This window comes from Microbacterium trichothecenolyticum, from assembly GCF_030818955.1.
In the GTDB taxonomy this organism is placed as follows: Bacteria; Actinomycetota; Actinomycetes; order Actinomycetales; family Microbacteriaceae; genus Microbacterium; species Microbacterium trichothecenolyticum_B.
The window spans coordinates 3,310,943-3,365,899 of record NZ_JAUTBF010000001.1; the positions used below are offsets into that span (position 1 = coordinate 3,310,943).

The 54,957-nt window shown below is 70.4% G+C and carries 54 protein-coding genes, 3 tRNA genes and 3 pseudogenes (2 of these 60 only partly in view); 38 read left to right on the forward strand and 22 right to left on the reverse strand.

Annotated features, from left to right (window positions below; all coding sequences use genetic code 11):
- Together QE412_RS15625 and QE412_RS15630 are read left to right on the forward strand one after the other, a co-directional pair.
- A protein-coding gene (locus tag QE412_RS15625) for an AMP-binding protein (RefSeq protein WP_307485947.1) crosses the window boundary here: on the forward strand, positions 1 to 1,138 show its 3' portion. 17 nt of this gene lie to the left of the window's left edge; the window shows 1,138 of its 1,155 coding nt (coding positions 18-1,155); its start codon lies beyond the left edge, outside the window; its stop codon occupies positions 1,136 to 1,138.
- Positions 1,139 to 1,190: 52 nt separating this feature from the next.
- A complete protein-coding gene (locus QE412_RS15630; RefSeq protein ID WP_307485952.1) occupies positions 1,191 to 2,162 on the forward strand; it encodes a 1,4-dihydroxy-2-naphthoate polyprenyltransferase in 972 nt (323 codons plus the stop codon).
- A gap of 59 nt (positions 2,163 to 2,221) precedes the next feature.
- On the opposite strand, the gene QE412_RS15635 is transcribed toward QE412_RS15630, so the two are convergent.
- Complete coding sequence (locus QE412_RS15635) at positions 2,222 to 2,539, reverse strand: DUF4229 domain-containing protein (protein WP_307485955.1); 318 nt, start codon at positions 2,537 to 2,539, stop codon at positions 2,222 to 2,224.
- Positions 2,540 to 2,614: 75 nt separating this feature from the next.
- Between QE412_RS15635 and QE412_RS15640 the strand changes: the two genes are divergently transcribed.
- The 3 genes from QE412_RS15640 to QE412_RS15650 are packed head-to-tail and all read left to right on the forward strand — an operon-like array spanning position 2,615 to position 5,747.
- Positions 2,615 to 3,028, forward strand: coding sequence for a PLD nuclease N-terminal domain-containing protein (locus QE412_RS15640; protein ID WP_307485958.1), 414 nt, complete (start codon positions 2,615 to 2,617; stop codon positions 3,026 to 3,028).
- 60 nt (positions 3,029 to 3,088) lie between these two features.
- Positions 3,089 to 4,834 carry a 2-succinyl-5-enolpyruvyl-6-hydroxy-3-cyclohexene-1-carboxylic-acid synthase gene (gene menD, locus QE412_RS15645; protein ID WP_373426581.1) on the forward strand — a complete coding sequence of 582 codons (1,746 nt, stop codon included), beginning with the start codon at positions 3,089 to 3,091 and terminating at the stop codon, positions 4,832 to 4,834.
- A 55-nt stretch (positions 4,835 to 4,889) separates the two neighbouring features.
- Entirely contained in the window at positions 4,890 to 5,747 is an 858-nt protein-coding gene (locus QE412_RS15650; protein WP_307485963.1) for a polyphosphate kinase 2 family protein, read from the forward strand.
- A 4-nt stretch (positions 5,748 to 5,751) separates the two neighbouring features.
- Here QE412_RS15650 and QE412_RS15655 read toward each other — a convergent pair whose 3' ends face one another.
- On the reverse strand, positions 5,752 to 6,966 hold the full coding sequence (locus tag QE412_RS15655; protein WP_307487260.1) for an isochorismate synthase: 1,215 nt from the start codon (positions 6,964 to 6,966) through the stop codon (positions 5,752 to 5,754).
- A gap of 134 nt (positions 6,967 to 7,100) precedes the next feature.
- On the opposite strand from QE412_RS15655, the gene QE412_RS15660 reads away from it, so the two are divergent.
- The 5 genes from QE412_RS15660 (at position 7,101) to QE412_RS15680 (ending at position 12,276) form a co-directional block, all read left to right on the forward strand.
- On the forward strand, positions 7,101 to 7,676 hold the full coding sequence (locus QE412_RS15660) for a DUF402 domain-containing protein (protein WP_307485968.1): 576 nt from the start codon (positions 7,101 to 7,103) through the stop codon (positions 7,674 to 7,676).
- A 53-nt stretch (positions 7,677 to 7,729) separates the two neighbouring features.
- Positions 7,730 to 8,392, forward strand: coding sequence for a class I SAM-dependent methyltransferase (locus tag QE412_RS15665; RefSeq protein ID WP_373426582.1), 663 nt, complete (start codon positions 7,730 to 7,732; stop codon positions 8,390 to 8,392).
- 62 nt (positions 8,393 to 8,454) lie between these two features.
- Positions 8,455 to 9,516: a polyprenyl synthetase family protein gene (locus QE412_RS15670; RefSeq protein ID WP_373426554.1), complete on the forward strand. Its 1,062-nt coding sequence runs from the start codon at positions 8,455 to 8,457 to the stop codon at positions 9,514 to 9,516.
- 39 nt (positions 9,517 to 9,555) lie between these two features.
- Positions 9,556 to 10,929, forward strand: a complete 1,374-nt coding sequence (locus QE412_RS15675; protein ID WP_307485980.1) for an FAD-dependent oxidoreductase — start codon at positions 9,556 to 9,558, stop codon at positions 10,927 to 10,929.
- Between the two features lie 384 nt (positions 10,930 to 11,313).
- Positions 11,314 to 12,276, forward strand: a complete 963-nt coding sequence (locus tag QE412_RS15680; RefSeq protein WP_307485984.1) for an alpha/beta hydrolase — start codon at positions 11,314 to 11,316, stop codon at positions 12,274 to 12,276.
- A 1-nt stretch (position 12,277) separates the two neighbouring features.
- On the opposite strand, the gene QE412_RS15685 is transcribed toward QE412_RS15680, so the two are convergent.
- The gene (locus tag QE412_RS15685) at positions 12,278 to 13,741 is read right to left on the reverse strand and encodes a protein adenylyltransferase SelO (protein WP_307485987.1); all 1,464 of its coding nucleotides are present in this window, start codon (positions 13,739 to 13,741) and stop codon (positions 12,278 to 12,280) included.
- Between the two features lie 136 nt (positions 13,742 to 13,877).
- Positions 13,878 to 15,221 carry a dicarboxylate/amino acid:cation symporter gene (locus tag QE412_RS15690; protein WP_307485990.1) on the reverse strand — a complete coding sequence of 448 codons (1,344 nt, stop codon included), beginning with the start codon at positions 15,219 to 15,221 and terminating at the stop codon, positions 13,878 to 13,880.
- Between the two features lie 154 nt (positions 15,222 to 15,375).
- On the opposite strand from QE412_RS15690, the gene QE412_RS15695 reads away from it, so the two are divergent.
- Complete coding sequence (locus QE412_RS15695) at positions 15,376 to 16,080, forward strand: FadR/GntR family transcriptional regulator (protein ID WP_307485993.1); 705 nt, start codon at positions 15,376 to 15,378, stop codon at positions 16,078 to 16,080.
- An 11-nt stretch (positions 16,081 to 16,091) separates the two neighbouring features.
- Here the strand turns inward: QE412_RS15695 and QE412_RS15700 are convergent, their stop codons facing one another.
- Positions 16,092 to 17,408 carry an Nramp family divalent metal transporter gene (locus QE412_RS15700; RefSeq protein ID WP_307485996.1) on the reverse strand — a complete coding sequence of 439 codons (1,317 nt, stop codon included), beginning with the start codon at positions 17,406 to 17,408 and terminating at the stop codon, positions 16,092 to 16,094.
- A gap of 73 nt (positions 17,409 to 17,481) precedes the next feature.
- Positions 17,482 to 18,418 (reverse strand): annotated as a pseudogene (locus tag QE412_RS15705) (dihydrodipicolinate synthase family protein).
- Positions 18,419 to 18,583: 165 nt separating this feature from the next.
- On the opposite strand from QE412_RS15705, the gene QE412_RS15710 reads away from it, so the two are divergent.
- From QE412_RS15710 to QE412_RS15725, 4 genes are all read left to right on the forward strand, one after another.
- A complete protein-coding gene (locus QE412_RS15710; protein WP_307485999.1) occupies positions 18,584 to 19,603 on the forward strand; it encodes a LacI family DNA-binding transcriptional regulator in 1,020 nt (339 codons plus the stop codon).
- A gap of 53 nt (positions 19,604 to 19,656) precedes the next feature.
- A complete protein-coding gene (locus tag QE412_RS15715) occupies positions 19,657 to 21,360 on the forward strand; it encodes an AMP-binding protein (protein WP_307486002.1) in 1,704 nt (567 codons plus the stop codon).
- A gap of 4 nt (positions 21,361 to 21,364) precedes the next feature.
- Entirely contained in the window at positions 21,365 to 22,123 is a 759-nt protein-coding gene (locus QE412_RS15720) for an SGNH/GDSL hydrolase family protein (protein ID WP_307486005.1), read from the forward strand.
- 131 nt (positions 22,124 to 22,254) lie between these two features.
- On the forward strand, positions 22,255 to 22,539 hold the full coding sequence (locus QE412_RS15725; RefSeq protein WP_307486010.1) for a DUF7882 family protein: 285 nt from the start codon (positions 22,255 to 22,257) through the stop codon (positions 22,537 to 22,539).
- An 8-nt stretch (positions 22,540 to 22,547) separates the two neighbouring features.
- On the opposite strand, the gene QE412_RS15730 is transcribed toward QE412_RS15725, so the two are convergent.
- Genes QE412_RS15730 through QE412_RS15740 form a run of 3 tightly spaced genes read right to left on the reverse strand, consistent with a single transcriptional unit; the run spans position 22,548 to position 23,828 of the window.
- A complete protein-coding gene (locus QE412_RS15730) occupies positions 22,548 to 22,682 on the reverse strand; it encodes a hypothetical protein (protein WP_307486013.1) in 135 nt (44 codons plus the stop codon).
- Positions 22,679 to 23,320: a dihydrofolate reductase family protein gene (locus QE412_RS15735; RefSeq protein ID WP_307486016.1), complete on the reverse strand. Its 642-nt coding sequence runs from the start codon at positions 23,318 to 23,320 to the stop codon at positions 22,679 to 22,681. Before QE412_RS15735 ends, QE412_RS15730 begins: the two co-directional genes overlap by 4 nt.
- A 19-nt stretch (positions 23,321 to 23,339) precedes the next feature.
- Entirely contained in the window at positions 23,340 to 23,828 is a 489-nt protein-coding gene (locus QE412_RS15740) for a YajQ family cyclic di-GMP-binding protein (protein ID WP_058233291.1), read from the reverse strand.
- An 87-nt stretch (positions 23,829 to 23,915) separates the two neighbouring features.
- On the opposite strand from QE412_RS15740, the gene QE412_RS15745 reads away from it, so the two are divergent.
- The 3 genes from QE412_RS15745 to QE412_RS15755 all read left to right on the forward strand — a co-directional run bounded on the left by QE412_RS15745 (position 23,916) and on the right by QE412_RS15755 (position 25,456).
- Entirely contained in the window at positions 23,916 to 24,416 is a 501-nt protein-coding gene (locus QE412_RS15745) for an FBP domain-containing protein (RefSeq protein ID WP_307486020.1), read from the forward strand.
- Positions 24,413 to 25,300, forward strand: coding sequence for a PfkB family carbohydrate kinase (locus QE412_RS15750; RefSeq protein ID WP_307486023.1), 888 nt, complete (start codon positions 24,413 to 24,415; stop codon positions 25,298 to 25,300). The genes QE412_RS15745 and QE412_RS15750 overlap by 4 nt, the downstream gene beginning before the upstream one ends.
- A 74-nt stretch (positions 25,301 to 25,374) precedes the next feature.
- A tRNA-Tyr gene (locus tag QE412_RS15755) sits at positions 25,375 to 25,456 on the forward strand.
- 244 nt (positions 25,457 to 25,700) lie between these two features.
- On the opposite strand, the gene QE412_RS15760 is transcribed toward QE412_RS15755, so the two are convergent.
- Positions 25,701 to 26,177, reverse strand: a complete 477-nt coding sequence (locus QE412_RS15760) for an amidohydrolase family protein (RefSeq protein WP_307486026.1) — start codon at positions 26,175 to 26,177, stop codon at positions 25,701 to 25,703.
- Between the two features lie 16 nt (positions 26,178 to 26,193).
- Here QE412_RS15760 and QE412_RS15765 point away from each other — a divergent pair, with 16 nt between their 5' ends.
- On the forward strand, positions 26,194 to 26,877 hold the full coding sequence (locus QE412_RS15765; protein WP_307486029.1) for a hypothetical protein: 684 nt from the start codon (positions 26,194 to 26,196) through the stop codon (positions 26,875 to 26,877).
- On the opposite strand, the pseudogene QE412_RS15770 reads toward QE412_RS15765, so the two are convergent.
- The 4 genes and pseudogenes from QE412_RS15770 to QE412_RS15785 form a co-directional block, all read right to left on the reverse strand.
- A pseudogene (locus tag QE412_RS15770) lies at positions 26,835 to 27,371 on the reverse strand (glucosamine-6-phosphate deaminase); the annotation flags it as partial. The gene QE412_RS15765 and the pseudogene QE412_RS15770 overlap by 43 nt on opposite strands.
- A 14-nt stretch (positions 27,372 to 27,385) precedes the next feature.
- Positions 27,386 to 28,603 (reverse strand): ROK family transcriptional regulator, encoded by a 1,218-nt coding sequence (locus QE412_RS15775; RefSeq protein ID WP_307486033.1) that lies wholly within the window; start codon positions 28,601 to 28,603, stop codon positions 27,386 to 27,388.
- Between the two features lie 70 nt (positions 28,604 to 28,673).
- Entirely contained in the window at positions 28,674 to 29,021 is a 348-nt protein-coding gene (locus tag QE412_RS15780) for a hypothetical protein (protein ID WP_307486036.1), read from the reverse strand.
- 76 nt (positions 29,022 to 29,097) lie between these two features.
- The gene (locus QE412_RS15785; protein WP_307486039.1) at positions 29,098 to 29,457 is read right to left on the reverse strand and encodes a DUF7882 family protein; all 360 of its coding nucleotides are present in this window, start codon (positions 29,455 to 29,457) and stop codon (positions 29,098 to 29,100) included.
- 142 nt (positions 29,458 to 29,599) lie between these two features.
- On the opposite strand from QE412_RS15785, the gene QE412_RS15790 reads away from it, so the two are divergent.
- Complete coding sequence (locus QE412_RS15790) at positions 29,600 to 30,028, forward strand: MarR family winged helix-turn-helix transcriptional regulator (protein WP_307486041.1); 429 nt, start codon at positions 29,600 to 29,602, stop codon at positions 30,026 to 30,028.
- 45 nt (positions 30,029 to 30,073) lie between these two features.
- Here the strand turns inward: QE412_RS15790 and QE412_RS15795 are convergent, their stop codons facing one another.
- Positions 30,074 to 30,961, reverse strand: coding sequence for a LysR family transcriptional regulator (locus QE412_RS15795; RefSeq protein WP_307486046.1), 888 nt, complete (start codon positions 30,959 to 30,961; stop codon positions 30,074 to 30,076).
- 101 nt (positions 30,962 to 31,062) lie between these two features.
- Between QE412_RS15795 and QE412_RS15800 the strand changes: the two genes are divergently transcribed.
- Entirely contained in the window at positions 31,063 to 34,563 is a 3,501-nt protein-coding gene (locus QE412_RS15800; protein WP_307486051.1) for a bifunctional proline dehydrogenase/L-glutamate gamma-semialdehyde dehydrogenase, read from the forward strand.
- A gap of 290 nt (positions 34,564 to 34,853) precedes the next feature.
- On the opposite strand, the gene QE412_RS15805 is transcribed toward QE412_RS15800, so the two are convergent.
- Positions 34,854 to 35,528, reverse strand: coding sequence for a pyridoxamine 5'-phosphate oxidase family protein (locus tag QE412_RS15805; RefSeq protein ID WP_307486054.1), 675 nt, complete (start codon positions 35,526 to 35,528; stop codon positions 34,854 to 34,856).
- An 81-nt stretch (positions 35,529 to 35,609) separates the two neighbouring features.
- Here QE412_RS15805 and pdxR point away from each other — a divergent pair, with 81 nt between their 5' ends.
- Complete coding sequence (pdxR, locus tag QE412_RS15810; protein ID WP_307486058.1) at positions 35,610 to 37,052, forward strand: MocR-like pyridoxine biosynthesis transcription factor PdxR; 1,443 nt, start codon at positions 35,610 to 35,612, stop codon at positions 37,050 to 37,052.
- A gap of 22 nt (positions 37,053 to 37,074) precedes the next feature.
- On the opposite strand, the pseudogene QE412_RS15815 reads toward pdxR, so the two are convergent.
- Positions 37,075 to 38,659: pseudogene (locus tag QE412_RS15815) on the reverse strand (phytoene desaturase family protein).
- A 60-nt stretch (positions 38,660 to 38,719) separates the two neighbouring features.
- Between QE412_RS15815 and QE412_RS15820 the strand changes: the two are divergent.
- From QE412_RS15820 to QE412_RS15835, 4 genes are all read left to right on the forward strand, one after another.
- The gene (locus QE412_RS15820; RefSeq protein ID WP_307486060.1) at positions 38,720 to 39,520 is read left to right on the forward strand and encodes an inositol monophosphatase family protein; all 801 of its coding nucleotides are present in this window, start codon (positions 38,720 to 38,722) and stop codon (positions 39,518 to 39,520) included.
- 148 nt (positions 39,521 to 39,668) lie between these two features.
- Positions 39,669 to 41,174 carry a M23 family metallopeptidase gene (locus tag QE412_RS15825; protein ID WP_307486065.1) on the forward strand — a complete coding sequence of 502 codons (1,506 nt, stop codon included), beginning with the start codon at positions 39,669 to 39,671 and terminating at the stop codon, positions 41,172 to 41,174.
- A 66-nt stretch (positions 41,175 to 41,240) separates the two neighbouring features.
- A tRNA-Thr gene (locus tag QE412_RS15830) sits at positions 41,241 to 41,312 on the forward strand.
- Positions 41,313 to 41,346: 34 nt separating this feature from the next.
- Positions 41,347 to 41,420 (forward strand) — tRNA-Met (locus tag QE412_RS15835).
- Positions 41,421 to 41,581: 161 nt separating this feature from the next.
- Here QE412_RS15835 and QE412_RS15840 read toward each other — a convergent pair.
- Positions 41,582 to 41,836, reverse strand: coding sequence for a type II toxin-antitoxin system Phd/YefM family antitoxin (locus QE412_RS15840; protein ID WP_307486068.1), 255 nt, complete (start codon positions 41,834 to 41,836; stop codon positions 41,582 to 41,584).
- A 53-nt stretch (positions 41,837 to 41,889) separates the two neighbouring features.
- On the opposite strand from QE412_RS15840, the gene QE412_RS15845 reads away from it, so the two are divergent.
- From QE412_RS15845 to QE412_RS15855, 3 genes are all read left to right on the forward strand, one after another.
- Entirely contained in the window at positions 41,890 to 43,104 is a 1,215-nt protein-coding gene (locus QE412_RS15845) for an MFS transporter (RefSeq protein WP_307487263.1), read from the forward strand.
- 128 nt (positions 43,105 to 43,232) lie between these two features.
- Positions 43,233 to 43,952, forward strand: a complete 720-nt coding sequence (locus tag QE412_RS15850) for a hypothetical protein (protein ID WP_307486071.1) — start codon at positions 43,233 to 43,235, stop codon at positions 43,950 to 43,952.
- Entirely contained in the window at positions 43,949 to 44,452 is a 504-nt protein-coding gene (locus QE412_RS15855; protein ID WP_307486074.1) for an RNA polymerase sigma factor, read from the forward strand. The genes QE412_RS15850 and QE412_RS15855 overlap by 4 nt, the downstream gene beginning before the upstream one ends.
- 464 nt (positions 44,453 to 44,916) lie before the next feature.
- Here QE412_RS15855 and QE412_RS15860 read toward each other — a convergent pair whose 3' ends face one another.
- Positions 44,917 to 45,108, reverse strand: coding sequence for a zf-TFIIB domain-containing protein (locus QE412_RS15860; RefSeq protein WP_307486077.1), 192 nt, complete (start codon positions 45,106 to 45,108; stop codon positions 44,917 to 44,919).
- 161 nt (positions 45,109 to 45,269) lie between these two features.
- On the opposite strand from QE412_RS15860, the gene QE412_RS15865 reads away from it, so the two are divergent.
- Genes QE412_RS15865 through QE412_RS15875 form a run of 3 tightly spaced genes read left to right on the forward strand, consistent with a single transcriptional unit; the run spans position 45,270 to position 47,832 of the window.
- The gene (locus QE412_RS15865) at positions 45,270 to 46,034 is read left to right on the forward strand and encodes an ABC transporter ATP-binding protein (RefSeq protein WP_307486079.1); all 765 of its coding nucleotides are present in this window, start codon (positions 45,270 to 45,272) and stop codon (positions 46,032 to 46,034) included.
- Complete coding sequence (locus tag QE412_RS15870) at positions 46,010 to 47,566, forward strand: hypothetical protein (protein WP_307486082.1); 1,557 nt, start codon at positions 46,010 to 46,012, stop codon at positions 47,564 to 47,566. The genes QE412_RS15865 and QE412_RS15870 overlap by 25 nt, the downstream gene beginning before the upstream one ends.
- 38 nt (positions 47,567 to 47,604) lie before the next feature.
- Positions 47,605 to 47,832, forward strand: a complete 228-nt coding sequence (locus QE412_RS15875) for a hypothetical protein (protein WP_307486085.1) — start codon at positions 47,605 to 47,607, stop codon at positions 47,830 to 47,832.
- Positions 47,833 to 47,846: 14 nt separating this feature from the next.
- Here QE412_RS15875 and QE412_RS15880 read toward each other — a convergent pair whose 3' ends face one another.
- The 3 genes from QE412_RS15880 to QE412_RS15890 form a co-directional block, all read right to left on the reverse strand.
- Positions 47,847 to 49,283: a dihydrolipoyl dehydrogenase family protein gene (locus QE412_RS15880; protein ID WP_307486087.1), complete on the reverse strand. Its 1,437-nt coding sequence runs from the start codon at positions 49,281 to 49,283 to the stop codon at positions 47,847 to 47,849.
- Positions 49,284 to 49,328: 45 nt separating this feature from the next.
- Positions 49,329 to 49,583, reverse strand: coding sequence for a hypothetical protein (locus tag QE412_RS15885; protein WP_307486089.1), 255 nt, complete (start codon positions 49,581 to 49,583; stop codon positions 49,329 to 49,331).
- Positions 49,584 to 49,671: 88 nt separating this feature from the next.
- Positions 49,672 to 50,514 carry an NAD-dependent epimerase/dehydratase family protein gene (locus QE412_RS15890; RefSeq protein WP_307486093.1) on the reverse strand — a complete coding sequence of 281 codons (843 nt, stop codon included), beginning with the start codon at positions 50,512 to 50,514 and terminating at the stop codon, positions 49,672 to 49,674.
- 217 nt (positions 50,515 to 50,731) lie between these two features.
- Between QE412_RS15890 and QE412_RS15895 the strand changes: the two genes are divergently transcribed.
- The 6 genes from QE412_RS15895 to QE412_RS15920 form a co-directional block, all read left to right on the forward strand.
- Complete coding sequence (locus QE412_RS15895; RefSeq protein WP_307486096.1) at positions 50,732 to 51,274, forward strand: RNA polymerase sigma factor; 543 nt, start codon at positions 50,732 to 50,734, stop codon at positions 51,272 to 51,274.
- A 4-nt stretch (positions 51,275 to 51,278) separates the two neighbouring features.
- Entirely contained in the window at positions 51,279 to 51,851 is a 573-nt protein-coding gene (locus tag QE412_RS15900; protein ID WP_307486099.1) for an Asp23/Gls24 family envelope stress response protein, read from the forward strand.
- A complete protein-coding gene (locus QE412_RS15905; RefSeq protein WP_307486106.1) occupies positions 51,848 to 52,168 on the forward strand; it encodes a hypothetical protein in 321 nt (106 codons plus the stop codon). Before QE412_RS15900 ends, QE412_RS15905 begins: the two co-directional genes overlap by 4 nt.
- 68 nt (positions 52,169 to 52,236) lie before the next feature.
- Positions 52,237 to 53,085 carry an SDR family oxidoreductase gene (locus tag QE412_RS15910; RefSeq protein WP_307486109.1) on the forward strand — a complete coding sequence of 283 codons (849 nt, stop codon included), beginning with the start codon at positions 52,237 to 52,239 and terminating at the stop codon, positions 53,083 to 53,085.
- Positions 53,086 to 53,251: 166 nt separating this feature from the next.
- On the forward strand, positions 53,252 to 54,256 hold the full coding sequence (locus tag QE412_RS15915; RefSeq protein WP_307486113.1) for a pyridoxal-phosphate dependent enzyme: 1,005 nt from the start codon (positions 53,252 to 53,254) through the stop codon (positions 54,254 to 54,256).
- A protein-coding gene (locus QE412_RS15920; RefSeq protein WP_307486115.1) for a cystathionine gamma-synthase crosses the window boundary here: on the forward strand, positions 54,253 to 54,957 show its 5' portion. 456 nt of this gene lie beyond the right edge of the window; 705 of the gene's 1,161 nt are visible here — the first part of the coding sequence; the start codon lies at positions 54,253 to 54,255; its stop codon lies off the right edge, out of view. The genes QE412_RS15915 and QE412_RS15920 overlap by 4 nt, the downstream gene beginning before the upstream one ends.

The following is a 54,957-nucleotide window of genomic DNA, read 5'->3' on the forward strand; positions in this document are numbered from 1 at the left end:
GGCATCCGCCGATCCGCGCGACGTGCTGCGGTCGCTGCGCGCCGGCGTGCTGGGAGCGGGACCGGCGGTGGCGTTGGGCGAAGCGTCGGGGCTGCCCGACGATGTGCCCGCGGGAACGGCCGTGGTCGTCACGACGTCGGGCTCGACCGGGGTGCCGAAGTCGGTCGCGATCAGTCGGAACGCCCTCATCAGCAGCGCGTACGCGACCGCCGCCCGTCTCGGCGAGGGGGCCTGGTTGCTCGCCCTGCCGCCGACATACGTGGCCGGCGTGCAGGTGCTCGTGCGGGCCCTGCTGGCCGATCGCGAACCCGCGGTGGTGGCGGGGCCGTTCCGTGCCGAGCCGTTCGCCGCGGCCGCCCTGGGCATGGCATCGCACGAGAACGGCACGCGCGTGCCGACCTACACCTCGCTCGTGCCGGCGCAGCTGCAGCGGCTGTTGGATGCCGCCGACACCGACGCCACGGTCGCGCAGGCCCTGCGGTCGTTCGAGGCGATCCTCATCGGCGGCCAGGCGCTGGCCCCGGCGGTGCGCGAACGCGCAGAGGCCGTCGGCGCGCGGATCGTGCGCACCTACGGCTCCACCGAGACCAGCGGGGGCTGCGTGTACGACGGCGTTCCTCTCGACGGCGTGCGGGTCGCCGTCGTCGATGGCGAAGTGCGTCTGTCGGGTCCGGTGCTCGCCGACGGTTATCTCGGCGACCCCGCGCGCACGGCATCCGTCTTCCCCGCCGACGACGACGGCACGCGGTGGTATCGCACCGGTGACGGGGGAGAGGTCGTCGCGGGGGTGCTGAGCGTGACCGGACGTCTCGACAACGTCATCGTCTCGGGCGGAGTGAACGTCTCGCTCGATCGGGTCGAGGCGGCGGTGCGCTCCGTCGCGGGCCTGGAGTCCGCGGTGGTCGTTCCCATCCCGGATGCCGTCTGGGGGCAGGGCTCCGCGGTGGTCGCGCCCGGTATCGCCGTCGCCGACGAGCCCGGGGTGCTGGAGCGCGTGCGCGCGGCGGTGGGTGCGGCGGTCGGCGCGCCCGCACGCCCGGCGCGCGTCGTGGCCGTCGACGAGGTTCCGCTGTTGTCGTCGGGCAAGCCCGATCGCGCGGCGCTGCGGGCCCTTCTCGCGGCGGACCCCCGCCTCTGACACCCTCCCCGCGGCGCGGGTGGCGTGGGCCGCGGGCTTAGGATGAGCCTCCGTGGCAGCACAGTCTCGTAAACGTTCGCACTCGGCCAAGAAACACCGTCCTCGGGGCAACCCGCAGAAGGCGAAGGGGGCAACGCGGCAGGCGGTCGCCCCGGCCACGGCGCGCGACTGGATCGCGGCGGCGCGCATCCGCACGCTGCCGCTGGCGATCACCCCGGTGCTCATCGGCACCGGCGCGGCCACCCTCGTCGACGACCGGCTCCATGGGGTGATCGCACTCGCGTGCCTCGCCGTCGCGTTCGCCCTGCAGATCGGGGTGAACTACGCGAACGACTACAGCGACGGCGTCCGCGGCACCGACGACGTGCGCGTCGGGCCCGGCCGCCTCACGGGCGGGAAGAAGGCGAAGCCGCGCACGGTGCTCATCGTCGCGCTGGTGTTCTTCGCGCTCGCCGCGGTGATCGGACTCGGGCTGGTGATCCGTACGCAGCAGTGGTGGCTCATCGGCGTGGGCGCCCTCTGCATCATCGCCGCGTGGTTCTACACGGGCGGCAAGCGCCCCTACGGCTACAACGCGATGGGCGAGCTGTTCGTCTTCGTCTTCTTCGGCCTCGTCGCCACTCTCGGCACCACGTGGGTGCAGGTGCAGTCGCTGCCCCAGGAGGCGTGGTTCGGCGCGGTCGCTGCGGGACTGCTCGCGTGCGCCGTGCTGCTGGCCAACAACCTGCGCGACATCGATCAGGACCGCCGGGCCGGCAAGCGCACCCTGTCGGTGCTGATCGGTCGGCGCGCCACGCAGGTGCTGTTCACGCTCTTCGTGCTCGTGCCGTTCGCGATCGCCGTCTTCCTCGCGCTCGTCTACCCGGTGGCGTGGCTCACGCTCATCGCGTTGCTGGGCGGGCTGTCGGCCATCCTCATCGTGTGGACGTACCGCACCCCGCGCGAGCTCATCACGGCGCTGCAGGTCACGAGCTTCACCTCGGTCGCCTACGGGGCCCTGTTGTTCTGGGCGTTCGCGGCCTGACGGGCGCGGGCGTCCGCGGCGTGGCAGACAGCGGGCGCCGGCGTCTGAGCCGACCGGGCTCAGCGCGCGTCGGCGCCGGGCGTCTCGTCGCGGCGGGTCGCGTCGACGACCGCGTCTTCGGCGTCGGCGTCGGTCTCGGCACCGCTGCGACGACCGGTGGCGGTGCGCTCCGCGCGGCGTGCGGCGAGCCCGCCGGTGACGTCGTCGAGCGGGCGTCGCAGGAACAGCAGCGACAGGCTCAAGCCGATCAGCGCCGCGAAGATGGCCGCGAGCCACGGCACCTCCTGGAACACCGGGAAGAACAACAGCACGGCCAGCGGCACGAGGAATGCGAGCAGTCGCAGCACGGTGTAAACGAGGGCCGAGCGAGCACGCATGCTTCCCATTCTACGGCGGCTCCCGAAAGCGCCGGCGCCCGGCCTCCGTCCAGCCGGCGCACGTAGAATCGGGTCATGGCACGGCTGCTTCTCATCCTGGCGCTCGTGGCGACCGTCTTCTGGGTCTACACGATCGTGGACTGCGCCGTGCAGCCGTCGTCGCGACACCGCGGCGTCAGCAAGGGTGCGTGGATGGCCATCGTGATCCTGCTGCCCGTGCTGGGCGGCATCCTGTGGTTCGTCATCGGGCGTGGGCGTGCCGGTCAGCCCGTCCTGCGGCGCGCGCCCGACGACGATCCCGAGTTCCTCGGCCGTATGTCGGTGAGTGCTCGCGCGGATCAGGACGAGCGGATCCGCCGCCTCGAGGAAGAACTCGCGCAACTCGATTCCGAGGCCGACGATCCGACCCCGCCGAAGCCCTCCACCGGGCCCGACGACACCCCGGGCACGGGCGACGACGACCCGCGCGGCCGCGGCGTCGTCGGCTGAGCCGTGATCCCGGTGACCGGCCGTTGCGCCGCGCCCTCGACCGATGCCGCCGCGGCCCTGATGGCGGGTTTCGTCGCGCGCGGAGTGCGACACGTGGTCGTCAGTCCCGGCTCGCGCTCCCAGGCGCTCGCCCTCGTCGCCGCCGAACTCGAGGCCGCAGGACTCATCCGCCTGCACGTGCGCATCGACGAGCGTGTCGCGGGGTTCACCGCCCTGGGCATCGGGCGCGAGAGCGGGATGCCGGCCCTCGTCGTCTGCACCTCGGGTACCGCTGTCGCGAACCTGCTGCCCGCCACGCTCGAAGCGCATCACGCGGGGGTTCCGCTCGTGCTGTTGACCGCGGATCGCCCGCCCGAGCTGCGCGGCGTCGGGGCGAATCAGACCACCCGTCAGCCGGGGCTGTTCCGCTCCGCCGTGCGGTTCGAAGCCGACCTCACGGTCCCCGACCAGACCGACGACGACGGCTCCGCCCAGCAGACCGCGGTCGCCGACGCGCTCGCCGCCTCGGCCCTGGCCGCCGCACGGGGCGAGGGTGCGCGCGCCGCCGGTCCGGTCCATCTCAACGTGCCGCTGCGCGAGCCCCTCGCCGGGGCCGTGCCCACCTGGCTCACCGAGCGGGCGGCATCCGCGCCTGCCTCCGCCGCCGACCGGGCCGAGGTCGCCCGTGCCGATGACGCCGAGGCAGCCTCGGGAGCCCTCTACCAGGGCGGCGGCGGTATCGGTGAGTCCGACCTCCCGCCCGAGCTCGAGGGCGTGCACGTCGTCGAGCCGGGCCCGGCGACCATCGTCGTCGCGGGCGCGGATGCCGGACCCGCGGCCGAGCAGTTCGCACACGAGGGCGGGTTCCCGCTCGTGGCCGAGATCGTCAGCGGTGCCCGTTTCGGGCGTCAGATCGTGCACGGCTACCGCCCTCTTCTGGACGACCCCGAGCTGGGGGGCCGCGTCGAGCGCGTCGTCGTGTTCGGCCGACCGACGCTCAGTCGCGAGGTCACCCGCCTGCTGTCGCGCGACGACGTCGAGGTGGTCGCCGTGCGTGGGCCGGGCGAGCCCGTCAACCTCAACGGCGCCGCCGTCGCCGTCGACTCGGTACGCGTCGGTCCCGGTCCGACCGATCGCGTCTGGCTGGGGGAGTGGATGCGCGCTTCGCGCGCCGCGGCCGTCGACCTTTCTCCGCCCGCGCCGGATGCCGACGGCTTGGCGTCGGCCGTTCCCCACGAGCGCCTGGGCGCGATCAACGCCGAGGTCCAGGTGATACGCGCCCCGCTCGACCGCGCCGCGCTCGCCGATGCCCTCTGGCGCGCGACCTGGCCGCACGACCGGCTGATGTTCGGCTCCTCGCGCCTGGTGCGCGTGGCCGACGAGGTGTTGGGTGGCAAGAAGGTCGCGGTGCACTCCAACCGCGGGCTCGCCGGCATCGACGGCACGATCGCCACGGCGACCGGCGTCGCCCTCGCCAGCCAAGACGACGAGCGTCCGGGCGTGACCCGCGTGCTGCTGGGCGACCTCGCGTTCCTGCATGACATCGGCGCGCTGCTGCTCTCCCCGGGGGAGAGCGAACCGCGCATGCAGGTGATCGTGGGCAACGACGGCGGGGGGACCATCTTCGACGGCCTCGAGGTGGCCGCCGTGGCCGGGGCCGATGCGATGTCGCGCGTGCAGTACACCCCGCACACGGCGCGCCTCGAGCAGCTCGCCCTCGCCTTCGGCTGGGAGTACCACCGCTGCACGACGCGCGTCGCCCTCGACCAGGTGCTGACCGCCCCCACCGGCGGCCGTCACCTCATCGAGGTGCCGCTGCCGCGGTGAGCCCCGTCGCGTCAAGCACTGGCGGGCCGGGCCAACGCCGCGACACCATGGGCGCATGAGCACGAACAGCAGATGGTCGACGCCCGCCGCCGAGGCGCTGCGCGTCGAACCGGGGTTCTCCCTCGTCGACATCGACACGCGATCCACCCCCGGATACGACGGCGACAAGACCACCGGCACGGCCGACCTGGAAGCCGGGCGCGCACCCCTCGAAGGCCTGCAGGAGCGCCTCTTCGCGCAGAGCGTCGCGGGCACCGCGACCGGCTCGGTGCTGCTCGTGCTGCAGGCGATGGACACCGCCGGCAAGGGAGGCATCGTGCGGCACGTGGTCGGCTCGGTCGACCCGCAGGGCGTCGAGCTGGCGTCGTTCAAGAAGCCCACGGCCGAGGAACTCGAGCACGACTTCCTCTGGCGCATCGAGAAGCGTCTCCCCGATGCCGGACGGCTCGGCGTCTTCGACCGTTCGCATTACGAGGACGTGCTGATCGGACGCGTGCGCGAGCTTGCTCCGGCCGAGGAGATCGAGCGGCGCTACGGGGCGATCGTGAACTTCGAGGCGGAGGCCGCGGATCTCGGCATCCGGGTGGTCAAGGTCATGCTGCACATCTCGAAGGACGAGCAGCGCGAACGCCTGGCCGAGCGACTCGAGCGGCCCGACAAGCACTGGAAGTACAACCCCTCCGACGTCGACGAGCGGGCGCTGTGGGACGAGTACATGCGGGCCTACCAGGTGGCTATCGACCGTACGTCGACACCCGTGGCTCCGTGGCACGTCATCCCCGCGGACCGCAAGTGGTACGCGCGCCTGGCCGTTCAGCAGCTGCTGGTCGACGCCCTCGAAGACATCGACCCGCACTGGCCCGCGGCCGACTACGACGTCGAGGTCGAGAAGGCGCGGCTCGCGAGCTCGTGAGCGATCAGGCGAGCGCTTCGACGATCGGGCGGAACTTCACCCGTGTCTCGAGCAGCTCCGACTCCGGGACGCTGTCGGCGACGATTCCCGCTCCGGCGTAGGCGGTGATGGGAGCCGTCGGCGACGACGGGGCCGCGCGGCCGATCTGCGCGCAGCGCAGTGCGATGGCCCACTCGCCGTCGCCCGAAGCGTCCGTCCAGCCCACGGCTCCGGCGTAGCGACCCCGGTCGAACGGCTCGAGGCGGCGGATGACGTCCATCGCGGCGGCCGTGGGCGTTCCGGCGACGGCGGCGGTGGGATGCAGCACCGACAGCAGGTCGAGCGACGACGCGTTCTCGCTCAGCACGCCCTCGACGTCGGTGGCGAGGTGCCAGACGTTCGGCAGCTTCAGCGTGAACGGCTGATCGGCCGCGGCGAGCGACGAGGTGTGCGGTTCGAGCGCCGTCAGTACGCTACGCACCGCGAAGCGATGCTCCTCCTGGTCTTTCGTGCTGCGCGTGAGGGCGACCGCGGCAGCCACGTCACTGTCGGCGTCGCCGCCGCGCGCGGTCGTGCCGGCCAGCACGCGCGCGGTCACGGTCCGCTTCGACACGGTCACGAGGGTCTCGGGGCTCGCGCCGATGAGGCCGTCGACGGCGAAGACCCAGCAGTCGGGGTAGCCCTCGAGCAGCGATCGCACCAGGCGCCGTAGGTCGGAGCCGGCCGGAACGGTGCCGACGATGTCGCGGGCGAGCACGACCTTGCCGACCTCGCGGGCGCCGATGGCTTCGACGGCCTGGCGGACGGCATCCTGATAGCCCTCGGCGCTCTGCCGACCGGGGCCGAGCGTGGCCGACCAGTGCGGGCCGAACGGGGAGCGCGGGGGAAGCTCGGGCTCGTGCTCGTCGGGGGTGTCGTCGAAGGCGAGCCGGGTCACCCACGCGCGGCCGCTGTGGCGTCCGACGATCATGCCGGGTACGCGCAGCACGTTGTCTCGTTCGGACTGCGGGTCGAACACGAACGACCCGAAAGCGACCAGGCCCGTCCCCGGCAACTGCACCGGGTCGTCGATCTCGGCGGCGGCCGCGATCGCGCGCCAGCGCTCGGCGATCGAGGCGTCGCCGGGCTGTGCGCCCACGTAACGCAGCGTCAGCAGGTCGCCGAAGGCCGCGAGCGACTCGCCTCGCCGACACCAGAAGAGCGGGTCGTACGGCGTGGTGTAGGCCAGGACATCGTCCATGGGAGGGAGTTCCCGTGTGACCACGCGCAGGCGCGGCACGGCGTCATCCGCGGGTTCGAGCACGTCTTTCAGCGTAGACCCGCCCACCGCGCGGGGCGGCGACGGCCACCGGATGGCGACCTAGAATCCGAATCATGAGCAACCGTCCCGCCCCCGGCACCCGCCTGCTGTTCGAGTGGCGCAAATGGGACGGCTCGCCGCACTGGGTGCAAGACAGCGTGTATCTCGGATCCGACGAGTGGGGGGAGTGGTTCGGCCAGCAGGTGGGGTGGCGCAGCGAGCGCCCGGGCGCCTCGTTCGTGTGCCGCCAGCCGAACGTCACGCTCGTGCCGGCCAGCGGAGACTGGGCCTTCACGCACAATGCCGATCCGCACCCCGTCGCGGTGTACATCGATCTGGCGTGGGACATCCGGTGGCACACCGACGGCGTGCCGCGTGGAATCGACATGGATCTCGACGTCGTGCGTCGCACCGACGACCGCGGCATCTGGATCGACGATCGCGACGAGTGGGACGAGCACCGCGTGCGGTACGGCTATCCGTCGGAGGTCGTGGCGCATCTGGAGGCGACCGCGCTCGACCTCGAGCGGCGGGTACGAGCGGGCGAGGCGCCCTTCTCGGATGCCGTGACCGGCCCGTGGCTCGCACGCCTCGCGGCGCTGGCAACCCCCGACGAACAGTCGGGCGTGCGGCCTAGACTCGACGGGTGAGCAGCGACCCCAACCGCGCCGATCTCGGTAAAGACCCGCAGCGCGTCAGCGGCATGTTCGACCAGGTCGCCGCGGCCTACGACCGCACGAACACCGTGTTGAGCCTCGGCAACGACCGTCTTTGGCGCGCCGCCACGCTGCGGGCCGTCGCCCCCAAGCGCGGGGAGCGGATCCTCGACCTGGCCGCCGGCACCGGCACCTCGTCGATGGCGTTCGTCCCCAGCGGCGCGCACGTGGTCGCCGCCGATTTCTCGCGGGGAATGATCGCCGAGGGACGCCGCCGCCATGCCGACGTGCCGAATCTCGAGTTCGTGCAGGCGGATGCCACCGACCTCCCCTTCGCCGACGGCGAGTTCGACGCGGTGACGATGTCGTTCGGCCTGCGCAACGTCAACGACCCGCGTCGCGCGCTGCGCGAACTGCGCCGGGTCACCCGCCCCGGGGGGCGCATCGTGGTGTGCGAGTTCTCGCACCCGCAGTCCCGGGCCTTCAACAGCCTCTACCGCTTCTACAACGGCCGCGTCCTCCCCCTCGTGGCGAAGGCCGTCAGCTCCAACGCCGAGGCCTACGACTACCTCAACGAGTCGATCCGCGACTGGCCCGACCAAGCGACGCTCGCGCGCTGGATGCGCGACTCGGGGTGGGACGACGTCGCCTATCGCAACCTCACGTCCGGCATCGTGGCTCTGCACCGCGGCATCCGTCCGGCTTCGTAGAGCCCTGTCAACCGTCGAGATACCCGCGGTAGCCGCGGGCCGCGCCAGGATAGGCTGAAATGGTGACCCCGAGACCGCCCGCGGCCGGCACCCGCCTGTCGGGCAAGCTGGGCCTGAGTGACCGCATCTTCGCAGGCCTCCGTTCGCGCACCCTGCTCTCCACCGTCGAGGCGGGACTCTCTCGCGTCGAGAGCGAGCTCGAGGTCGAGGTGCGCAGCGCCGACCGGCTCGCCGACGTGGCCGCGCGCTACCTCTACGAGGCCGGCGGCAAGCGCGTGCGCCCGATGCTGGCGATCCTCACCGCGCAGCTGGGACAGGGCACGACGAAAGAGGTCGTCGAGGTCGCCACGGCCCTCGAACTGACTCACCTCGGCTCGCTGTACCACGACGACGTCATGGACGGCGCCGACAAGCGCCGCGGCGTCCCCAGCGCGCAGACGGTGTGGGGCAACAACATCGCCATCCTCACCGGTGATCTGCTCTTCTCGCGCGCGAGCCAACTGATGGCTCGTCGGGGAGAGCGCGCCATCCAGCTGCAGGCCGACACGTTCGAGCGGCTCGTGCTGGGCCAGATGCACGAGACGGTCGGCCCCCAGGAGGGCGACGAGCCCGTCGAGTTCTACCTGCGTGTGCTCGCCGACAAAACCGGTTCGCTCATCGCCGCTGCGGCTCAGTGCGGCGTCATCTACTCGGGCGCGCCCGAGGAGTTCGAGCAGCCCATGGTCGTGTTCGGTGAGAAGGCCGGCGTCGCCTTCCAGCTGCTCGACGACGTCATCGACCTGTCGCCCGATCCGTCCGAGACCGGCAAGGTGCCCGGCACCGACCTGCGCGCGGGCGTGCCCACCATGCCCTATCTGCTGCTGGGGCACCGCTCCGACGCGGCCTCGGCCGACCTCCGCGCGCGCATCGACGAGGGGCAGGAGCGCATCGCCGCCGGCGCCGACCCCTCGATCCTCGACGCCGCGCTCGCGGAGCTCCGCGACCACGACACCACGCACGAGACGCTGCGCCTCGCGCACCGGTGGTCGCAAGAGGCGATCGACGCCCTCGCGCCGCTGCCGGACGGCGCCGTGCGCGAGGCGCTGACGCGCTTCGCCCGCGCGGTCGCCGACCGCTCGGCCTGACCTTTTCCACCCCCCCCGATCACGATCGAGAGGACCCCCATGACGAAGCTGCGCCTCGCCATCGTCGGAGCCGGCCCCGCCGGCATCTACGCCGCCGACATCCTGCTGAAAGCCGAGCGTCAGTTCGACGTGTCGATCGACCTGTTCGAGCAGCTCCCGGCGCCCTACGGCCTGGTCCGTTACGGTGTCGCCCCCGACCACCCGCGCATCAAGGGCGTCGTCACGGCGCTGCGCGAGGTGCTCGACCGCGGCGACATCCGCCTCTTCGGCAACGTCCGCTTCGGCGAGGACATCACCCTCGACGACCTCAAGCAGCACTACAACGCCGTGATCTTCTCGACCGGCGCGATCCGCGACGCCGACCTCGACATCCCGGGTATCGACGCGGAGGGTTCGTACGGCGCCGCCGACTTCGTGAGCTGGTTCGACGGTCACCCCGACGTGCCGCGCGAGTGGCCGCTCGAGGCCGAGTCGGTCGCGGTCATCGGCAACGGCAACGTCGCCCTCGACATCACGCGCATGCTCGCCAAGCACGCCGACGACCTGCTGCCCACCGAGGTGCCCGACAACGTCTACCAGGGGCTCAAGGCCTCACCGGTCACCGACGTGCACGTGTTCGGCCGCCGCGGCCCCGCCCAGGTGAAGTTCACCCCCCTCGAGCTGCGCGAACTCGGCGAGCTGCGCGACGTCGACATGGTCGTGTACGACGAGGACTTCGACTACGACGAGGCCTCGAAGGCCGCCATCGAGACGAACAAGCAGGTCAAGGTCATCGACCGCGTGCTGCAGCAGTGGCGCACCCGGCCGGGCGCGAACAATGCCGGCGGAGAGGCATCGCGCCGTCTGCACCTGCACTTCTGGGCGAAGCCCCTCGAAGTGGTGAAGGATGCCGAGGGCCGGGTCGCCGCGCTGAAGTACGAGCGCACGGAGCCCGACGCCGAGGGCGGTGTCATCGGTACCGGCGAGATCCGCGAGGTGCCGATCCAGGCCATCTACCGCGCCGTCGGATACTTCGGCTCGCCCCTGAAGGACGTGCCCTTCGACGAGCGCCACGGCGTCATCCCCAACCACGAGGGCCAGGTGCTCTCGGCCGACTCGAACGAGCGCATCCCCGGCGTCTACGCGACCGGATGGATCAAGCGCGGCCCCGTCGGCCTCATCGGACACACCAAGTCGGATGCCATGGAGACCGTCCGCCACGTCATCAACGACCAGGGCGAGTGGTGGCGCCCCGCCCACCCCGACGAGGAAGCGATCCCGGCCCTGCTCGCGGAGCGCGGCGTGCGCTGGACCGACCTCGACGGCTGGCACCGCCTCGACGAGCACGAGATCGCTCTCGGCGCCCCGCACGAGCGCGCGCGCATCAAGGTCGTTCCGCGCGAGGAGATGATCCGGGTCTCGCGCGGCGAGTAACCCCCGCCGACAGAAGGCCGCCCCGTCGCGAAGACGTGGGCGGCCTTTTCTTTCGTGGCCCCGACGATGGTCCGGCGTCCCGCGCGAGTATCACCACCGCGGGTCGGGGCGCGCGAGAGGCATGTACGACCAGCCGGTCGCCCTCGGCCCGATGCGGCGCTCCGGCTCCGGGCGAGCGGCACACGCACACGTCAGCGGGCGCGGACGCCCCGGCTGCGGCGCGCCATGTGCCGGGCTCCGGAACACGTGAGCGCGCTGCTCGTCGGCGGCGTGAGGGGCGGCCGTTCGTCCAGACTCTTCCGGAGTGCGGCACGCGAGTCAGCCGGCCAGCTCGGCAGGGAGCGGCGCGTCGCCGCGGGCCCATCGTCGCCGTAGGCTGTGGCGATGGGGGAGTGGCATCCGGACATCCTCGGCGCGGGCTTCGAGCAGCTGACCCTGCCGCTGGGTGAGGATGCCGAGGGCGAGGTCGTGGCGACCCTCGTGCGCTCACGCCCCCACCCCGGCCCGCGCCTGTTCGGCGAGTTGCGCGACACCGACGTGCTGTACGTGCACGGCTGGTCGGACTACTTCTTCCAGACCGACCTCGCCCGCTTCTTCACCGACCGCGGAGCCCGGTTCTTCGCGCTGGATCTGCGCAAGTACGGTCGGAGCTTGCGTCCCGGTCAGTCTCCCGGGTACGTCGCCGCGCTCGACGTGTACGACACCGACATTGCCGCGGCTCTGGATGCCATGGGCACCGCCCGCGAGAAGCGTCGGCTGTTGCTGTTCGGGCACAGCACCGGCGGGTTGACGCTCACGCTCTGGGCGGCGCGGCACCCCGGTGTCGCCGACGCTCTCGTGCTGAACAGCCCCTGGCTCGAACTGCAGCTGGGGCCGTTCGGTCGCCAGGCGCTCGCGCCCCTCGTGAACGCCCGTGCCCGCTTCGATCCTCTCGGCACCCACCCGGTCGTCGACCTCGGCTTCTATACGCGTGCGCAGCGTGACGCGGGTACCCTGCCCGACAGCCCCGACGGATGGCGCCCCGCCCAGGGGTTTCCGACACACCCCGGCTGGCTCGCCGCCGTCATCGCGGGGCATGCGCGGGTGGCATCCGGGCTCGATGCGGGGTGCCCGGCACTGGTGCTGCTCGCGGCCCGGTCGACGGTCGCGTTGACGTGGAACGACGCCATGCGGGCGAGCGACTCGGTGCTCGTCGTCGACGACATCGCGCGTGCCGCCACCCGTATCGCGCCAACCGTGACGATCACGCGCATCGACGGCGCGCTGCACGACGTCTTCTTGTCGGCGTCCGCGGCGCGGGACGCGGCCTACGCGGCCCTCGGTCGCGGCGTCGCGGCGCTGCGATGACTCACGTGCCGCAGAACGTCACGAACGGGACTTCGGTAGTCGGTGGGGCAGCGAGGCGGCGGGCGAGCGACGTATGCCGCTCGGTGTACGGGTTTCGGAGCAGCTCGACGAGCTCGTGGACCGGGTCGAGGTCTCCCGCGACGGCGGCCTTCAGCGCGTCGTCCACGATGTGGTTGCGCGGGATGTAGACGGCATTGGTGGTCGCGAGGCGGTCGGCATCCGGCTGGAGAGCCGACCAGCCCTCGAGCCAGGCGTCGACGGCGGATGCCGCGGCAGGAGGGAAGGCTCCGCGTACCGCCGTCGAGTCACCTCGCGCGGCGGTCGCGAGATCGCGCCAGAAGCCGGTGAAGTCGACGCGGTACGCGGCGAGCAGCGACAGGGCCTCCGCGGCGAACCGGTCTACGGTCGAGGAGTCGATCGATGCGTCGAGGCCCAATTTGGTTCGGAAGACCCCGGTCCACGCGGCGATGTAGCGCTCGTCGAAGGTCGAGACGACCTCGTCGCCGATCGCGCGCCCGTCGTCGATGTCGTCGGCGAGGACTCCGGCAAGCGCGTGGGCGAGGCGACCGAGGTTCCAGCGCATGATCTCGGGCTGCCGGCGGAAGGCGTATCGACCGTGGAGGTCGATCGAGCTGAACACCGCGTCCGGGTCGTACGCGTCGAGGAACGCGCACGGGCCGTAGTCGATGGTCTCGCCGCTGACGAGCACGTTGTCGGTGCTGAGGACGCCGTGCACGAATCCGACGCCCATCCATCCCGCCGTCTGCAGGGCCGCAGCTCCCACGACACTGTCGAGGAACGCGCGTGCGGGATACCGACCGGCAGCGACTCCCGGGTAGTGGCGCTCGAGGGCGTGGGCGACCAGGCGTCTCAGCAGTTGGGGGTCGCCGAGGGATGCCGCGTACTCGATGGAGCCGTATCGGATGTGGCTCGCGGCGACCCGGGTCAGGATCGCGCCGGGCAACATCTCACCGTTGAAGCGGCGGGGAGCGCCCGTCGCGACGACCGCGAGGGCGCGGGTGGTCGGCAGGCCGAGGGCGTGCATCGCCTCGCCGAGGAGGTACTCGCGCAGCATCGGCCCGACCGTGGCGAACCCGTCGACGCGCGACATCGACGTGGGACCGATGCCCTTGGTGTGCACGTCGGCGAAGCCTCCGGAGTGGCGGGGGCGTTCACCGAGGAGAGCCGCGCGTCCGTCGCCGAGCAGGGGTTTGTAGACGCCCCACTGGTGCCCGGCGTAGACCTGCGCGACGGGCGTCGCCCCCGGGGCGGGCCGCTCGCCGGTGAGGAAGCGGACGCCCTCATCGGTTCGCAGGACGTCGGGGTCGAGGGAGACATCGTGCGCAACGTCGTCGTTGAGCGCCAGGAGGCGGGGCGCGGGCGTCCGGCGAGGTGAGACGGGCCGGGAGAGGTCGGGGAACGTCTCGGCCCAGACGTTCGTGAGCTCGGGAAGTGCTGAGCGCATGGGGGAAGTATGACCGGATGCCGATCGTCGGGGCTCCGTGTGACGCTCTGCGGCGCCCGCTGACGTTTCATGACGAGCGACGTGTCGAGGTGACGCACAGCCCACGATCGCGGAGTGTCCGTCACCTCGACCGGTGTCAGTCGGCGCGATCGGCTGCGGCGAACTTCTCGGAGAGCTCGTCCTCATCGGCTGCCTCGGCGGTGACGCTCTTGCGCCCGGCGTAGACGTCGCGGTCGATCTCGTCGGTGGCGTTCGCGACGAGCAGGGCGACCATCGTGTCGCCGTTGACGTTGAGGAACGTGCGGAAGATGCCCGTGAACCAGTCGACAGCGATCAGCAGGCCGACCGCCTCGAGCGGAAGGCCGAGGGAGGTCGCCAGGAAGGTGGCGGCGACGGCGAAGCCGCCGGGGACCGTGATCGTGCCCATGTTGAGCATGATCGCCAGCGCCATGCCGAGGATGATCTGGCCGGGGGTGAGCTCGACGCGGGCGGCCTGAGCGAGGAACAGGATGGCGATGGTGTAGTTCAGCACCGCGCCGTACGAGCCCATCGTGAGCCCGACCGACAGTGTGAAGTTCGCGATCCGCTGGCTGATGCCGACTTTCTCGACCGCGTTCTTCAGCACCGTGGGGAACGTCACCGCCGAGCTCGTCGTGGTGATGGCGATCACCGTCTGCTCGGCGAGCTTGCCGGGGAGCGCGGCGGGGTTCAGGCGCGTGCGCACCGTGACGACGATCACGAAGAGCGCCGTGACGACGAGCACGCCGATGAGCGTCGAGCCCAGGTACGACAGCGCGGTCGTGACGACGGCGAAGCCGACGTCGCCGGCGAGAGCTGCGAGCAGGCAGAAGACGCCGATGGGCGCGATGCGCATGACGAGGCGGATCATTCCGAGGACGATCTGCTGGAGCTGATCGAGCAGGGTGACGACGAGGGTGTTGGCGGTGGCGCGCACGTAGCCGTTGAGGGCCAGGCCGAACAGGAGCGAGAAGACGATGATCGGGAGCATCGTGGCGGTCGACATCGCGTTGAAGATGTTCGTCGACACGAAGCCGAGGATGGTCTCCTGCCAGCCGGTGGGCTTCGCCGACTCCTGCAGTGCGGGGTCGACCGAGCCGGAGTAGTCGATGCCCGCGCCCGGCTGTATCAGCACCGCGAGGCCCCAGCCCACGGCGGCGGCCACGATCGAGAAACCGATCATCCACGCGAACGTGCGTCCGGCCAGCCGCCCCATGCCCGAGCCGGTCATCGAGCCGGTGGCGACGATCACCGACGCCATCACGAGTGGCACGATCGCCATCTGGATGAGACGGATGAACAGGTCGCCGATGAATTTCAGGTTCGCGGCCCACTCCCCGGTGAGGATGCCGAAGAGCACCCCGAGCACGGCCGCGAGGGCGATGAGGGTCGCCGGATGCCGTAGCACCCGCCAGGTCGTCGCCGCGGTGCCGCGGGAGCTCGTCGTCTGTGCGTCGCTCATGGAGGATCCTCGTCTCGGTTGGGGGTATCCGGTCCGTCCAATTGTGAACAAGGCCCGTTACGAGGGCCTCCTTGGCGTGTTTCTCCGGCGTTAAGGTCTGACCAATCGGATGCCGACGACACCGGGGAGTGGAAGGATGTGAGGGGGAGAACCGATGACCGACCAGCAGACGCTTGTGCCGCTCGAGCGACGCGGCGGATCGTTGCGCGACGAGATCGTCGGGCGCTTGCGTGCGCTCATCGTCGCGGGCGTGCTGAAACCCGGCGAGCGCTTGGCGACCGAACGCGAGCTCGCAGCGCAACTGTCGGTGTCGCGCTCGGCGGTGCGCGAGGCGCTGCTGCGCCTGGAGTCGGCGGGGTTGATCGAAAGGCGTCAGGGAAGTGGCACCCGCGTCAGCGCGCGTATCCCCATCGAGGCGGTTCTGGCCTCGCTGGAGAGCGAGCACAAGGACGCCGTTGCGGAGTCCGCGGAGTTCCGCACGGTCGTCGAACCGCAGATCGCGCGGCTGGCGGCGGCGCGGATCGACGGAACCGAGATCGAGGCGCTCGCCGCGCTGCTCGAGGAATCCGACCACGTGACAGACGTGGAACAGTCCGTGCGGCTCGATATCGCCTTTCACGTCGCGATCGCGTCGGCGACGCACAACGCCCTGCTGACCTCTCTCAGCGAGCTCACCGTGTCGTGGACCGTCGAAGCCCGTGTCTCGTCGCATCTCGACGAGGAAGGACGCCGTCTGTCGCACGACGGCCACACGCGGCTCCTGCGCGCGCTGCGCAGGGGGGATCCCGACGCGGCCGAGGCCGCGATGCGCGTGCACCTCGACGAGATCGCCGACCTGATCGCCCGCGCTCGCTCCTGATTCGCGTGCGGCTATCCGCCGATGAGGCTGATCATCAGCCGGATCGACAGGGCCACCACCGCGATCAGGCCGATGCCACCGGCGAGGTTCTGCCACCAGCGGTTTCGGAGCGGCCCCATGAGCTTCCGATCGTTCGCCATCACGATGATCAGCGCCGCCAGGATGGGGGCGAACAGCACCGTCAGCGCCTGCGCCATGACGATGAGCTGTACCGGCGAAGCTCCGGCGAAGGCGATGGTCACACCGAGACCGAACGCCAGGATCAAGGCACTGCCGAGTCGCGCGGCCAGGGTCTCGGCGGAGGCGCCGCGTCCGATGGCATCCGAGAGCATGGTGCCTCCCGCGATGCAGTTCGGGATCATCGACGAGAACGCCGCCCCGAAGAAGCCCAGGGCGAAGATCCAGGCGCCCACCGGCCCCGCGACCGGCTCGAAGATGCGGGCGAGTCCCGTGAACGCACCGGGGGTGTCTGCGCCGGTCTGCCCGAGGACGGATGCGGCGACCACGATCACCAGTGCCGTCATGATGCCCGGGGCGACGATGCCGGGGATCGTGTCGACGATCGTGATGTCGCGGTACTCGCTCTCGGTCCGCTCCCGCGCCTTCGTGCCGTACGAGGCGAAGAACGCGGCGTTGATCGAGAAGTTGGTGCCGACGAGGCCGATGATGAGCAGCCAGGCCCCGCCGGGGATGACCGGGATGAGTCCCGCGCCCGCCGCCGCCCAGTCGGGGTTCGACGCGAACGCCGAGGCGATGAAGCAGAACGCCATGAGCGCGACGATGACGATGAGGATCTTCTCGACCACGCCGTAGATCTTCTTCAGCAGCAGGATCGTGCCGACCAGCACGGTGCAGATGACCGTCCACATCACGGGCGAGGTGCCGGGGATGAGCATCGACAGACCCACGCCGGAGCCGACGGCGTTGCCGACGGAGAAGCACAGGGTGATGAGGAAGACGCCGATGCCGGCGACGACGCCGGCCCACGTGCCGAGGGAATCCTTGATCGAGGAGATCAGCGAGACGGGTGTGCGGATGCCCAGGCGCACGCTCATGTCGGTGAGGAAGATCATGAGAATCGTCGACACGATGATCACCCAGATGAGGGTGTACCCGTAGAGGGCCCCGGCGTTCATCGCGGTGGTCAGGTTGCCCGGCCCGAACTGCCAGGCGCCCGCGACGAAGGCGGGACCGATCAGGGCGAGGCGGCGCCAGAACGTGCGCCGCGTGCGGTGGGAATCGACGATGCTGCGCACCGTCTCGGTCGAGATGCGCCCGTGGCCGGTGCCGGGGGTCGCGGGCGGTCGTGCGGTGGTGCGGTCGCTCATGGTCGTTCCTTCCGTCGTCGTTGACGTTGCGGGGTTCATGAGGGGCGGCCGTGGTGACGGCCGCCCCGCGGGGTCAGGCCGGGACGACCACGCTGTCGAGGTCGGCCGAGGCGAAGGCCGCGGCGATCTCGGCGTCGGCTCCGGCCGGAAGGGGCAGCAGGGGCTCGCGCACGGTGGCGTGGTCCAGGATGCCACGGTTCACCAGGCCCCACTTCAGGGCGACCGTGCCCTCCATGTGCGACCCGCGGTGGTACACCGCCTTGGTGACCGGCAGCAGGCGCTCGTGGATGGCGTGCGCGGCGGCGTAGTCGCGGGCCTTACCGGCTTCGATGAGGTCGACCAGGAGCTCGGGGGCGATGTTGCCGTAGCCGACGAGCAGGCCGTCGACGTCGAACATCGTCGGGAGCAGGTACTCGTCGTGGCACGACAGCACCTGCAGCTCGGGGTAGGCGGAGCGCAGCGCCGGGATCTCGGTGTACCAGCGGCGCATGTTGCGTACGCCGTTCTTGGTGTGGTTGACACCCTCTTGCCCGGCGATCTCGAGCTGGGTGTCGAGGTCGTACGAGGCCTTGGTGTTGTCGGGGTACTGGAAAGAGGATCTCCTCGAGGCCCGACTCCTCCCAGATGGCGCGGTAGCGGGTCTGCGGAGCGCCGGGCTGGAAGCCGAATCGCAGCCACCCGTGCGAGGGGTAGACCAGGGCGCCCTTCGCGCCGGCCGCTGCGGCATCCTTCGCTTCGAGGGCGGCGGTGAGGTTCCCCTCCTTCGTGATGCCCGCGATGATGGGCAGCCGGTCGTCGACCGAGTCGCGGAAGGCCCGGATGACATCGAGCTGCTCCTTCTCGGTGAGGAACGTGCCCTCGCCGGCGTGGCCGAGCACGACGAGGCTCTTGACGCCGTCGATCGAGCCGAGCCACGAGCCCAGGCGCTGAATGGCGTCGTAGTCGACGTCGCCATCGGGGGTGAACGGGGTAACGGGGGCGGGGTTCAGGCCGCGGAGGTCGAGGACCATCGTCGTCTCCTTCATCGTCTCTTCGTCGAGCGCTCCTGAATGGGAACGTTTGCAGGAACGATTGCAAGTGTGCGCGGTGGAGTCGCCGTGTGTCAAGGGCGAAGGCGAGATCGTTCCCGGGAAGGATTTCCTCCGCGTGGGTAGGGTGGGTCTCGAGGAGGAGTCATGGTCGACATCGCGTCGGACGAACGTCGCGTCGTCACGCTGAAAGACGTGGCCTCGGCATCCGGGGTCAGCATCTCCACCGTCAGCCGTGTGCTCGACGACCGAACGCCGCGTTCGCGCTCGGCGACGGCGCAGCGGGTCCGGGCCATCGCCGACGAGCTCGGCTACCGCCGCAACGTCTCCGCTTCGAGCTTGCGCCGCGGGGCCACCGCCACGATCGGCGTGCTCGTGCCGCGCCTCACCGACGCCGTCATGGCGCTGATGTTCGAGGCGGTCGAACGCGCCGCGCATCGACAGGGATACTTCGCCGTCGTCGCCACCTGCGGCGACGACGCCGACGACGAGACGCGGGCGACCGAGACGCTCCTCGACCGGCGCGTCGACGGGCTCGTGCTCGCCACCGCCCGCCTCGACGACGCCCTGCCCGCGTCGCTGCGCGACCGCGGCATCCCGCACGTGCTCGCCCTGCGTACCGACGGAGTCAGCCCCTCGTCGCTCGGCGACGACGAAACCGGTGGCTACCTCGCCGTCCGGCACCTGCTCGACCTGGGGCACACCGACATCGGCATCGTGACCGGCCCGCGGTTCACCTCGAGCGGGCGAGACCGTCGCGCGGGCGCGGAGCGCGCGCTGCGCGAGGCGGGGATCGCCCTGCCCGATGGACGTGTGCTCGCCGCCGGGTACGGGATCGATCACGGCATCGAGGCCGCCGGGCGACTTCTCGACGGCGACGGGGGACCCACGGCGGTCTTCGCGGCGAACGACAACCTCGCGATGGGCGTGGCGAGCGTCGCGCATGCCCGGGGCCGGCAGATCGGTCGCGATCTGTCGATCGTGGGTTACAACGACATCCCCCTGGTCTCGCGGCTGCCCGTGCCGTTCACCTCGGTCCGCACGCACTTCGACCGCATCGCCGAAGTCGCTCTCGACCTGCTGCTCGACACCGGCACCGCCGCGCGCATCGAGCGCACGATGCCGACGCTGATCCCGCGCTCCTCCACCGCCCCGCTCGGTCGGTGAGGAATCCTGCGTCGTGAGGCGCGGCTAGCGTAGTGAGCGTCCGAAGGAGCCCCATGACCCCCATCACCGCGTCGGCGACCGAGCACTACCGCGCAGCCCGAGACGAACTCCTGGCCGCGCGCACCGACCCCGCCCGCGCCGAGGGCTTCGCGTGGCCGCGCTTCGAGGGGCCGTTCAACTGGGCGATCGACTGGTTCGATCCGATGGCGCGCGGCAACGACGCTCCCGCGCTGATCGTCGTGGACGACGACGGCACCCACCACGAGCGCACCTTCGACGAACTCGCACGCCGCTCCGACCAGGTCGCCGCGTGGTTGGCATCCCGAGGCGTCCGGCGCGGCGAGACGGTGCTGCTCATGCTCGACAACCGGGTGGAGCTGTGGGAAGCGATGCTCGGCATCATGAAGCTGGGCGGCGTCATCGCGCCGACCACCACCGCCCTCGGTCGCACCGATCTCGGTGACCGCATCGAGCGCGCCGAGATCCGCCACGTCATCGTCGGAGCCGCCGACGCCGACAAGTTCGCCGATCTGCCCGCGCACCTCGGTCGCATCGTCGTGGGCGGCACACACGAGGGCTGGGCGGCGTACGACGACGCGTACGAGACGGATGCCGAGCCGGCCCGGCATCCGCACACCACCGCCGACGATCGCCTGCTGCTGTACTTCACCTCGGGCACCACGTCGAAGCCGAAGCTCGTCGAGCACACGCACGCGTCGTACCCGGTCGGGCATCTCACCACCATGTACTGGCTCGGGCTGCAGCCCGGCGACGTTCACCTCGCGATCAGCTCGCCGGGATGGGCCAAGCACGCGTGGAGCCTGTTCTTCGCCCCGTGGATCGCCGGGGCGACGGTGCTCGCGCTGAACTACACCCGTTTTTCGGCGGAGCGGCTGCTGAACGAGCTCGAGAACGACCGTGTGACGACCTTCTGCGCGCCGCCGACGGTGTGGCGCATGCTCATCCAGGCCGACCTGACCGGCCGGCGCGGGGCGCTTCGCGAGGTCGTGTCAGCGGGCGAACCGCTCAACCCCGAGGTGATCGCCGCCGTGCAGCGGGCGTGGGGCCTCGACATCCGCGACGGGTACGGGCAGACCGAGATGACGGCGGTCGTCGCCAACACCCCGGGGTCCCCGCTCGTGCCCGGCTCGATGGGACGCCCTCTGCCGGGATGCCCCGTCGTGCTGGTCGACCCCGTCACGGGGCAGCGCGCCGACGAGGGCGAGATCTGCCTCGACCTCACCGAGCGTCCGCTCAATCTCATGACCGGCTACGTCGGCGACCCCGAACGCAATGCCGAGGCGTTCGCCGACGGACTGTTCCACACCGGCGACGTCGCCCGCCGCGACGAGACCGGGAGCATCACCTACATCGGGCGCACCGACGACGTGTTCAAGGCGTCGGACTACAAGATCAGCCCGTTCGAGCTCGAGAGCGTGCTCATCGAGCACCCGGCGGTCGTCGAGGCCGCGATCGTTCCCGCGCCCGACGAGCTGCGACTCGCCGTGCCCAAGGCCTACGTCGTGCTCGCGGCCGGGCATGAGCCCGACGAACGGGTCGCCCTCGACATTCTGCGCTACGCCCGCGAGAAGCTGGCGCCCTTCCAGCGCGTGCGCCGCATCGAGTTCCGTGAACTGCCCAAGACGATCTCCGGAAAGATCCGCCGCGTCGAACTGCGCCAGCGCGAGGAAGCCGTCGCACGGGGTGAGGTGGACTGCGTCGAGTGGAGCGATGACGCCCTCCGCGGGCGATACTGAGCCCATGCGACGAGGGGTGGCGTGGGGCATCGCCGGGGGCATCGTGCTCGTCGCGCTCGCCGTGGGCGTTCTGGTCGCGATGACCGCGGGGGTGGAGCGGGCTCCGAGCTCGCCGGCCACGGCGCCGATCTCCGCCTCCCCGTCGCCGACCCCGTCGCCGACGCCGACCGCCACACCCACGCCGACGGCGCGTCCGGGAACGGCTCTCGTGCAACGCGACGGTGCGGGGGTCGTCCGCATGCTCGTGGCCGGCGACTCCCTCGCGGCGGGATTCTTCGCATCCGAGAAGGCACTCGGTTTCACGACCCTCGTGGCGGATGCCGTGGGCCCGGTCGAGATGACCACGGCGGCGTACGCCCACCAGACGCTCACCACCGTCGCGGCGATCACGGATGTTCCCGATGATCTCGGCCTCGCGGTGATCGAGCTCGGAACGAACGACGTCGGCCTCCCGACGCCCCTCGTCGATTTCGAACAGAACTATGCGGGGTTGCTGGATCGTGTTCGCGTGTCGTCGCCGACCGCGGCGCTGGTGTGCGTGGGAACGTGGACGAGCGATGGCGGCGCCTACGACGAGGTGATCGCGCGCGCCTGCGGGGAACGCGGCGGCATCTATGTGGGACTGGCCGATGCCTTCGCCGACCCGGCGAACCATGGACCGGCTGGGCGCGAGACCTTCGCGGGTGAGGGCGACGACTTCCACCCGAACGACGCGGGTCATCGGGCGATCGCCGAGCGGATCCTCCTCGCGCTCTCATACTGAAATCCACGCTGTTTGTCGAGGGGTGACAGCGCGTCTCGCCTCGAGCCGCCGGGCGAGTACCGTCGAGCCGCCGGGCCCCGCGCCGCGGAGGATGCTTCCCGAATCCCGCGCCCGCGACGATCGGAGCCGGTGTGGGCCGTTTGATCTACCGCCCCGACCAGACGTTCGACATCGACGACACCCTGCTCGTCGCGCTGCGCGTGGTGCTCATGAACAAGCTGCGCCGTCGCGAGGGCTTCATGCTGCATCTGCCCTCGCCACAGGGCGGACGGGCCTCGCTGTGGGTCTCACCCCACGTGCCCATCGTCCTGCAGTTCTATGGGCGATTCCCGCCCCGGGTCGACCGCGCCCTCGTCGCGGAGATGATGCAGGAAGCGAGCGAGCCCGACGGGCTCACCTTGTTCTACGAGAGCTGAGCCCCGTGTCACAGCGGCTCGGTCGTGCGGATCAGCCCGCACGTCACGCACGACCATGCCACGAGGAATCGTTCGTCATCGAGGATCTCGAACGACAGCGGGTCACCGCAGGTAGGGCACGGCAGGGGGCTGCGGCTGCTCATCGCGTGAAGGTCACGTGAACGACTCCGCTCTCCGCGACCTCCGACGTGACGCTGTAGCGGCGATCGAGATCGCGCAGGTCGTCCCACAGGCGCGTCCCACGCCCCAGGACGATCGGACGCACGGCGACGTGGAGACGGTCGACGAGATCGGCCTCGAGGGCCGCGCGCACCACGCCCACCCCGCCCCCGATGCGCACGTCGGCGCCGCCCGCGACGGCCGCCGCCCGATGCACGGTATCCGTGACGGTCGCGGACACGAACTCGAACCGGGTTCCGTTGTCGAAGGCGATGGGCGCGCGACGACGATGCGTGAGCACGAACACCGGGACACGGAACGGCGGCGCATCGCCCCACCATCCGCGCCATTCGGGATCGTCGGCGAAGGCGTGCAGACCGAACATCCCGGCCCCCATCACCTCGGCGCCCACGCCCTCGAAGTACGCGGCCCCGTATCGGTCGTCGACCCCGGTCGTGCCGGCGCCGGAGGTGTCGCCGAAGATGCGCTCGCGGAACGTCCTCGTGGCCGTGTAGTCCTCGACCAGACGCCCCCAATCGGCTCCCATCGGATTCTCGGGCGACGGGTCGGCGGGCATGGCCACGCCGTCGAGCGAGATGTTCAGATCGACGCGGACGGCCATGGCGTGCTCCCCGGAGGGGTCAGCGGTAGTTGGTGAACTGCAGATCCACGTCGAGGTCGGCAGCCTTGAGCAGGCGCTGCACTTCCTGAAGATCGTCGCGCGACTTCGACTGCACCCGCAGCTCGTCGCCCTGGATCTGCGACTTGACGCCCTTGGGGCCTTCGTCGCGGATGATCTTGCCGATCTTCTTCGCGTTCTCTTGCGAGATCCCCTCTTTCAGCGTGGAGGTGATGCGGTACTCCTTGCCGCTGGCGACGGGCTCGCCGCTCTCGAGGCTCTTCAGCGAGATGCCGCGCTTGATGAGCTTGGTCTGGAACACGTCGAGAACCGCGTTGGCGCGCTCCTCGGAGTTCGCCTTGATCACGATCGACTCGCCGCTCCACGCGATGGAGGCGTCGGTGCCTTTGAAGTCGTAGCGCTGCTCGACCTCTTTGTGAGCCTGATTGAGCGCGTTGTCGGCTTCCTGTCGGTCGATCTTGGAAACGATGTCGAAGGAAGAATCAGCCATACTCCGATTCTATTCGCGGCCACCGCGCCGACACCCCTTCGGCGCCGACCGCCCCGTGAGCGTATGGCGCTCGTAGACTCGGATGCCATGCGAGCACTCACCGAGAACGACGTGCGCGACGCGTTCGTCAATGCCGCCCCGGACGAGGTGCGCGTCCTCTCTCTTCCCCACGACTTCGTGCTGACCGACTGGGATCACCTCGACTTCCTCGCGTGGCGGGATCCGGGCGTGCGCGGCCGCGGCTACATCGTCACCGAGCGCGACGGCGAGCCGACGGGCGTGGTGCTGCGCGCCGCCGACGGGCAGTCCCGTGCGCGATCGTCGATGTGCAATCTGTGCCACACGATGCAGCCCGGCGACCAGGTGACCCTGTTCACCGCGCGCAAGGCGGGGGCAGCGGGCGAGCACGGCGACACCGTGGGCACCTACATGTGCGCCGACCTCTCGTGCCACGAGACGGTGCGCCTGGCGGCGCCCCTCGCACCGAGCGAGATCCGCGCCAGCGTCGACCGCAAGATCGACGGCACAAAGCGCCGCACCGAAGAGTTCGTCGAGCGCGTGCTCGAGACCGCCGAGGTGTCGCGGTGACCGCCCGGGTGGTCGTGATCGGCGACGCCCTCATCGACGAGATCCGCGACGAGGCGGGAACCCGCGAGTTCGTCGGCGGCGCCGGGCTCAACGTGGCCGTGGGGCTGTCGCGCCTGGGCGTGCCGGCATCCCTCATCGCGATGGTCGGCGACGACGAAGCGGGGGAACAGATCCGTGCGTTCCTGACCGAGCACGGCGTCGAGCTGCTCGCGAGCCCGGCGGAGCACGGCTCGTCGCGCGCGGTGAGCACGCGTTCGCCGGGCGGGGAGCCCGAGTACGTCTTCAACGATGCGGCGCAGAACCGGCGCGTGCGGTACGGCGAGGCCGAGCGCGCGGCGATCGCGGCGGCTCCGATGGTCGTGGTCAGCTGCTTCCCCTTCGACGATGCCGAGCAGACGCGCCTCCTCGTGGATGCCACGGCCTCGCCGTCGACGCCCCTCGCCATCGACCCGAACCCCCGCAGCGGCATGCTGCACGACCGCGCCGCCTTCGTCCGGGGCTTCGAGCGAGCGGCATCCGGGGCCCTGCTGGTGAAGGTCGGCGAAGACGACGCGCAGCTGCTCTACGGCGGCCCCCTCGAGGATCTGCGGGCGAAGCTCACAGGACTCGGTGTCGGCGCGGTGCTGGCGACCTACGGTGCCGGCGGCGCCGCCATCGACGCGGCCGGCACGTCTGTCTCGCGCGGGATCTCCGACCTGCCCGGCCGCATCGTCGACACCATGGGCGGCGGCGACGCCGTGCTGGCGACGACCGTCGCTCTCGTGCGGGATCGCCTTCCCGTCGACGCAGGGGAATGGGATGCCGTGCTCGCGCGCGCGATGGACGTCGCCGCCGCGACGTGCAGGCACGAGGGCGCCCTGCTGCGGACCCCCGAGGTGGTTTGAGGCACCCCTCCGGGGATAGTAGAGTGGTCTATCGCGCCTCCGGTCGACTGCGAAAGCCGGGCGGGTGCGCATCTGGCGAGTTACCCAAGCGGCCAAAGGGATCTGACTGTAAATCAGACTGCATTGCATTCGGGGGTTCGAATCCCTCACTCGCCACCCTGAGAACGGCCGCCGAATCCGGCGGCCGTTCTGCGTCTCGCGGCACAGCCGCCCCGGCGCCGCGCTCTGTCTCGGTGGGGGAACAGCATCGACCGCTCACGCCGGCACGCGCGCCTTTCCGCTCACGGCGGAGCACGAAGCTCGGTTGCGCGAGCTCTTCACCGCGTTCGCGGTCGACGGGCGCCGTCGCTCGCACCGCTGACCGAACGACAGCGGGGAGGGTGCCCGATGCTCTGTCGTTTCACGCCCGAGCGGCCGGGGAGTCCTGGCGCATGCACCCGTCGGCATCCCACAGGCACACATCCGCCGCGTACCCCGCTCGCACCAGGCCGAGCCGGTCCTCCAGGCCCAGTGCCCGCGCGGGAGTGAGTGTCAGCGCCTCGACGGCCACGGGAAGAGGGATGCCGAGAGCGCGCGCGTTCGCGAGAGCGACGTCCTGTGTGAGCGTGGAGCCCGCGAGCGTCTCCGACCCCTCGACGAGGGCCCGACCGCCCTCGACGTGCACCGCCAATCCGCCGAGCCGGTAGAACCCGTCGTCGGCTCCGGCGGCAGCCATGGCATCCGTGATCAGCGCGACGCGGCCGGGAGCGAGCGTGAACAGGGCCGCGGCGAGACGCGGGTCGACGTGCAAGCCGTCGAGAATGAGTTCGAGCACCACGTTTTCTGCGTCGATGGCGGCGAGCACCGGGCCGGGGGCGCGGTGGTGCAGCCCCGGCATGGCGTTGAAGGCGTGGGTGAGCAGAGTCGCCCCCCGCGGCGAAGGCGGCGGCCGCGTGCTCGTACGACGCGTCGGTGTGACCGACCGCCACGGTCACCCCGGCCGAGCGGAAGGTCTCGATCGCGCGAAGGGCACCGGGGCGCTGCGGGTCGAGCGTGACCTGGCGCAGCGTGCCGTCGGCGGCCGCGAGCAGGCGGTCGACGACGTCGGGCGTCGGGTCGATGAGATGGCGCGGGTCGTGTGCGCCGCACCGGTCGACGGCGAGGAACGGCCCCTCGAGGTGACTGCCGAGTACTCGGCGGTCGGTCCGGGTGAGCGCGGCGATGGCGGTGAGTTGCTTTTCGAGCACGTCGACGGGGGCGGCGACGAGACTCGCGACGCCGTGAGTCGTGCCGTGCGCCGCGTGCAGGTCGGCGGCCGCGCGGATGCCGTCTATGCCGTCTTCGTGGCGGTGCCCGCCGCCGCCGTGCCGGTGCAGGTCGATGAAGCCGGGGGTCAGCGTGGCGCCCTGACCGTCGATGCGCTCTGCCTCGACGGCGGGCGCAGCCCCGGTCCCCGCCTCGGAGATGCGCTCGCCATCGACGAGCACCCAGGCATCGGGCCGCTCACCCTCGGCGTCTACCGCCGTGACCGAATGGAACAGCCGGCGCCGCCCGGTCATCGCTGCCATTCCGGCCGGTTCTCGAAGACGAAGTCGTAGTAGTCGCGCAGCGTGAGGCGAGCGGCGGCGGCCTCGTCGACCACGACCGTCGCGTCGGGGTGCATCTGCAGGATGCTGCCCGGGCACATGCTCGACAGGGGTCCTTCGACCGCCGCGGCCACGGCATCCGCCTTGCCCTCGCCGAAGGCGACGAGCAGCACGGAACGGGCGTCCATGATCGTGCCGAGCCCCTGGGTGACGCAGTGCAGCGGCACGTCGTCGAGGCTCGGGAAGAACCGGGCGTTGTCGCGGCGGGTCTCGGGGGTGAGCGTCTTGATCCGGGTGCGCGAGGCGAACGACGACGTCGGTTCGTTGAAGCCGATGTGACCGGTCGAGCCGATGCCGAGGATCTGCAGGTCGACGCCGCCCGCGTCGACGATCGCCCGCTCGTAGGCGGCGGCTGCGCCCTCGATGTCGTCGGCCATCCCGTCGGGCACGTGCACGCGGGCCGGGTCGAGGCCCAGGCGCGCGGTGACCTCGCGGTCGATCACGGCGTTCTCCGTTCGGGTCAGGATGCGACCGTGGCCGCCCGGGCGGACCGTCGGACGGCCAGCTCGTCGATGCGTGCGGGGGCGAGCGACTCTTCCAGCGCGAGCTTCACGGCGCCCCGCAGGCCCGCCGTCGCGGGGTCGTTCGCCGCGCTGATGTCGAGGTCGTGCGCCGCGATCGGCAGGCAGCGGGCGAACACCTCGGCGCGGATGGCGGCGACGAGGGGAGCGCAGGCCGACATCGTGCCGCCGAGCACGACGCGTTGCGGGTTGAGCAGGTTGACGACGGATGCCAGGACGGTGCCGATCCGCGCGCCCGCCTCGCGCAGGGTCGCGATCACGACCGGGTCGGCGGTGCGTCCGAGGCGGACGACGTCGGTGGTGGTCTCGACGTCGTAGCCCGCCGCGGTCAGTGTGGCGGCGATCGCATCGCCGCTGGCGACGGATTCGAGGCAGTCGTCGAGTCCGCAGATGCACGAGATCGTGGCGTGGCCGCCGACCGAGGTGTGGCTGATCTCGCCGGCGGCGCCATTGAAGCCGCGCTGCAGGCGCCCCTCGGCGACGATCCCGCTGCCGATGCGAGTGCCGAGGACGACGGCGAGCAGGTGATCGCCGGCCGTGGGAGTCGCCTCGGCGAGGGCGACGAGGTTGGCGTCGTTCTCGACGAGGACGGGGGCGTCGGTGTAGTCGGCGAACAGGGCCGGCAGGCTGACGTTCTGCCACGAGGGCATGAAGGCCGGGGAGACGATCCGGCCGCTGCGGTACTCGATGGGCGCGGGGAGGCTGATCGCGATGCCGCGTAGAGCCGGCATCTCGACGCCCGCGACGGCGGATGCCTCGGTGATCCGCTCCCACGTGAGCGCGACGACGGCGCCGGGCTCGTGGTCATCGGCCGGCGGGTGCGCGGTCTCGACGACGATCGCCCCGTCGAGATCGGCGAGAGCGACCTTGAGGTGCTGCGCGCCGACGTCTACGGCTGCCACCCATCCGGCATCCCGGGCCACGCGCAGGCGCTTCGCCCGACGTCCGCCCCGTGACTCCTGCTCGCCCTCCTCGGTGACGAGGCCGAGGCGCTGCAGCGTGTCGACGCGGATGCCGACCGTCGACGGCGAGAGCCCGGTGAGGCGGGCGAGGGCGGAGCGTGAGGTGGCGCGGTCCGACCGGATGAGCCGGAAGATGTCGCCCACCGAGCCGGGGGCGTACTCCGCGTCACGAAGAGCGGCAGCGTGGGGCGACATGCGCCCACTCTACGGAACTAGGTTGCGAAATCGAACAAAGTCGACCAAAGATCGAACTATTCGTTTCGTGTCAGCGGGCTGCCAACAGTTCTTTGGACTTCACCTCGAGGAACGCCACGAGGGCGCCGAGGACGTTGACTTCGTTGCCGAGGTTCACCAGTGCCACCGCGCTGAGTTCGATGGTGGCGTCACGGGCCTCCATCGTCGCCTTCCACGCGCCGTCGCCGCCGGTGATCGGCTGGAGGTAGGTGACGGTCTTCGCTTCGCTCAGGTCGACGACGATGAGGCCCGCGTCCGGATCGTTGTCGTCCTCTTGGTCGAGCAGACGGATGTCGCTTCCCGTCAGGTAGCCGAGGCTGCGGAACTCGGTGAGCCACTCGTCGAGCATGCCCTTGTTCAAGAGGTGACGTACCGGCATCTCGGTCCCCGATTCATTCGCGTGAATGTGAAGCGGAAACCATTATGGCCGACGCCCGGGGGAGCGAGGGTCGACGTCAAGCGGCTCGCACGGGTCGTCCGGCGGGGCGACCGGCATTCCGGGCCGCCTGCTCGGCGGCTTCCCATTCGCCGGCGTCGATGACGAGACCCGAGGCCGCGTTGGACTGGTCGGCGAGCGCGCGCAGATACTCGCCGACGAGCTGTTCGGGCTCGGGCGACTCGAACACGAAGCGCAGAGGGATGGCGGGCTGCAGCCAGATCGTGGAGCGGCCCCCCTCGTCTTCCGTGCCCGTCCATGTGAGGGTGAACGATTCGCCGCGACGCAGCTTCGTCGACGCGATGACTTTGATGTAGCCCATCAGGCGGTCGTGCAGGCAGATGGGGGAAGTGTCGGATCCGTAGTACAGGGTGGCCATTGCGATCTCCTCGCGTCGGGGTCGGCGGGGCTGATAACTAAGGTATCACGTAGTTCGCAAAATTAATTAACATCGCAAGTTATTCGTCGACTTCACTAGAGTGAAGGGGTGATCGGCCGGATCGCGCGGAGGAGGTGCGACGATGACGAACCCCTCCGTTCTGACCGCTGCTCTCGACGAGTACGTCGGGGTGCGCGATGCGGCCATCGCGAAGGCGCGGGCCGATCTGGCCGTCAGCGAGCTCGAGGCGAGGGCGCTACGGTGCATCGCCGATGAGCCCGGCATTCGTCCCTCCGTGCTCCGCACGCGTCTCGGGGTGACCGCAGCGGGCGTGACGACGATGGTCGACCGCCTCATCGTGCGCGGTCTCGTCCGTCGCGAGCTCGATGCCGAGGATCGCCGCGTGAATCACATCCACCTCGAAGTCGACCTGGATCGTGAGCCGTGGGTGGCTCTGGGGCGCTTCTCCACCGAGGTCGACGCCGCGGTGCACGCCGAGCCCCGCGAGAGCATCGAGGCGGCCACGGAGCTGCTGCGGCGTCTCACCGAGCGCGTGCGCGCCCTCACCTGAGGCGCGCCCTCCGGGTGGGTGGTGGTTCGCCGGCGAGCCGCCGCTCTAGCCGTCGCCGCGGTCGTACGCCACCTGTAGCGCAGCCCGCACCGCGCGCACACCCGGCCGGTCGGCGGTGCCTCGACGTACGGCCGTGAAGACTTCGCGACGCGGCTCGCCCGGCAGATCGACCAATTGGACCGGCGGGCGGTCGCCGGCGAAGACCAGATCGGGGATCAGGCTCACGGCGTGACCGGATGCCACGAGACGCACGTGCGCGGTCAGGTCGGCCATCTCGAACCGCACGTCGGGCTCGAACCCGGCGGCGCGGCACTGCTGCGTCGCCCACTGTCGTGCGGCCGTTCCCACGGGTTCCATCACCCACGCGCGCTCACGCAGATCGCCGAGATTCGCGGCAGGGTCGTCTCGCGCCACCGCGAGCCGGATCGCGTCGCGCCCCAGCAGGCTCCGCTCGATCCCGTCGAGGTGCTCGCGGGTGTGGCCGGGATACTGCTCGGCGACGGCGAGATCGAAGCCGCGCGCCGCGACCTCGAACAGGCCCTCCTCGGGGGCGAGTTCGGCGACCTCCACCCGCAGCTGCGGCTCGCTCTCGGCCAGGGCGTCCAGGGCGCGGGGGAGGAGACCGTGCGCGGCGGACTGCATGACCGCCACACGCACCGGTGCGAGCGAGGGGCGCAGGCGCTCCAACTCGGCCCGCGCGGCCTCGTCGGCGGCGAGCATGCGGCCCGCGTGGGCGGCGAGGGCGGCACCCTGCGCGGTGAGGCGCAGCCGGCGGCCATCGGGCTCGAGCAGCGGCACACCGGCTTCGCGTTCGAGCAGCGAGAGCTGCTGCGAGATCGTCGAGGGGCTGTACGACAGGGCCTCTGCGACGGCGGCCAGGGTTCCGCGCAGAGAGAGCTCGTGGAGCAGGCGCAGGCGGCGCAGATCGAACATGGCATCCCTTCGTCTACATCGAACATAATCCGTCACTAATCATCGCTTTTCTCGACGGTATCCGGGCTCCATGCTGATCACATCCGACGAAGAGGATCATCATGTCGCTCACCGATGCACCCCGCACCACGTCCGGCACCACCCCCGCCCCGCTCGCCACCGACGACGCGCTCGTCTCGCCGCACGACCTCGCCGACGAGGCGATCGCCCTCGTGCAGCGGTGGCTCGTCGAGAGCCGCGACGAGCCGGTCGACGCCGCCGCTCAGCGCCTCGCCGGTGTGCTGCGCGACCCGCACGGGCTCGACTTCACCGTCGGCTTCGTCGACGGGGTCGTGCGTCCCGAAGACCTCCGCGTGGCTGCGCGCAACCTCGCCGCGCTCACCCCGCTCATCCCGGGGTTCCTTCCCCTGCACCTCAAGGCGGCGATTCGCCTGGGCGCTTTCGCCGCGCCGATCCTCCCGCAGGTCGTCGTCCCCGCCGCGCGCACGGCTCTTCGCTCCATGGTGCGTCATCTCATCGTCGACGCCACCGACCGCAAGCTCGGCGGCGCCATCGCCTCGATCCGCGGCCGGGGCGACGGCATCCGTCTCAACGTGAACCTGCTCGGCGAGGCGATCCTCGGCAAGAAGGAGGCCGCGCGCCGGCTCGAGGGGACGCGCAAGCTCCTCGCCCGCGACGACGTCGACTACGTCTCGATCAAGGTCTCATCGACCGTCGCGCCGCACACGCCGTGGGCGTTCGACGCCGCCGTCGCCGACGCGGTCTCGGCCCTGCGGCCGCTGTACCGCGTCGCGAAGGAGACCGGCACCTTTCTCAACCTCGACATGGAGGAGTTCAAAGACCTCGACCTCACCCTCGCGGTGTTCGAGACGCTGCTGGGCGAGCCCGAGTTCCACGATGTCGCGGCCGGCATCGTGCTGCAGGCCTACCTGCCCGACGCCCTCGCCGCGATGATCCGCCTGCAGGAGTGGACGGCCGCGCGGGTGGCATCCGGGGGCGCGCCCATCAAGGTGCGGGTCGTGAAGGGCGCGAACCTGCCGATGGAGCGCGTGGATGCCGATGTGCACGACTGGCCGCTCGCCACCTGGCCGTCGAAGCAGGCGACGGATGCCTCTTATAAGGCGGTGCTCGATTACGCCCTGCGCCCCGAGCACACCGCGAACGTGCGGATCGGCGTCGCCGGCCACAACCTCTTCGACATCGCCCTCGCGTGGCTGCTCGCCGAGCGCCGCGGGGTGACGGCGGCGGGTCCGGCGGGCCGACCGGGCATCGAGGTCGAGATGCTGCTGGGCATGGCGACGGCGCAGCAGACCGTCGTCCGCCGCACCGTCGGCTCGATCCTGCTCTACACCCCCGTCGTGCACCCGCAGGAGTTCGACGTCGCGATCGCCTATCTCATCCGCCGTCTCGAAGAGGGCGCGTCGAGTGAGAACTTCATGTCGGCGGTGTTCGACCTCGACACCCACGAGGCGTTGTTCGCCCGCGAGCGCGACCGCTTCCTGGCATCCCTCGCCGACATGCCCGAGGGAGTGCCCCCGTCGAACCGCGTGCAGGACCGCACGGCGCCTGCCGCCCCCGCACCCACGCGCGGCTTCCGCAACACCCCCGACTCCGATCCCGCGATCGAGGCGAACCGCGGCTGGGCCGCGGGAATCGTCGCGCGCATGCCGGGCTCCGACCTGGGACGTGCGACCATCGCCGCGCACACCGTGACCGACGAAGCCGCTCTGAATGAGCTGATCCAGGATGCCGCGGACGCCGCCGCCGGGTGGCGCGCGCTCGGGGCCGCGGGCCGCGCGGAGATCCTGCACCGCGCCGGCGATGTGCTCGAAGCGCGCCGCGCCGACCTGCTCGAGGTCATGGGCGCGGAGTGCGGCAAGGTCATCGAGCAGAGCGACCCCGAGGTGTCGGAGGCCATCGACTTCGCCCACTACTACGCGGAGCAGGCGCGCACGCTCGAGACCGTCGACGGCGCGACGTTCACCCCGGTCGGTGTCACGGTCGTCACGCCGCCGTGGAACTTCCCGGTCGCGATCCCGGCCGGCTCGACCCTCGCGGCGCTCGCCGCCGGGTCCGCCGTGGTCATCAAGCCCGCGGGGCTCGCCGAGCGGTGCGGCGCCGTCATGGTCGAGGCGCTCTGGGAGGCAGGGGTGCCCCGCGAGGTGCTGAAGCTCGTGCAGGTGTCCGAGAACGACCTCGGCCGGCAGTTGCTGACGCACCCCGCCGTCGAGCGGGTCGTGCTCACCGGCGCGTACGAGACGGCCGAGCTGTTCCGCTCGTTCCGCCCCGACCTGCCGTTGCTCGCCGAGACCAGCGGCAAGAACGCCGTGATCGTCACCCCCAGTGCCGACCTCGACCTCGCCGCGAAAGATGTCGCGATGTCGGCCTTCGGGCATGCCGGACAGAAGTGCTCCGCGGCATCCCTCGTCGTGCTCGTCGGCTCCGTCGCCCGTTCGCGCCGGTTCCGCGACCAGCTCGTCGACGCCGTCACCTCGCTGGAGGTCGGGATGCCATGGGACGAGGCCTCGCGGGTCGGTCCGCTCATCGAGCCCGCGCAGGGCAAGCTGCTTGCGGCGCTGACGACGCTGGAGCCCGGACAGCGCTGGGTGGTCGAGCCGAAGAAGCTGGACGACGAGGGGATGCTGTGGCGTCCCGGCATCCGCGAGGGCGTGCAGCCCGGCAGCGCCTTCCACCGCACCGAGTACTTCGGTCCCGTCCTCGGCATCATGACGGCCGAGACGCTCGACGACGCGATCGAGATCGTCAACGCCATCGAGTACGGCCTCACCTCGGGTCTGCACGCGCTCGACACGTCGGAGATCGACACGTGGCTCGCGCGCATCGCGGCCGGCAACGTCTACGTCAACCGCGGCACCACCGGAGCGATCGTGCAGCGCCAGCCCTTCGGCGGGTGGAAGAAGTCGGCCGTCGGCGCCGGCACCAAGGCGGGCGGTCCGCACTACCTCTTCGGCTTCGGGTCGTGGACGGATGCGTCGTCGTCCGCGCCGCGCTCGGCAGACGCCCTCGCCGCGCCGGCCCTCGCGGCGGTTCCGTCGCGGGACCGCGAGTGGTTGGCATCCGCTCTCGCGAGCGACTTCGCGGCGTGGACCTCGGAGTTCTCGCTGGCCCGCGATGTGACCGGCTTGGAGTCGGAGCAGAACGTGTTGCGCTACAACACCGTCCCGGTGACCGTGCGGCGAGAGGAGGCATCGGAGGCGGCGCTCGTTCGCGTCGTCGTCGCCGGCGTGCGGGTCGGTGCACCCGTGACGGTGAGTACCGCCGCCGCCCTGTCGCCCGCGGTGCGCGCGTGGCTCGAAGGGGTCGGCGTCGCGGCGCGCGTCGAGGACGCCGTCGAGTGGGGCCACCGCGCAGCGCGCCTGGCTCGCACGGGCGGACGAGTGCGTCTGCTCGGCGGATCCGTCGCGGCGGTGGCCGAGGTGACGGGCGGGTCGCCGTCTGTCGCGATCTACGCCGGTGACGTCACGCGCAGCGGCGCTGTCGAGCTGCTGCCGTTCCTGCGCGAGCAGGCCGTGTCGATCACGGCGCACCGATTCGGCACGCCGCGTCGCTACGCGGTGCCGCCGCTGGTCACCGTCCGCTGAGCCTGCGAGAGGGCGGGGCCGCCTCGCGGTGGCTCCGCCCTTCGTCGATTCCGCCGTCCTGCGGAGTGGGCGGCGAACACGCCGGTGGCGGAGCCTGTCAGACGGTGTGTCGGGCGTCGACTCCGCAGGACGGTCGTCGGGCCGGGCGTCACCGTGGTCCCGTGGCGTCGGGCCGTCGGGCCGGGCCCCGTGCCGTTCTGCGGAGTGCGGCGCCGACACGCCGTCGGGGGTGTGTCGGCGGCGGTGTGTCGGGCCGCAACTCCGCACGACGGTCGCCCCGGAGGCGCCGATCAGGCCGCGCTCGTTGCCGTCACCCGCTCTGCCGTCCGCCGGACCGAGTCGGGCACCGGCGTCCCCGCCGCCGTTTGCGGTGAGGTCACCGGTTCGCCGACGCTCACGCGCAGGGGGAGTGTGCCGGCCCAGACCGAGCGATCCTCACCGTCGCCGTCTTCCTCGACGAGCGAGCCGGCGTTGTCTTTCACGCTGGCCTCGGCGAGGGGGATGCGCAGCACCAGGGTCGCCGCGAGCTCACGCGCGAGCATGGGGCGCACCTCGAGGCTTCGACCGGGCATCAGGTGCTCCGACAGCGTGAGCAGGGCCGCCTCTTTCTCCTCGGGAGGAACGACGGATGCCGTGCCGTGCACCACCGCGCAGCGGTACCGCATCGAGCTGTCGAAGAGCGAACGCGCGTACGCGAGCCCCAGCAGATGCGTCACCGTGAGGCACACCGGTGCTCCCCCGGCGATCCGGCGGAAGAAGTCGCTGCCCGTGGATCCGTGCACGAGCACGTCGTCGCCGTCGCGGCCGATGCCGACGGGCAAGGCCACCGGGCGGCCGTCGCGGACGATCGCCAGGGTCGCGGCCAGGGCGCCGTCGACAATGTCGTACAGGGCCGCGCGATCAGTGACCTGGTACTGCGCGAGGCGGCGGACGCGGGTGAGAGGGCTGAGAGGAAGGTCGGTCATGATCTGATCTCACCGCCCCAGCTGGTCCACGAGGTAGTCCACTTCAGTCATATCGTCATGGACCAGTGGGAGAATGCGAGGGTGATCTCTCTCGGCATCCTGGATCGCTCCTCCCCGGTACCCCTGCACGAGCAACTCGCGCACGGCCTGCGCGCGGCCGTGCTCTCCGGGCGCGTCGCCGCGGGCGAGGCGGTGCCGTCGACGCGTGCGCTCGCCGCCGACGTGGGGGTCGCGCGGGGGACCGTCGTGGCGGCGTACGAGATCCTCGCGGGTGAGGGGTACCTGCTCACCCGCCCCGGCGGAACGACGGTCGTCGCCGACGTCGTTCCCCGAGCGGCGACGCGGCCGGCCGAGGCTCCCGCTGCCGCAGCCCCGCGTCCGGCGACGCTCGATCTGCGCCCCGGGCGCCCCGGAACGACGGGCCTCGCCGATGCCGCATGGCGCTCCGCGTGGAGACGCGCGAGCGCGATCGACCCGGATGACGACGTCGACGAGGCCTCGGGATCGCGAGCGCTGCGGGCCGAGATCGCGCGGCATCTCGGGCGCACGCGCGGGCTCGACGTGTCGCCCGGCGACGTCATCGTGACCGCCGGAACGAGCGACGCGCTGCTGCTCTCCCTGCTCGCTCTGCCGGACGGTGGCGACCGGCGTCGTCTGCGCGTGGGCGTCGAGGACCCGGGATACCCGCGCGTGCGCATGATCCTGCGGCGTCTCGGTATCGACGCCGTACCGGTGCCCGTGCGTCTCGGGGCGGGGCTCGACCTCGACGCGCTCGAGAGTCGCAGCGGGCTCGCGGCCATCGTCGTGACCCCGAACCATCACTATCCGCTCGGGAGCAGATTGGATGCCGAGGACCGCGCCCGTCTGCTCGCCTGGGCCGCGCGCGAGAACGTCGTCGTCATCGAAGACGACTACGACAGCGAGTTTCCGCACGGACGTGCCCCGCTGCCGCCACTTCACCTGCTCGATCCCGCGCGGGTGGTGCTGGTCGGGAGCTTGTCGAAGGTGCTCACCCCCGCGCTGCGGTGCGGCTGGACCGTGGCGACCGGCGTGGTCGGCGAGCGCCTTCGCGCCGCGCGCGACGATCTCGATCTGCCGGTCTCGCTCGTGCAGCAACAGGCGCTCGCGCGGTATCTCGCCGACGGAGCCCTCGCCCGGCACACCGCCCGCCGTCGACGCGAATATCGGCATCGGCGTCGCCTGCTTCTCGAGGCCTTCGGGGCCGTTCCCGGCGTCGAGCTGGCCGCCACCGACGGCGGGTTGCACGCCGTCGCGCTGTTGCCCGGGCGTGAAGCCGACAGCGAGCGTGCCGTCGTGGACGCGCTGGCGACGCGAGGCATCACGGTCGCGGCGCTGTCGGAGTACGCCGTCGGCGGGGAGGAACCGTCACCGGGCGGCGCTCGCGCGGAGATTGTGCCGGCCGGCATCGTCTTCGGCTACGCCCACCCCTCGACGGTGCAGCTCTGGGATGCCGTGGGCGAACTCATCGCGGTACTGGCCGCGCATGCGCGCCCGGGCGCGTAGGGCTCTCATCGCGACGCCCGGCTCACCCCGCCAGGATCTCGAGCGCCGCCATCGCCGCGTTCTGCCCGCCGATGCCGCTGACGGCGCCTCCGCGTTGCGCGCTCGATCCGCACAGCAGCACGCGCGGGTGCACCGTCGCGACGCCCCACCGCTCGGCCGCGCTCGTCGCCGGAGTCGACAGCCACGGCCACGACAGCCCGCCGTGGAAGATGTCGCCGCCGACCATGTTCAACGACTCCTCGAGATCGAGCGTGCTCCGTGCCTCGATGCAGAGGCGTCCATCTGGTGCTCGATAGATACAGTCGCGCAGCGGCTCGGCCAGTACGGCGTCGAGCGACTGCTGCGCCGCCGCGAGGAGCCGGGCGCCGGCGGCGACCGGATCGGTGTCCGCGATGAGTCGGTGCGGCACCTGCAGGCCGAACATCGTCAGCGTCTGCGCGCCGCTGGCCTGCAGCTCGGCGCCCAGGATCGAGGGGTCGCTGAGGGAGTGGCAGTAGATCTCGACGGGAAGTGGCGCGGGGATGAGACCTCCCGATGCGGCGACGTACGCGGCATCCAGTTGGGTCAAGGTCTCGTTGACGTGGAAGGTGCCCGAGAACGCGGCCTCGGGTGAGACGGAGCTGTCGCGCAGTCGGGGCAGTCGTGACAGCAGCATGTTGACCTTGATCTGTGCGCCCTCGGGTTCGTCGGCCCCCGTCGTCGTTGCGCCGCCGGCGGCGAGCAGTCCGTCGAGGACACGGCGTCCGACCCCGCTCAACACGAGGGTGCCGTGGAACACCTCGGAACGGTCGGTCATCGTATGCACCTCGCCGGCGGGCGAGACCGAGATCACGTCGACACCGGTGACGATCTCGGCTCCGGCGGCGCGCGCCGCCCGCTCGAGCTCGGCGGTGACGGCGCCCATCCCGCCGACCGGGACATCCCAGTGCCCCGTCTCGTTGCCGATCACGTGGTACAGGAAGCAGCGGTTCTGCGCGAGAGAGGGGTCGTCCGACCATGAGAACGTGCCGATGAGCCCGTCCGTCAGGGCGATCCCGCGGGCGAGGTCGCTGTCGAGCGAGGCGCGCAGCAGGTCGCCGAGCGGGCGCTCGGTCACAGCGGTCCACAGGGCGTCGTCGCCCACGCGCTCGCGTACCTCGTCGGCCGTGGGCAGGGGCTCTGTCATCGTGGGGAAGACGGCGCGCCCCAGCGGTGATAGGCGCGCATCGAGGGCGGCGAAGCGCTCCGCCTCGCCCGTGTCACCCAGGGTTCGTGCGAACGACGCGGCCGTCGCCACGGCATCGCCGGTGTCGATGAGCAGACCACGGGTGGGGTCGCTCGGGTCGGGGGTGTACGAGGAGTAGCGGCGGCGCCGCAGCGCGATGCGCAGGCCGAGGTCATCGATGATCTTCTGCGGCAGCAGGCTCACCAGGTACGAGTACCGCGACAGGCGGGCATCGACCCCCCGCCCACGGACGTTCCGACACGGCGGCGCCGCCCACGGCATCCGCTCTCTCGATCACCACCACCCGGCGCCCGGCGCGGGCGAGGTAGGCCGCGGCGACGAGGGCGTTGTGCCCGCCTCCCACGATGACGACGTCGTACCGGCGAGTATCCGAAGCGGTCATAGGTCCACGCTAACGACGGCGGGGGCTCGGCGAGAGGGGTGGCGCAGTAGCGTGGATGCCATGACTCTCCCCGCGGAACTGCTCGACATCGCCACGCGCATCGCCCGGGAGGCGGGTGAGCTCGCGCATCGTCGCCGCACCGAGGGCGTGACGGTGGCCGCGACGAAGTCGGCGGCTGCGGACATCGTCACCGCCGCCGATCGCGAAGTGGAGGCGTTCATCCGCGCCGAACTCGCGCGCGAACGGCCCGACGACGGCTTCTTCGGCGAGGAATCGGGCGCCGAAGAGGGCACGAGCGGCATCACCTGGGTCGTCGACCCGATCGACGGCACCGTCAACTACGCCTATGGCATCCCCGCGTGGGCGGTGAGCATCGCCGCCGTCGAAGGCAGTGCCGACACGGCGACCTGGACGGCCCTGGCCGGCGCGGTCTTCAACCCGGTGACCGGCGAGCTGTTCCGCGCTTCGCGGGGTGGCGGCGCGTGGCTCGGCGAGCAGCGTCTGGCCGTGTCGGCGAATGTCGGCGAGGCCGGAGGGCTGGTCGCCACCGGGTTCGGTTACAACCCGGCGACCCACGGTCCCGCGCTCGACCAGCTCGCCCGCGTCATGCCCATCGCGCGCGATGTGCGCCGCATCGGCGCGGCGTCGCTCGACCTGGCGTCGGTCGCCGCCGGACGCGTCGACGCCTACTACGAACGGGGCACGCAGCCGTGGGATCACGCGGCCGGTGCCCTGTTGGTCGAGGAGGCGGGCGGCATCGTCGGCGGCGCGCCGGGCGGTCGTCCGGGCAACGGCATGGTCATCGCGGCCGGCCCTGAGTTCTACGGGCGTCTAGAGGAGAAGCTCGACGTCATCGGGTGAAGCCGGGCAGCTTCCATGGCTTTCCCAGACCACCCGGGGTAGGCTGTTTACCAGTTCGTTATCTTCCGCAACCCGAAGCTGCGGAAGTGGCCAAGCCCTAAAGCCCGAAGCCGTCGCGCCTGCGACACGACACGAGAGCCCTCGCGCGTTGCCGTCAGAATCCCCCTCGACTGAGCCCGCCTACATCCGGCGGTCGCGTCGCCCCGTCGCCCTGCCCGCCACCGAAGCCGCGTCGTCGACCCCCGTTCCGCAGCTGACCCGGGCTGAGATGCGCCGTCGTGCGCAGGCCGACGCCGCCGTGATGGCGATGGATGCCGATGCCCCTGCCGCCGCGATCCCGTCGGAGCCGGCGCCGGTCGATGCCGACGTCGCCGCGCAGTCCGAGATCCTCGAAAGCGTCGCTGCCGCCGTCATCGAGACGGTGATCGCCGCGACGATCGAGCCGACCCTGCCCGAGGGCCCCACCGTCGCGGCTGCCGAGAGCGACGCCCTCGAGGTCACCGTCGTCGACGAGCGCCGCAACGACGACGCCGATGTCGCCGTCATCCTGCAGAGCGCCGACGCCGACGTCGCGACCACGCCGGTGACCCTGCCGACCTCGCCCATCACGCTCCCGGTGAGCCGCAGGGCGCGTCGTCGCCCGCAGGCCGACGTCATCATCGACACCGCGAGTGTCGACGCCCCCGTGGTCGCCGAACCGCTCTCCCTCGCTCCCGCCGAGACGGTTTCCGTCGACGCCCGCCCGTCGTCCGCGTCGCCCCGCGACGACAGTGCCGACGAGTTCGAGTCCGCCGCGCGGCTGTTCGCCTTCACCGGCGAGAACGCGGTACAGAGCCCCGCGTCCGTCGCCCCCGCGCCTCAGCCGGTCGCCGAAGGGCTGCCTCCGGTGGCCGCTGCGCCGCGCACGCGTCGCAACGTGCGCCGCATCGCGACCGCCTCGTTCTCGGTGGGCGTGATGGGTGTCGTCGGCCTGCTGACCGTGGGCATGACCATGCCCGTCAGTGCCCTGGCATCCGTCAACGGCACCGACAGTGTCGCGTCGACCGACACGGTGACCACGCGTCTCGCCGTCACCGGCGGCGACGTCGCCCCCGGTGACGGAGCGGTCCAGGCCTACGTGGCACCCGCGCAGGCGCAGGCGGCAGTCGTCGACCGCGCCGACGGCTACAGTGCCACCACTTACGCCAAGATGGCCGCCGACTCGGGCATCAGCAACCCCTCCAACTTCTACGTCAACGATCCGACGGCGCCCATCCAGTGGCCCTTCGCGGTCGGTGTGCCGATCACGTACGGCTTCGGCATGCGCGACGGCAACATGCACGAGGGCGCCGACTTCGTCCCCGGCGAGGGAGCACCGGTCCAGGCCATCGCCGACGGCGTGGTGCGTATCGCGACCGAGCAGGGCGGCGCCTTCGGCGTCACCGTGCTCATCGACCACCAGATCGACGGCCAGCTCGTCTCGAGCCGCTACGGGCACATGCAGTACGGCTCGCTGCAGGTCACCCCGGGCGAGCACGTGAAGGTCGGCCAGTTCCTCGGCCGCACCGGCAACACGGGTCGCTCGTTCGGCGCGCACACGCACGTCGAAATCCTGCAGAACGGCACCACGCCCATCGACCCCATCGTCTGGCTGCGTCAGCACGCCGGCGGTTGATCCCGATTCGTGAGAGAGTGTCGCGGTCTGATATTCTCTTCTAGTTGCCCGGAGCGATCCGGGTACGCCCCGATAGCTCAGTGGCAGAGCACTTCCATGGTAAGGAAGGGGTCGTCAGTTCAATCCTGACTCGGGGCTCAAGGCATCCTCATCTGAACATCGGATGCCGTGCGGCGGGGTAGCTCAGTTGGTGAGAGCGCACGACTCATAATCGTGAGGTCGCGGGTTCAAGCCCCGCTCCCGCTACTTCTGGGATAGGACTCGAGTCTTACTCGAGCAATTGGCCACGGCCAAGGCGCGGAATCTCCGCGGTGATGGCTCAGACGCGTTCTCGTCCTTGCCCTATCGCGGGTCACGAGACCCTGCTGACCTGCTTTTCGTTGAGTCCAATCAGCAGAGAGTGGCGGTCACTGGTAGTCCGGGTCCGACTGAGCAGCGATCTGTCTGATCGGCATCGAACGGCTGCTCAGATCGATCACCGTGTTCTGGAATTCGCCATCCGTTGCCTGCGTCGATTCAGGAGACAGGTGTTCGATTGGCACGAGAGCAGCTACGCCCTTGCCGTGCCGGGTGAGGACGATGGACTCGCCCCCGAATCGGACGCGGTTGACGAGTTCTGAGAGCTGCCCGCGGGCCTCGGAAACTGGAACTTCATCCGCCATGTCACAATGCTACATTATGTACAATTTGTACAAAATGCTGTGAGGTGAGAGACGTGGTCAATCGGGCGGAGGACGGTCGTAGCTTCGGGTGGCTGTGGGGCGCCACGGTAGGGGCCGCGCTGGGTGACGGTCTATCGATGACGGCCTTCCCGTTGTTGATCGCCGGTCAGACGCGGGATCCGTTCATCGTCTCTCTTCTGCAGGTCGCGACGGGCCTGCCTTGGCTGCTGGTCGGTCTCGTGGCGGGGGCCCTGGTCGATCGATGGGACCGCCGAGCGGTCATGTGGCGCACTGACCTGGCACGCCTGTGTATCGCCCTCTCGCTCGGGGTGCTGGTCGCGCTCGGTCATGCACCGGTGGCCGTCGTTCTGCTCGCGGCTTTCCTTCTTGCGTGTGGGTCGACGTTGATCCGCAGCGCGGCGCCCGCGTTGCTCCCCACACTCGTCCGGCGCGAAAAGCTGGCGCACGCGAACGGACGCCTGCAGGCGGGTTCAACCGTTTCGGGAAGCTTCCTCGGCCCCGCCGCGGGAAGCGTGCTGTACTCCCTCTCCGCGGCCGCGCCCTTCCTCACGCAGACGTTCGCCCTGGTCGTGTCGACAGTGTGCGTGTGGCGACTCCCCGCGACCCTCGTGCCGTCAGCATCGCGAACAGTGCGCAGCTCGATCTGGGTCGAGACCGCTGAGGGGGTGCGGTGGCTGGCTGCGCACCGAGTTCTGCGCTCCATCGCAGTCGGCACGATTCTGCTCGCAGCCTCAACCGGCGTGCTCCTCGCCGTTCTTGTCATTCATGTGCTGGAGTTCTTACGCCTGCCGCCCGTGGGGTACGGCTTGCTCATCAGCGTGTACGCCGTCGGCAGCGTCGCGGGGTCACTCTTCACCGCACGACTCCGACACACACTCGGAACCAATCGGTGTCTGCTGACTTCTGCGTTCCTCGGGACTGTTTCCATCGCAGCCCTCTCGATGGCGTCCAACGCTGTTCTCGCAGGAGGCGCCCTCTTCGCCCTCGGCGTCGCGACCATGCTGTGGAACATCCTGGCGGTCACGGTTCGACAGGAGCTCACCCCGAACCACCTTCTCGGGCGCGTGACGAGCGCGTTCACCGTCGCCGGCGTGGGCACCGCACCCATCGCCGCCCCGCTAGGGGGCGTCATGGCCTCTCTCACCAACACGTCGGTGGCAATCGGCGGCGCAGCGCTCCTCTGCGCATGTGCATGCATCGCCGTCAGTCGACTCCCGAACCTCGACGACACAGAACGCGCCAAGTAGAGGGAGTCATGTTGCGAATCCGATCGGTTTCGCACCGTCCACAGAATCGAAGAGGACCGCGGCAACGATTCTGGGGGTCGGTGACATGTTCCGTGTAGAGGTATCAACACCGGACGACGGGATCCAGCATGATCGACACCAGCGACGACCAGACTGACCAGCAGCTTCACGCGTTGTTGCGCGCGGCTTCCCCCCACGTGACGGAGGACAGCGGTCGTGTACGCCGGATGCTGCGCGAAGTCGCTCAGGGGCACAGCAACAGCAGATCTCGACCGACGCGCCGGTTCAAGATCGCTGCGGCCGTCACGGCGCCGCTGTTCCTCCTGGGCTCGGCCACCGCCGCGTATGCGGCAGCCGGCGGCTGGTCCTGGTACTGGGACGCGTCAAAGAGTAACGGAGGCGCGAGCCAGACTGAATCGTGGCTTCCGGGAGCGCAGATCCCCGATGCGCGGGTGATCTATTCGCTGCCCGGCGGCGGCTCGTGTGAACTGCGGATGTGGGGATTCAACGTCACGCCCCAACCTGATGCGCCCGACGACATTCTTTTCGATCCACGCGCGGCTGACCTTGCGCGCGAGTTCGCCGCCTCGGCGGATATCGCCACCCTCATGGACGTCCAAAGCGTTATCGAGGAGAACCGCTCCGACGCGAACTGGGGACCTAACGACAACGGTGAGCCAGAACCGTTCGGCTACGGCACCGATCGCTACAACGAGGACGTGGAGTATCACTCGGCGGCGCAAGAAGCGATCAACGACGTGATCACTGGGCACCTCGAGTCGATAGGAGTGCCCTCCAACGGGCTCGGGTGGGAAGGGCAAGAAGTTTGTGCCGGGGTCGACGAGTGAGGCGATCTGCGAAGGACAAATCGGAGGCCCGTTATCTGGCTCTCGTTGATGAAGCCGCGCTCGACGTGCTCCGATATCTCCAACGGCGGATGCCGACTGAGGCGGCCGACCTCCTCAACGATGCCCTCCTCGTCGCCTGGCAGAAACGCGCGCGACTGCCCGAGAACGTTATAGACGCCCGGATGTGGCTCTTCGGTATAGCGCGTAACCTCCTGCGCAATGGCGTGCGTACAGAAATCCGACGCTCAGCTCTGAACGAAACTCTCCGCGCTGAACTGACCGTTACAACCGCTCCGCCCGCTGACGACGGAGCTGCGATCCGCGACCTCATCGAACGCTTGCCTCCCGACGTCGCGGAGGTGATCACTCTCGTTCACTGGGAGGGGTTTAGTCTCGCGGACATTGCCCGTCTTCAGAGCGTTCCCTCCGCGACCGTGCGAGGACGATATAGACGGGGCAAGGAACTGCTCCTGTCAGCCACCTCAGCGGCTAGGAAGTAGGACCACGATGAACCCCATCCACCCCGCCTCGATCACGCTGCCCCGATCACGCAGGTGACCATTCCTACAGTCGGAACCACCGATGCCGCGGCACCAACACCATCGTGAGCCAGTCGGCGAAGTAACATCGGCGCCTCGTGTTGACGCGAAACCGATCGGTTTCGCGTCAACACGATGGTCTGATGTGGCCCGGTAGGGACCACCGGCTTATGCGACCGTGCTGCCGAACGTCAACGGCGGCAGGAGGCCTCTCGCGGCAGCGCATGCGCGTGCCACGATGAGTGAGGGATCGACAATTTCGCCGCTCGCGATCGCGGCGTCCAGCTCACCAAGCTTCATGCGGGCGTACTTGACCTGCTCCGCCGGATCTGAGGAGCGCCGATTTGTTCGAGGAGTGGTGTACTGGCTCTCCTTCTCAGACGAGTTAGCTGGCTCGAACTCGCTCGGCCTGGGGGGCTGACGTCTCAGCCCCATCCTTCGGCCCAGCGGTCGCCGGTGCGGGCGGGGCCCGAGGCGTCCGGCTCTGACCACTCGAGCCGAAAGCCGCACTCGCGGCACTCGTCGGCGCCCAGGCCCTCGTCGAGCAGCGGGTGCATCGTGACGCCGCACGCCGGGCAGATCGGCTGCGCGGTGTCGTCGTAGGGGTCTCGGTACATCGTGGTCGTTCCGATCGTGCTCGCTCGGCCCCTCGGGCTCTCAGGGACCACGTGGTGAACGCGTCTTGCGCGCGGGCTGTTCCCTGCCGGCTCGTCGACCGTTCACATCCGCGTGACATTCCGGCAAAACCCGTGGCGATTCACCCCCTATTCTCAGCTTTGTGAGTGCAGCGATCCAGGCCACCGGCGTGGTCAAGAAGTTCGGCGATGTAACCAGCGTGGCGGGCCTGAACCTCGCCGTTCCAGAAGGGTCTTTCTACGGGATCGCGGGCCCCAACGGCGCGGGCAAGACCACCTCGATCCGCATGATCACGGGACTTCTCGAACCGGATGCCGGGACCATCGAGGTAGCCGGAACATCGGTGTGGCCAAATCCTCGTGCCGCGAAGGCCGTGCTCGGATATGTGGCCGACAATCCGCCGCTCTTCGGACGCCTGAATGCCCGAGAAATGTTGGACTACGCGGGAATGCTGCGCGGCATGAAGGCGGCCGATATCCGCAGCCGCGGCGACGACCTCCTGCGTGTGCTCGACCTGCAGGCCGACGCGGGGCGGCCCATCGCCGACTTCTCGCTCGGCATGACCAAGCGTGTCGGTCTGGCCGTGGCCATGCTCCACAGTCCCCGCGTGCTCATCCTCGACGAGCCGTTCGGTGCGCTCGACCCGGTCAACACGCGCGTCATGGAGGAGATGCTCCAGGTGTTCCGCACGGGTGGGGGAACCGTGGTGTTCTCCAGCCACGTGCTCGACGTGGTGCAGCGGTTGTGCGACCGGGTCGCGATCATCGCCAAGGGCGCGCTGGTCGCCGAGGGCACCGTCGCCGAACTCTCGCACGGTGGGTCCCTGCAAGACGCCTTCGTCGACCTGGTCGGCGGGCGCGAGCTCGAGAAGGGAGACCTCTCGTGGCTTTCGTCCTCGCCCGCCTGAGACTTGCCCTCCAGCTCGGTACCGCCCGATCCTCGGGCGGAGGCGTCGCCATCTTCGTGCTGGGGTGGGTCGCCGGCGTCATCGTGGGGCTGGGCGGCGGCGCTGTCGTGGCCGCGCTCGATTCGGGGATCAGCCCGATCGGTGATCTGCTGGTCCTGCTGCTGTTCGTGGCGATCTTCGGTGCCTGGGTCGTGCTGCCGATCGCCACACCCATGCCGACCGCGAACATCATCGACCCCGAGGTGCTCGAGCAGTACCCGCTCAGCCGTACGCAGCAGGTGACGGGGCTGCTGTTGGGCGGACTGCTGACGCCCACGGCGACGGCGACCTTCCTGACCGCCGTGGGGGGCGTGGCTGCCACCAACGTCGACCTGTCGTCCCGCGCGGTCGCGGTGGGCGGGGCGGTGCTGTTCACCCTGCTGTGCGTCGCGTCGTCGTATGGCGTCCGCGCCCTGTTCACCGAAGCGCTCACTGCGCGTCGCGGGCGCACCGTCGCCCTGGTGCTCTCGACGCTCGTCATCGCCGCGATCTATATCCTCCCGCACCTGCTGTCGCCGGTGCTGGGCCTGGCCCAAGACGCGGGCGTCATCTTCGTGACCGTCCTCACGTGGACACCGCCGGGGGCAGCCGGCGCTCTCGGCTACGTGCTGGTGGCCGGCGACGTCGGCGGAGTCATCGGTCGCGTCGGCGTCATCCTCGCCACGATCGGTCTCGCGCTGTTGCTCTGGGGGGTGGCGCTGCGGCGCCACGTGAAGGGCGGGTCGGTCGACCAGGTCGCCCCTCGCGCGCGCGCGACATCGAGCGACCTGGCGCTCGTGCCGCTCCTGCTGCATCCCTTCCCCGCGGGGGCGACGCTCGGTGCCGCCAGCCAGCACCTGCGGTATTACTTCTTCCGCGCGCCTCGCGCGGCACAGTTCATCGTGCTGGGGCCCCTGGTTGCGGCACTGTTCGCGGTCTCGCAATTGCACACGGCCGGTCTGGTGTTCGCCAGCGCCGTCGCCGCTGTCGCCATGAGCTCGAGTGTTCTGATGAACCTGTTCGGTTACGACGGGCGGGGTGTCGAGACGACCGTCGAGACGGGGGCGTCACTGAGCAGCGTCCTGCGCGGCAAGCTGCTCGCGGTCTCGCTCTTCCTCGTGCCGACGGTCGCGCTGTTCACGATCGCCCTGGGGCTCGTGACAGGGTTGGCCGCCGACATCCCGTTGGCGCTCGTCGCCGCACTCGCTTCCCTGCTGCTGGCCTTCGCCACGGGAGCCGCGTGCAGCGTGTGGAACCCGTTCGATCAGGCTGCCCCGCAGGGTGATCGCAGCACGGTCGCGGTACGTATGATCGGAGCGTTCGGCCTCACGTTCGCTCTCGTCTACGGCGCGGGGGCGTTCTGCAGCTGGGTGCAGCCCGTCATCCCGCTCGACCTCGTGCTGGCCGTCGCGCTCGTGGCCACGGCAGCGCTGGCACTCGTCTCGACCCGTCTCAGCGGGGCGTTCCTCGATCGAAACCCCCAGCGTCTGGTCGCCGCGTTCACCCCGCGGTGAGCGTGCGCACGAGCCCTCTTCCGAAGGAGTCAGAACACATGTCGAACACCCCCGCACCGAACGTCGGCAAAGCACGTCTGTGGCTCAACAGCTTCATCATGGGCGTCTTCGCCAGCTGCGGATACCTCATCGTCGCGCTGATCAATCAGCATGACATCCTGACGGTCGTGATCAGCATGGCCGCTATCGCCGTCGTTCTCACGCCCGTCTTCTACTGGCTGAACTCCCGTCGGGCGAAGATGGGCGACGCGCCGAAGCGCCCCTGAGACGACGCATTCCCTCACTCCAACAGCGCCGAGGCGTCCTCGTGCAAGAGGGCGCGCGCAGCGTTGCCGATGACGGCGCTGTACGTGGGGTACGCGAAGCGCACCCCCGCGAGGGTGGCGACGTCGATCCCGGCCGCCATCGCGGTGGTGACCGACTGGATCACCTCGACGGCGTTCTCGCCCACCGCGTGGGCACCCAGGATGAGTTCGCGACGACGGTCGGCGATGAGCATGAGGAACCCGCGCTCGCGATCGTCGATCACGGCGCGGTCGAGCTCGGCGAAACGGACGACCGCCACCACGCACGAGGGATCGCGCTCACGTGCCTGTTCCTCGGTGAGGCCGACCCCGGCGTAGTCGGGATCGGTGAACCCGCCGGCCGGCAGGAGGTGGTGGGGCGTGCGGCGGTTGGCGCCGAGGACGGCGTTCTCGGCGGCCGCCTCTCCCTCGAACTGCGCCGCTTGCACGAGCATGTCGCGACCGTTGGCATCGCCGACGGCGAGGATGTGCGGCACGACCGTGCGGAAGTACCGGTCGACGGGAATGGCGGAGCGCTCGACCTCGATACCGGCGTTGTCCAGCCCGAGGTCTTCGACGTCGGCGGGCCAGCCCGTCGCCATGATCACCACGTCGACGTCGACCGTTCGCGATGTCCCGTCTTCTCTCCACGCGAGCGCGATGGATCCCTCGGCGCTGCGGTCGAGCCGCTCGACCGTTTCGATGCCGGTGTGCACGTCGACGCCGTGGTGGGAGACAGACGCGGCGATCGCCTCCGAGATGCGCGCGTCGGAGGTGACGAGCACGCGAGGAGCGACGTCGAGCAGAGTGACCTCCGACCCGAACGAGCGGAACACGGTCACCAGCTGCGCGCCGGTGTTGCCCGCGCCGATGACGGCGACCCGTCGAGGCAGCGCGGTGAGCGACAGCACGTCCTCGGGTACGGTCGCAAGCTCTGCCCCCGGAATGGGCAGACGGCGGGAATGCCCGCCCACGCAGATGAGGATCGACTCCGCGCGGATACGACGCCCGCTCTCGAGCACGAGGGTGTGCTCGTCCGCGAAGCGCGCGCGCCCCTCGTGGACCAGGTCGACCCCGGCTGCCGCGAACCGCTCCATTTCCCGTTTGATCGAGCGCACGGCATCCACGCGTTCGTGCACGCGGGCCACGACTGCGGCCCAGTCGACGTGCGGTTCGTTCACGACGATGCCGTAGTCGTCGGCCGACCTCGTCTCACGCATGAGACGCGCAGCCTTCGCCAGCACGCGGGTAGGGACACAGCCGGTGTTCACGCAGGTGCCGCCGACCCGCCCGGCCTCCAGCACGACCACCGAGGCGCCGAGCTCGGCCGCTCGCAGCGCCGCGGCGGTTCCGGCGGGTCCTGCGCCGATCACGGCGATGTCGTAAATGTCGGCGTCGTGGTTCACGGCATCCCTCTCAGCGGTCGAGACCACCAGTCAAGTGCGCACGGAGCACTCCACGTGGGGGGTTGCGCCGGGTCAGAAGCGCTCGTACAGGTCGGTGGCGCTGAGCCCCGTGCCGCCGATGGCGCGGACGCCGGGAGCCGGGCGCAGGTCGAACGACTCGCCGTCGTGCAAAAGCACGGCGGTGTAGTCGCCCCGGGTGTCGAGTTTCACCTCGAACCGCCCCGTGTCGATCAGGCGCAGGGTGACCACCGCGCCGCTGCGCGCGAGGAAGCTCACTTCTTTCTCGCGCGCCGTCGGCAGGGGGATGATCGGCTCGTCGGCGTCCATCGTGCGAGTGTGACACGCCGCGGTCGCGGCCAGACGTCGTTGCGCTCGCGCGCCGAACGTGCTGTCGTGTGCGCCCCGGGCGCACCGGTCAGCGGTGATCGCGCCAGGAGTGCTGAGGTTCGTATCCGAGCAGTCGGCGGGCTTTGTCGATCGACAGCAGGGTGGTGTTCTCGCCGAGGTCGCCGCGCGTCTCGACGTCCGGGAACACCTCGGCCACCAACTCGGCATTGGGGCGGGTCATGACGGTGTCGGCTGCCGCGATGATGAACGTGTCGAACCCCGCCGGAGCGGTCGCGAGCGCGCGCTCGACGGCCTGGGCACCGTCGCGCGCGTCGATGTACCCCCACAGGTTCCACTTGCGGGTGCGCACGTCGTCGTCGAAGGGGAAGGCGGCGTAGTCGTCGGGGACCATCACGTTCGAGAATCGCAGGGCCGTGATCGACAGCGTCGGGTGCCACCGCACGAGCTCGGCCGCCAGGTGCTCCTCGAGGGTCTTCACGAGCGAGTACACCGACTCGGGTCGCGGCGGGTACTGCTCGTCGACGGGAATGTACGGCGGCGGCGTGTCGAACGGCAGGCCCAGCACGGTCTCGCTCGAGGCGTACACGATCTTCTGGATGCCGAGACGCACGGCCGTCCAGAACACGTTGAACGTGCTCGCCATGTTGTTGTGGAACGTCGCGATGTCGGAACGGATACCCGGTGCGGGGATCGCACCGAGGTGCACGAGGGCGTCGACACCGTCGTGCTGGTCGTTCACTCCCGCGAGGGCGTCGATGACCTGACCGTAGTCGGTGAGATCGACCTGCACGAAGCCGGGGCCACGCTCTCCGCGGACGTCGAGGCCGATCACGTCGTGTCCGCTCGCGCGCAGCTCGCGGGCGACGACGGTACCGAGTTTTCCGGACGAACCGGTGAGGGCGATGCGCATGAGGCTCCTTCGCGTCGGGGCACGTGTCGTCGACACTAGCGGCATCATGCGACACGGTCGCCGGATGCCGTCTCGGAGTCGGAGGCCATTGCCATGTCTTCGTCGTCGCGTCAAGATCGCCGTCCCATTCGGGGCGGGTGTGTTTCGTTATGGGGACGGACCCCGTTCGCGAACGGTCAGCGACCGGGTGCCGACGATCAGCCGACAGGAACACGCGATGCCCTCTTTGTCCTCCGCGACGGATGCGTTCCTCGCATCACGCGCGGCCGACGGCGATCAGATCGCCTTCGGAGTGCTGGTGCGACGCCACGCGCCTTTCCTCGTGGCTTTCGCGACGCGGTTGACGCGGTCGCGCGCCGACGCCGACGACTGCGTGCAGGAGGCCCTCATCACCGCGTGGCGCCGGCTGCCCGACCTCAGCGAGCCTGAGAAGGTGCGCAGCTGGCTCACCACGATCGTGTCGCGCAAGGTCACCGACCGGATGCGGGCGCGCAAGATCTCGGAGCAGATCGATGAAGAGATGGTGTCGGCGACGGATGACCCCGAGCGCGCGGTTGTGGCATCGTCGCAGATGGACGCGTTGAAAAAGGTCTTGGCGGATCTGCCGGAGGATCTGCGGGTCGTCTGGGTCCTTCGCGAGATCGGCGGGCACAGCTACGACGAGATCGCTGTCGAGGTGGGCGAATCGGCAGCCACCGTCCGCGGCCGCCTCGCCCGGGCGCGCAAGACCGTGTTGGAACGCATGCAGGACTGGAGGTGACCGAGTGAGCGAGCACAACGACGACATCGGGGGCTCGGGCTACTCGCTCGAGGACCTCTCGGCGTACCTCGACCGCGCGCGCGTCCCGCGCATCGCCGCCATCGAGCGCAACGCCCAGTGCCAGGCCGTGCTGGCCTCCATGGAGCGCATGGGCCAACTCTCGCGCGAGATCGTGGAGGAGCAGGCTGTCCGCCCCCTCGCCGAGTCCTGGTACGACGACATCATGCGCGAGGTCATGCGGGAGTTTCGTGCCGGTCGTGACATTCCCCTCGCGCGGACCGACGACGGAACGGAGCTCGTGGTCACCGAGGGAGCCCTGTACGAACTCATCCGCTCGGTGGGCGACGGCGTCGAGGGATTGCTGGTCGGTCGCGTCCGGCTCGATCAGCCGCAGACCGACGCGCCGCTCGACGTGAGAGTGACGGTGAGCGTGCGCTTCGGCCGGGCCATGACCGACGCGGTCGATGAGATGCGCGACGGCATCCGCACGGCCATCGAACGGCACGGCGACCTCCGGGTCGGCCGCGTGGACGTCACCGTCGGCGACGTGCACATCGACGAGGAGGACGACGAATGACCGGGATTCCGGCGGCCGAAGTCGCGCCGCGCATCGACCTCGCGGTGACGGCCGTCGACGGCGTGAGGGAGTGCTACTCCGCCCGTCCGGTCGTGGCCCGCGCCTACGAACGCGTGGCCGACGTGGAAGGCTCGCTCGCCGCGGTGGAGCAGAGCGACGGTGCCCGGGCGATCACCGTGTGCATCGGCGTCTCGGCCGTCGACGACGCGGCCGTCGTGGCGTCGGCCGCGGCCACCGCCGCGCGCGGCGCCGGTGGCGACGACGTGCCCGCCACGGTGCGGGTGCGCGTGGCCCGGCTCGTCGCGCCCGCTTCCTAGCGAGTTCCCGGCCGCCGGTCGACGGGGCACAATACGCTGGGAGCACCGACCACATCCCCGGAGGCCGAATGCCCACGCCGCCCCTCATCGCCGTCACCGGATCCACCGGAGCCGTGGGGGGCCGTGTCGCCCGAGACCTCGCCGCCCGTGGCATCCCGCAGCGGCTTCTCGTGCGTGACGCCTCGCGTGCACCCGCGCTCGACGGTGCCGAGGTGCACGTCGCCCGTTACTCGGATGGGGATGCCGCCCGCGCGGCGCTGCAGGGAGTCGAGACGCTGTTCATGGTGTCGGCCTCCGAGACCGCCGACCGGGTGGAGCACCACCGAACGTTCGTCGAGGCCGCAGCCGACGCGGGTGTCCGGGCGATCGTCTACACGTCGTTCCTGGCCGCCGCGGCCGACGCGGTCTTCACCCTGGGCCGTGACCACGCCGCGACCGAGGACATCATCCGCTCCTCCGGCATGCGGTGGACGTTCCTGCGCGACAACTTCTACATGGACATGATGGAGCTCTTCGCCGGCGACGACGGGGTGATCCGTGGGCCCGCCGGTGACGGACGCTGCTCGCTCGTGTCGCGCTCCGACGTCGCCGCGACCGCGGTGTCGGTGCTGCTGGACTCCGCGGGTCACGCCGACACCGCCTACGACCTCACGGGCCCGCAGGCTCTGACCATGACCGAGGTGGCGCAGAAGATCTCGGCCGTGCGAGGACACCCCGTGCGTTTCGTCGACGAGTCGGTCGACGAGGCGTACGCCTCGCGAGCGGCGTTCGGCGCCCCGCGGTGGCAGGTCGATGCGTGGGTCAGCACCTACACGGCGATCGCCAGCGGCGACCTCGCCGGAGTGTCGGGCGACGTAGAGCGGGTGACGGGCCGACCGCCGCAGACCTTCGAAGAGTTCCTGGGCGCCGTCTCGTGAGTCGTTCCGCGGGCTCGGGTCGGCCGGGGCGCCACGCGGCCCCGCGCGTCGGGTATGCTGTCCGCGTGCTGACCTGTCGCTGTTGTCGCTGAACGCCCCGCGTTCTCTTTTCGACGACCCCGTCAGCCTTCCGCGCCCCCCGGCGCCCCACCCTCAGGACACCACCGTGCGTTACGCCCAGAGCGTCGCCGACCTCGTCGGCAACACCCCCCTCGTCCGCCTCACCCGCGTCACCGACGGCATCGCCGCGACGGTGCTGGCGAAGATCGAGTACGTCAACCCCGGCGGCTCGGCGAAGGACCGCATCGCCGCCAACATCATCGACGCCGCCGAGCGTGACGGACACCTGCAGCCCGGCGGCGTGATCGTCGAGCCGACCAGCGGCAACACCGGCGTCGGACTCGCCCTCGTCGCGCAGCAGCGCGGCTACCGCTGCGTCTTCGTCGTGCCCGACAAGGTCGCCGAGGACAAGCGCGCGGTGCTGCGGGCCTACGGAGCCGAGGTCGTGGTGACCCCCACCAACGTCGAGCCCGACGACCCCGACTCGTACTACAGCGTGTCGGACCGGCTCGTGCGGGAGATCCCCGGGGCGTTCAAGCCCAACCAGTACGCCAACCCGAACGGCCCCCGCAGTCACTACGAGACCACCGGTCCCGAGATCTGGCGCGATACTGACGGGACGCTCACGCATTTCGTGGCCGGCGTCGGCACGGGCGGCACGATCAGCGGTACGGGCCGCTACCTGCGTGAGGTCGCGGGCTCGAGCGTGCGCATCGTCGGCGTCGACCCGGTCGGCTCGATCTATTCGGGCGGCGACATCCACGGCTACGACGTCGAGGGCGTCGGCGAAGACTTCTGGCCCCCGGCCTTCGACCCCACGGTGGTCGACGCCTACGAGCGCGTGTCCGACGCCGAGTCGTTCGCGATGACCCGCCGCCTCGCCCGCGAAGAGGGCTTGCTCGTCGGCGGCTCCAGCGGAATGGCCGTCGTCGGAGCCCTGCGCGTCGCCCGCGACCTGCCCGCCGACGCCGTCATGGTCGTCGTCCTGCCCGACCACGGTCGCGGCTACCTCAGCAAGATCTTCGACGACGAGTGGATGACCGCGCGCGGCTACGACGTCGACGCCCCGGCATCCGTTCTTCCCTCGAGCACCCAGGAGCACTCCGCATGAGCACCCACGACGCCGCCCGCGGCTTCGACAGCCTCGCCGTCCACGCAGGGCAAGCGCCCGACGAGACCACCGGCGCCGTCATTCCGCCGATCCACGTCTCCACGACGTACGCGCAGGACGGCATCGGGGGTCTGCGCAATGGCTACGAGTACGGCCGCAGCGGCAACCCGACCCGCACGGCGCTGGAGACGCAGATCGCCGCGCTGGAGGGGGGCGTGCGCGCGCTGTCGTTCTCGTCGGGCCTCGCCGGTGAAGACGCGCTGCTGCGTGCAGCGCTCGTCCCCGGCGACGAGGTGCTGCTCGGCAACGACGTCTACGGCGGCACCTACCGCCTGCTCGCCCGCGTGCTCGGTCCCTGGGGCGTGAAGCTTCGCGTGGTCGACATGAGCGACCTGGATGCCGTGGCGGCGGCGATCGACGAGCGTGCGCCGCGCATGGTCTGGGTCGAGACGCCCAGCAACCCGATGCTGCGCATCACCGACATCGCCGGTCTCGCGCGCCTTGGCCACGCGGCCGGTGCGATCGTGGTCGTGGACAACACGTTCGCCTCACCCGCGCTGCAGCGCCCGATCGCCCTGGGCGCCGACGTCGTCGTGCACTCCGCCACGAAGTACCTCGGCGGACACAGCGACGTCGTCGGCGGCGCTCTCGCGTTCGCCGACGCGGAGCTGGCCGAGAAGACGCAGTTCCTGCAGTTCGCC

What these genes read in the sequence shown, in the direction of transcription:
- QE412_RS15635 (WP_307485955.1), bottom strand. Translation starts at nt 2,539, where the DNA reads ATGCGTGCTCGCTCGGCCCTCGTTTACACCGTGCTGCGACTGCTCGCA.
- QE412_RS15640 (WP_307485958.1), top strand. Translation starts at nt 2,615, where the DNA reads ATGGCACGGCTGCTTCTCATCCTGGCGCTCGTGGCGACCGTCTTCTGG.
- menD (WP_373426581.1), top strand. Translation starts at nt 3,089, where the DNA reads ATGGCGGGTTTCGTCGCGCGCGGAGTGCGACACGTGGTCGTCAGTCCC.
- QE412_RS15650 (WP_307485963.1), top strand. Translation starts at nt 4,890, where the DNA reads ATGAGCACGAACAGCAGATGGTCGACGCCCGCCGCCGAGGCGCTGCGC.
- QE412_RS15655 (WP_307487260.1), bottom strand. Translation starts at nt 6,966, where the DNA reads ATGGACGATGTCCTGGCCTACACCACGCCGTACGACCCGCTCTTCTGG.
- QE412_RS15660 (WP_307485968.1), top strand. Translation starts at nt 7,101, where the DNA reads ATGAGCAACCGTCCCGCCCCCGGCACCCGCCTGCTGTTCGAGTGGCGC.
- QE412_RS15665 (WP_373426582.1), top strand. Translation starts at nt 7,730, where the DNA reads ATGTTCGACCAGGTCGCCGCGGCCTACGACCGCACGAACACCGTGTTG.
- QE412_RS15675 (WP_307485980.1), top strand. Translation starts at nt 9,556, where the DNA reads ATGACGAAGCTGCGCCTCGCCATCGTCGGAGCCGGCCCCGCCGGCATC.
- QE412_RS15680 (WP_307485984.1), top strand. Translation starts at nt 11,314, where the DNA reads ATGGGGGAGTGGCATCCGGACATCCTCGGCGCGGGCTTCGAGCAGCTG.
- QE412_RS15685 (WP_307485987.1), bottom strand. Translation starts at nt 13,741, where the DNA reads ATGCGCTCAGCACTTCCCGAGCTCACGAACGTCTGGGCCGAGACGTTC.
- QE412_RS15690 (WP_307485990.1), bottom strand. Translation starts at nt 15,221, where the DNA reads ATGAGCGACGCACAGACGACGAGCTCCCGCGGCACCGCGGCGACGACC.
- QE412_RS15695 (WP_307485993.1), top strand. Translation starts at nt 15,376, where the DNA reads ATGACCGACCAGCAGACGCTTGTGCCGCTCGAGCGACGCGGCGGATCG.
- QE412_RS15700 (WP_307485996.1), bottom strand. Translation starts at nt 17,408, where the DNA reads ATGAGCGACCGCACCACCGCACGACCGCCCGCGACCCCCGGCACCGGC.
- QE412_RS15710 (WP_307485999.1), top strand. Translation starts at nt 18,584, where the DNA reads ATGGTCGACATCGCGTCGGACGAACGTCGCGTCGTCACGCTGAAAGAC.
- QE412_RS15715 (WP_307486002.1), top strand. Translation starts at nt 19,657, where the DNA reads ATGACCCCCATCACCGCGTCGGCGACCGAGCACTACCGCGCAGCCCGA.
- QE412_RS15720 (WP_307486005.1), top strand. Translation starts at nt 21,365, where the DNA reads ATGCGACGAGGGGTGGCGTGGGGCATCGCCGGGGGCATCGTGCTCGTC.
- QE412_RS15730 (WP_307486013.1), bottom strand. Translation starts at nt 22,682, where the DNA reads ATGAGCAGCCGCAGCCCCCTGCCGTGCCCTACCTGCGGTGACCCGCTG.
- QE412_RS15735 (WP_307486016.1), bottom strand. Translation starts at nt 23,320, where the DNA reads ATGGCCGTCCGCGTCGATCTGAACATCTCGCTCGACGGCGTGGCCATG.
- QE412_RS15740 (WP_058233291.1), bottom strand. Translation starts at nt 23,828, where the DNA reads ATGGCTGATTCTTCCTTCGACATCGTTTCCAAGATCGACCGACAGGAA.
- QE412_RS15745 (WP_307486020.1), top strand. Translation starts at nt 23,916, where the DNA reads ATGCGAGCACTCACCGAGAACGACGTGCGCGACGCGTTCGTCAATGCC.
- QE412_RS15760 (WP_307486026.1), bottom strand. Translation starts at nt 26,177, where the DNA reads ATGCCGGGGCTGCACCACCGCGCCCCCGGCCCGGTGCTCGCCGCCATC.
- QE412_RS15775 (WP_307486033.1), bottom strand. Translation starts at nt 28,603, where the DNA reads ATGTCGCCCCACGCTGCCGCTCTTCGTGACGCGGAGTACGCCCCCGGC.
- QE412_RS15780 (WP_307486036.1), bottom strand. Translation starts at nt 29,021, where the DNA reads ATGCCGGTACGTCACCTCTTGAACAAGGGCATGCTCGACGAGTGGCTC.
- QE412_RS15785 (WP_307486039.1), bottom strand. Translation starts at nt 29,457, where the DNA reads ATGGCCACCCTGTACTACGGATCCGACACTTCCCCCATCTGCCTGCAC.
- QE412_RS15790 (WP_307486041.1), top strand. Translation starts at nt 29,600, where the DNA reads ATGACGAACCCCTCCGTTCTGACCGCTGCTCTCGACGAGTACGTCGGG.
- QE412_RS15795 (WP_307486046.1), bottom strand. Translation starts at nt 30,961, where the DNA reads ATGTTCGATCTGCGCCGCCTGCGCCTGCTCCACGAGCTCTCTCTGCGC.
- QE412_RS15800 (WP_307486051.1), top strand. Translation starts at nt 31,063, where the DNA reads ATGTCGCTCACCGATGCACCCCGCACCACGTCCGGCACCACCCCCGCC.
- QE412_RS15805 (WP_307486054.1), bottom strand. Translation starts at nt 35,528, where the DNA reads ATGACCGACCTTCCTCTCAGCCCTCTCACCCGCGTCCGCCGCCTCGCG.
- QE412_RS15820 (WP_307486060.1), top strand. Translation starts at nt 38,720, where the DNA reads ATGACTCTCCCCGCGGAACTGCTCGACATCGCCACGCGCATCGCCCGG.
- QE412_RS15840 (WP_307486068.1), bottom strand. Translation starts at nt 41,836, where the DNA reads ATGGCGGATGAAGTTCCAGTTTCCGAGGCCCGCGGGCAGCTCTCAGAA.
- QE412_RS15850 (WP_307486071.1), top strand. Translation starts at nt 43,233, where the DNA reads ATGATCGACACCAGCGACGACCAGACTGACCAGCAGCTTCACGCGTTG.
- QE412_RS15860 (WP_307486077.1), bottom strand. Translation starts at nt 45,108, where the DNA reads ATGTACCGAGACCCCTACGACGACACCGCGCAGCCGATCTGCCCGGCG.
- QE412_RS15875 (WP_307486085.1), top strand. Translation starts at nt 47,605, where the DNA reads ATGTCGAACACCCCCGCACCGAACGTCGGCAAAGCACGTCTGTGGCTC.
- QE412_RS15885 (WP_307486089.1), bottom strand. Translation starts at nt 49,583, where the DNA reads ATGGACGCCGACGAGCCGATCATCCCCCTGCCGACGGCGCGCGAGAAA.
- QE412_RS15890 (WP_307486093.1), bottom strand. Translation starts at nt 50,514, where the DNA reads ATGCGCATCGCCCTCACCGGTTCGTCCGGAAAACTCGGTACCGTCGTC.
- QE412_RS15895 (WP_307486096.1), top strand. Translation starts at nt 50,732, where the DNA reads ATGCCCTCTTTGTCCTCCGCGACGGATGCGTTCCTCGCATCACGCGCG.
- QE412_RS15905 (WP_307486106.1), top strand. Translation starts at nt 51,848, where the DNA reads ATGACCGGGATTCCGGCGGCCGAAGTCGCGCCGCGCATCGACCTCGCG.
- QE412_RS15910 (WP_307486109.1), top strand. Translation starts at nt 52,237, where the DNA reads ATGCCCACGCCGCCCCTCATCGCCGTCACCGGATCCACCGGAGCCGTG.